The following is a 56,586-nucleotide window of genomic DNA, read 5'->3' on the forward strand; positions in this document are numbered from 1 at the left end:
GCGATTGGCGGCGCCGTCGCGACACTTCGCGTCGCGGGGCGGCCAGGTTGCACATTATGGTTATCCGGCGTTGTGCATACCGGGCGACACCGCACTTTCTCGGTGCCGCGATTCCCGGCAATGGCGCACAAATCGCGGTCTCACTCCAATGTGGGAATTTTTGTGCACGAAGCATACCATCCCTAGGGTTTATCTCAATATGACAATGACTTAATGTTACGCACTGAAACAACCTGCCATGGGCGGGCAAACCATTTATGCTTGAATTTTTTTGCGAGATCTTTATGCCGATGGCTGCAAAGGCCCGTCTGGCGGGGCTCCGCAGCGTCTGAAGAATGCGCTTAAACAGGCGGTTTCGGGCTGCTCCGGCCCCTGCCGGCGACACCACCCGGAATAGCCTCCGAAAATCGGTAAATCAGGGGAAAATTCGTAACAAGATATTCACGAATCGGTAAATCGTTCAAATTGAGCTGAATCAAATTATCTTCATGCACAATCTCTTTATTGTTTCCCTGCGAGTGATGAAAACACGCTGACGCCGCATGCCCAATGTGTCCCCGCATGCAAATCCGTCACGCTTGTTACAACTTCGCGGCGAGCGCCACGCGGCCGCGCCGCAGGGCGTGAGGCGCTGCTTTCTTCGGGTCGGAACGGAAAAGCGCAGACCGGCGTGCACGGGCACGCGACGGCGGCAACCGTGGCGCTAGCGCAGATCGCCCGCGAGCGATGCGGCCACGTCCGCGTCCACCCGCTGCGGCGGCATCGTGTAGGCCGGGTGATCGCAGCCGATCGACAGCGCCGCCCCGCCCTTGAGCGCCGCGCGCATCGGCGCATCGAACTCGAAGCGGACGAAGTGCACGGCCGAGGTTTTCTCCGCGTTGTCGCGCTCGAGATCCTCGTCGGCGATCGCGTAGACGCTCGCGTATCCGTCGACCTGCAGGTACACGCGATCCTCGACACCGATCAGCCGCGCGAGCGCCGCGCGCCGTTCGATCTCGTGCTCGTACTCGATCTGCATCGTCGCCTTCAGGTTGGTGCCGTCGGGCACCAGCGGCAGATACGCTTCCAGCTCCCCTTCGATGCCGGCTTCGTCGAAGATCTTCTCGATGTGCAGCATCTCGTGGATCTGGTAGCGGATCGTCGTCTCGTCCTCGAACAGGAAACGCAGGTGGTTGCCGAGCGCCACCGCGCGGCGGCGCTTGTACGCGACGAGCCGCGCGTGTTCGGCCTTGCGGATCTTCGCGTACGCTTCGAGCGTCAGCAGGGAGTCGCGGGTCAGCGTCATGGATGTCCTCGTGAATGGCCGGCAGCGGCTCAGATGCCGTACGCGCGACGCAGCAGCGTCAGCGGATGCGCGAGCGGCGCTTCCGGCAGCCCCTTCTCGTCGATGCCCTGCGCGATGTGATGGCCGGCGAGCGCGCAGTCGGACGACACGACATCCGGCCGCGGCTCGGCCATCGCCTTGAACACCGGCGCGCCGATCCGCATCGCGTCCGCGTGAAATGCCTTCTTCACGCCGAACGTGCCCGCATGGCCGGAGCAACGCTCGACGACGTTCACGCGCGTATCGGGCACCAGCGACAGCGCATCGGCCGTCTTGCGGCCGATGTTCTGCACGCGCGCGTGGCACGGCACGTGATACGACACGGTGCCGAGGCCGGTCTTGAAATCGGTCTTGAGCAACCCGTCGCGGTGCCGCGCGATCACGTATTCGAACGGGTCCCAGAACGCGTCGGCCACCGCGCGCACGGCTGCGTCGCCGGGGAACATCAGCGGCAGCTCGCTCTTGTACATCAGCACGCAGCTCGGAATCGCGCCGATCAATGCATAGCCTTCGCGCGCGTAGCGCTCGAGCACCGGGATGTTGATGGCCTTCTTCGCGGCGACGCCGTCGAGATTGCCCTGCTCGAGCAGCGGCATCCCGCAGCACGCTTCGCGCGTGACGAGTTCGTACGGGATCTCGTTGTGCGCGAGGATCGCGAGCAGGTCGTGGCCGATTCCCGGCTCGTTGAAATTCACGTAGCACGTCGCGTAGATCGCGACCTTGCCGGGCGTGCGTTCGCCGTCGCGCACGGGCGGGTCGTCCGAGCGCGTGGCGGCGCGCCGGAACGTGCGCGGCGCGAATTCCGGCAGCCACGCATGGCGATCGACACCAAGCGCCGCTTCGAGCGCGTGGCGCGCGGGCGGCGTGCGGTTCACCGCGTTGATCGTCTGCGTGACGACCGGAATGCCCGCGAAATGGCCGAGCGCATCGGTATTCGACAGCACCTTGTCGCGCAGCGGCGCTTCGCCGCGTTTGTAGCGCGCGGCCTTGGCGCGCAGCATCAGGTGCGGGAAATCGACGTTCCATGCGTGCGGCGGCACGTACGGACATTTCGTCATGTAGCAGAGATCGCACAGATAGCACTGGTCGACGACCTTGCCGAACGCGGCCTTCGGCACTTCCTCGACGTCGCCCATCGGCGTGTCGTCGACCAGGTCGAACAGCGCTGGGAACGCGCCGCACAACGACACGCAGCGCCGGCAGCCGGCGCAAATGTCGAATACGCGCGTCATTTCCGCATCAATCGCCGCCTGGTCGTAGAACGCTTCGGACTGCCAGTCGAGCGGATGCCGGGTCGGCGCTTCGAGACTGCCTTCCTTGTGGGGCATGGGGCGCTCCCGCGTGGCGCGCATGTGCGCAAGCGCACCGCCCGCACGGTGCGGGCGGCGACGGAACGAACAGCCGGCCGCGAGCCGGTCACGCGGCGCTGCCGGGAGGCCGCGCGGCGGCCCGTCAGTCGACGAGACTGTCCAGCGCCTTCGTGTAGCGGTTCGCGTGGCTGCGTTCGGCCTTCGCGAGCGTCTCGAACCAGTTCGCGATTTCGTCGAAACCTTCGTCGCGCGCGGTCTTCGCCATGCCCGGATACATGTCGGTGTATTCGTGCGTTTCGCCGGCGATCGCCGATTCGAGATTCAGCCGCGACGAACCGAACGGCAAGCCGGTGGCCGGATCGCCGACGGTTTCCAGATATTCGAGATGGCCGTGCGCATGGCCGGTTTCGCCTTCGGCGGTCGAGCGGAACAGCGCGGCGACGTCGTTCTGCCCCTCGACGTCGGCCTTCGAAGCGAAATACAGATAGCGCCGGTTCGCCTGCGATTCGCCCGCGAATGCGGCCTTCAGGTTCTCTTCGGTTTTGCTGCCCTTGAGCTGAGCCATTTGCGCCTCCGTTCGAGTCGGCGCGGCCGCGTGCGACGCCGGGCCGATCAGATATGTGGGGAACGATGCATGCACCGGGCGCGCATCGTGCTCTTCAATCTAGGCGCTCAAGTTCGCATCCCCCAATAGGCTTTTTCAATGCGGGCGATAGTGTGCTGCGCGGGCGGTGGGCGGACGGCCGGGAAGATGGACTGGGCGCGGTCGTCGTGCGTCGTGCGTCGTGCGTCGTGCGTCATAGAGAATGCGTCATACGGCAGCGCGTCACGCATCCATCGCACGCTTGAGCAGCAACTCGCGCTCACGTTCGTTGCGCGTCAACTCCGCCGCGCGGCGGAACTCCAGCTTCGCCTCGTCGGCACGGCCGAGCTTCGCGAGCAGATCGCCGCGCACGCTCGGCAGCCAGTGATAGCGCGCGAGCGCCGGATCGTCGCGCAGCACGTCGACGAGTTCGAGCGCCGCGGCCGGCCCGAACGCCATCCCCACCGCCACCGCGCGATTGAGTTCGACGACCGGCGACGGCGCGACTTCGGCGAGCGCGTCATACAGCGCGACGATCTGCGCCCAGTCCGTGTCCGCCGCCTGTCGCGCACGCGCATGGCACGCGGCGAGCGCGGCCTGCAGCGCATACGGCCCGCGCACGCCGCCGAGCTTCGTCGCCCGCTCCAGCGCCGCGAGGCCGCGCCGGATCAGCAACGGATCCCAGCGGCTGCGGTCCTGGTCGAGCAGCAGCACGGGCCGGCCTTGCGCGTCGACGCGGGCATGCATGCGCGACGCCTGCAGTTCCATCAGCGCGACGAGCCCGAGCACTTCGCTTTCGTCCGGCGCCAGCCCGGCCAGCACGCGGCCGAGGCGCAACGCCTCGTCGCACAGCGCCGGACGCATCCAGTCGTCGCCGGCAGTCGCCGCATGGCCTTCGTTGAACACGAGGTAGATCACTTCGAGCACGGACGCGAGCCGCGCCGGCCGCGCATCGGCCGCTGGCACCTCGAACGGCACGTGCGCCGCCGCGAGCGTGCGCTTCGCGCGCACGATCCGCTGCGCGATCGTCGGCTCCGGCGTCAGGAATGCGCGCGCGATCTCGCCCGTCGTCAGCCCGCCGAGCAGCCGCAGCGTCAGCGCGACGCGCGCGTCGGTCGACAGCACCGGGTGGCACGACGTGAAGATCAGCCGCAGCAGGTCGTCGCCGATGTCGTCGTCGCCCGCATCGGCGATCGCGTCCGCGATGTCGGGGACGACGTGCGCCTCGAGCGCGTCCATCTCGTGGCCGAGCTGGTCGCGCTTCGCCGCATGAAGCGACTCCTGCCGGACCCGGTCGAGCGCGCGCCGCTTCACGGCCGTCATCAGCCAGGCGGCCGGGTTGTCGGGCACGCCGTCGACGGGCCAGTGCTCGAGCGCCGCGACGAGCGTGTCCTGCGCCAGTTCCTCGGCCACGCCGACGTCGCGCACCACCCGCGCGGCCCGCGCGATGATTTTCGGCGCCTCGATTCGCCAGACCGCTTCGATCGCACGATGCGTCGCCTCATGCGTCACGACGCCTGCCCCTGGGCCGACGCATCCAGCGGCATGGCCATCAGCTCCCACGTATGGCCGTCCGGATCGGTGAACCCGTGGCCGTACATGTTCGGGTACTCGCGCGGCGCCTGCGGCGCGGCCCCGCCGGCCGCCAGCGCCTTCGCGACGAGCGTGTCGACTTCGGCGCGGCTGTCGCACGACAGGCACGACAGCACCTGGATGTGCGTCGCCGGATCGATGATGGTCTTGTCGGTGAAGGTCTGGAAAAACGGCCGCACGAGCAGCATCGCGAAGATCGTGTCGCTGATCTGGATGCACGCGGCCTGCTCGTTGGTATAGGCCGGCACGACCTCGAAGCCGAGCGCCTGGTAGAACGTCTTCGCGCGCGGCAGGTCGGCTACCGGCAGGTTGATGAAAACCATCTTGTGCATGACGGGTGCTCCCGGTGAGGTTGGATTCAGGCGTGGCTGCGGCCGACGTGGAGATCGCGGAACCGCTCGACCGCGTCGCTCGGCGTGAGGTCGTCGAGCTCGAACAGCGGCCGCACCTCGATCTCGCAATCGAGCTCGGCGCCGAACGGCGCGGGGAACCGGCGCGTCCATTCGAGCGCCTCGTCGCGCGAGCGCACCTGGATCAGCGTATAGCCGGCGATCAGTTCCTTCGTTTCGGCGAACGGGCCGTCGATCACCGTGCCCTTGCCGCCGGTGTAGCGCACCCGCCAGCCGTGGGCGCTCGGCCTCAGGCCGTTGGCGTCGAGCAGCACGCCGGCCTTCGCCAGTTCCTCGTGATAGACCGTCATGGCCTCGACCAGCCGGTTGTCCGGCAACGCGTCGGATTCGCTGACGGCGTTCGCCCGGATCATGATCATGAATCGCATCGTTTACTCCTTGTCGTCGGTGGAAGGCGGCGCCCGTTCCGCGGCGCCTTATCCGGACGACGGACGAAAGACGGCCGGATCGACACGCGCCACGACAAATCAGGGTAAATACCGAGTCGCGACGTTCACAGGAAGCACGGGCCGACCGCGCGCACCTCGACCGTGCACCATTGCGCGGCCGGGCACTGGCGCGCGATCTCGATCGCTTCTTCGCGCGTGGGGACGTCGACGAGGAAGAAGCCGCCGACCATCTCCTTCGCCTCGGCGAACGGGCCGTCGAGCAGCCGCGTCTCGCCGTCGCGCACCTGCACGCGCGTGCCGCGTTCGGACCGCTCCAGCGACTCGACGCCGCGCAGCACGCCGCGCGCCTTCAGCGACTCGGCGAAATCGACCATCCGCGCATAAAGCGCCTGGCCTTCGTCGAGCGTGCGCTCGGCGCGCTGTTCGGTCGGTTCGACAATCAACAGCATGTAAGACATGGATTTCTCCTGTGGGGACGGGGCGCGGCGACATGCGCCGGGCGAGCGGCACACGACGCCCGGTGCGAAAGCGTAACAGCCGCCGAGCGGCTTGCCGCATCGTTGGCCAACCGGCACTGGCCGGACGGCCATTTCGGCCGCAGCCTGACATTTTGCCTTCAAGATGCGGTCCCGAACTGTCGGATTTTCATCCTGTGGACCGTCTCATGTCACGCCCGCTTCCCCTCTCTGCCGTTGCGCTGTTCGTGGTGTTGTCCGCCGTGCTGTCCGTGGCGCTCCTCGCCCCGCCGGCCGCCGCCGCTGCACTGCCGGTCAGCAGCGGCTGCGGCGGTGCGGCCACGGCGATTGCCGAGCTCCGGCGCGGCGGCGGGCCGTCGCCGCTCGCCGGGCAAACGACGTCGATCGAAGCGGTCGTCACCGCGGCGTTCGGCGGCGCCGACGGCCTGGGCGGCTTCTTCGTCCAGCAGGCCGACGCGCAGCGGCAGCGCCGGCCGGGCGTCCCGGAAGGGTTGTTCGTCTACGCACCGAACACGCGCGCGACGCCCGGCGACCTCGTGCATCTGACCGGCAAGGTCGACGAGAAATACGGCCGGACGCAATTCACGCTGACGAGCCGCATGGCCGTTTGCGCACGCGGGCAGACGGTCACACCGGCGACGCTCACGCTGCCCGTCGCGTCGCTTGCCGTCCTGGCCGCGCACGAAGCCATGCGCGTACGCCTGCCGCAAACGCTGACGGTCAGCGATACCTACGCACTCGGTCGCTACGGCAGCATCGTGCTGAGCAACGGCCGGCTGCGCGTGCCGACCCAGGTCGCGCCGCCGGCCGACGCTGCCGCGCAGGCCGCGGCCAACGCACTGAACCGCATCGTGCTCGACGACGGCTCGAGCCGCCGCGACCCGGCGACCGTCCGCTATCCGCCGCCCGCGCTAAGCGCCGCCAACACGCTGCGCGCGGGCACCACCGTACGCGGCGTCGAAGGCGTGCTCGAATGGCGCTACGGCGCATGGCGGCTGCAACCGGTGGCCGGCGCGGCGCCCGTGTTCGATGCCGCGGCGAACCCGCGTCCCGCGCCACCGGCCCGACATCCTGATGCCGACGTGCGCATCGTGTCGTTCAATGTCTTCAATTATTTCAACGGCGACGGCCATGGCGGCGGATTCGACGCGCCGGGCAACCGCGGCGCGAAAACGCCCGCCGCGTTCGCGCGGCAGGAAGCGAAGATCGTCGCGTCGTTGCGCGCGCTGCGCGCCGACGTGATCGGGCTGATGGAAATCGCGAACAACGGCCACGGCGACACGAGCGCCATCCGTCGGCTCGCCGCGCAACTCGGCGACGGCTGGCGCGCGGTCGATCCCGGCACGGCGCGGCTGGGCCGCGACGCGATCGCGGTCGCGCTGCTGTACGACAGCCGCACGGTCGAGCCGGTCGGGCGCGCCGTCACCGTCGCACTCGGCGGCCGCCACCGCCCGCCGCTCGCGCAGACGTTCCGGCGCATCGACGGCACACGCACGTTCACCGTCGCGGTCAATCACCTGAAGTCGAAGAACTGCCCGCATGCGAGCGGCGCCAATCTCGACCAGTCCGACGGCCAGGGCTGCTGGAACGCGGCGCGCACGCGGGCGGCCGCACGCGTCGCCGACTGGCTCGCCACCTCGCCGACGGGCATCGCGGCCGACGGCGTGCTGCTGATCGGCGATCTGAACAGTTATGCGAAGGAAGACCCGCTTCGCACGCTCGAAGCGCGCGGCTACGCGAACCTGGTTGTGCGCTTCGTCGGCGATGCTGCGTACAGCTACGTATTTCGCGGCGAAGCCGGCAATCTCGACCATGCGCTTGCCACGCCGGCGCTCGCCGCGCGCGTGAAGGCCGTGCGGTTCTGGCACATCAACGCGGACGAACCGGTGGTCTTGCAACCCGTGCCCGATTACAAAACGTCCGCGCAACGATCGGCTTATTACGCACCCGACGCCTACCGCTCGTCGGACCACGATCCCGTCGTCATCGACGTCGCGCTGGACGACGCCGCCACGCAACCGGCACCGGGCACAAATCGTGCGCATCGATGACGCGTCGAGTAGTGCATTTGCATCAGCGTCCAACCTGCAATGGCACTATTTACCTGACGCCCCTGGCGACGCCATATTTACCGGACCTTCACTGCGACCCGCTGCTCGACACGCTGTATCGCCGCGAAACGCGAAATTTTTTCAACCGCTGCGCCGCCCCGTGCGGCGGGGCTTCCCGGCGATCCTGCCGACGAATTGAAAATTTGTCTCGAAACTCAATCGGATCAAGTGAATCACATCAGTTGCTGGGATTCGTCTTATCTTCAAATTGCCTGGAATCAAAGGAGGATAAACACCATGGCGCTTACCGACTCGATCGAACACAAGCTGGACCGCGGCCTGTCCGATATTCGTCGCACCGGCCGGCGCGTGGGCCGCACGACGCGCGCGGCTGCCCGCGACCTGCATGCCGACGTGACCGACGATCTGCGCGGGCTGGTCGACGAACTGGAAGATCTGCTGAAAAACGATGGCGATGGCGATATCGCCGCGCTGCGCAAGCGCGTGCAATCCCGGCTCGATGAAGCGCGCGGCGCGCTCGACTATGCGTCGGGCAGCGCGGCCGCCCGGCTGCGCGATTCGGCCGAGCGCGTATCGCAGGTCGTGCACGAGAACCCGTGGCAAACCGCCGGCGTCGTCGCGGGCCTTGCGTTCGTTGCGGGCCTGCTCCTTTCCCGCCGTTGAACGGGGCGGCGTGCACCGCCGCCCGCCCGTCATCCATCAGACAACGAAGGAGAACCGCCATGCAGAAGTCCCTCGCCATGAAAGCCGCCGCCGCCGTGATGCTCGGCAGCCTCGCCCTCGCCGGCTGCACGACCACGCCCGGCAAACCCGATAGCGCCGCGGCCAGCGCGTCGAAGCGCCAGTCGATCGACGCCAGCGTGAACGCAACGCTGTCGCGCCTATATTCGACGGTACCGGGTTCGCGCGACCTCGTCTCGAAAGCACGCGGCGTCCTCGTGTTCCCGAATGTGCTGCAGGCCGGCTTCATCGTCGGCGCCCAGTCCGGCAACGGCGCGCTGCGCGTCGGCGGCAGCACCGTCGGCTACTACAACACGTCGTCGCTGTCGGTCGGCCTGCAGGCCGGCGCGCAGTCGAAGGCGGTCGTGTTCCTGTTCATGACGCAGGATGCGCTCGACTCGTTCCGCAAGTCGGACGGCTGGTCGGCCGGCGCCGACGCGTCGGTCGCGGTCGTGAAGGTCGGCGCGAACGGCGCGGTCGACTCCAACACGGCTACCGCACCGGTGGAAGTGCTGGTCCTGACCAACGCGGGCCTGATGGGCGACCTGTCGGTGAACGGCACGAAGGTCACCAAGCTCAACATCTGACGATGCGGCACGCGGCCTCGCGCCGCGTTCGCTTCCCGGCAGCGCCGCGGCCCCGGCCGCGGCGTTTTCGCATGCGTCTCTCGCAGCGGCTATGATGGCGGCACCTTTGCGGGCATACTCCGCATGGGCCGCCCGGCGGCGCGTTGCGCCGCGAACCCGTGACGTTCGCGAACCGATCGCGCGCGGGACAACGAGATTCAATCCAACCACGCATCAATCTGCGCGAATGCCACTCATGGATAGCGGACAAGACCACCAAAAATTCTTCTACTTCCTGCTGTTCGCGGTCACCGTCGGACTGTGCTGGATCCTCGCGCCGTTTTCCGGCGCCGTCTTCTGGGGCACCATTCTCGCGATCCTGTTCCAGCCCGTGCAACGCTGGCTCGCCGCGCGCTTCGGCAAGCGGCGCAACCTGGCCGCGCTCGTCACGATGTCGCTCATCATCCTGATCGTGATCCTGCCGCTCGTGTTCGTCACGGCCACGCTCGTGCAGGAAATCGCCTACGTGTACCAGGAGCTCAAGGACGCGCAGCCGAATTATTCGCAGTACTTCCACGACATCATTCACGCGCTGCCGACGTCGATCCAGAACCTGCTGCAGAAATACGGGTTGACCAACATCCCGGGCATCCAGAAGAAGCTGACCGACGGCGCCGCGCAGATCAGCCAGTTCGCGGCCACCCAGGCGCTCAGCATCGGCCAGAACACGTTCCAGTTCGTCGTGAGCTTCGGCGTGATGCTGTACATGGTGTTCTTCCTGCTGCGCGACGGCGGCGAGATCGGCCGCCGCGTGCGCCGTGCGCTGCCGCTCGACGAAGAGCACAAGAACCTGCTGCTCGCGAAATTCACGACGGTCGTGCGCGCGACGGTGAAGGGCAACATCGCGGTCGCGCTCGTGCAAGGCGCGCTCGGCGGGTTGATCTTCTGGATCCTCGGGATCGAGGGCGTGGTGCTGTGGGGTGCGCTGATGGCGTTCCTGTCGCTGCTGCCGGCGATCGGCGCGAGCCTCGTCTGGGTGCCGGCCGCGCTCTACTTCCTGATGATCGGTGCGGTCTGGAAGTGCGTGATCCTCGTCGCGTTCTGCGTCGGCGTGATCGGCCTCGTCGATAACCTACTGCGCCCGATCCTCGTCGGCAAGGACACGAAGATGCCCGACTGGGTCGTATTGATCTCGACGCTCGGCGGGATGGCGCTGTTCGGCATCAACGGCTTCGTGATCGGGCCGCTCGTCGCCGCGCTGTTCATGGCCAGTTGGGACATCTACGCACGCTCCGAACAGGGCGAATGACGCCCTCCGGCCGCCGGCGAACCGCACGCGTGCGGAGAGCGGGTCAAGGATGACGGATATGAATCACGACGGGCGCCACGGCGCCCGTTGCTTCATCCGCCGCGACCGTCATCACGCCGCCATACGGGCCGACGCGATGAACCCGGCCCGGCGCCAGCGGCATACTTCGCTCGGTGTGCGCATCGCGCCACGTGGCACGCACCGCCGTGCCGTCATCCGGCGCGAACGCCGCACCGTCGGGCTTCACCAGCGCGACCTGCGCACCCGGCAAACGCCGGCCATGCGCATCGAACCGGACCGTGGCCGTTGCCCCGCCATCGGCCGCCTGTCCCGCGTCAACGAGCGCGCCCACCGGAGCATCGAGCGTCACGTCGTACAGATCGACGAGCGAGCCGGTGAACCGCACGACGCCATCCGATGCGGGCTGTCCGGCCGCCATCGCGCTCGACATGGCAATCGACATCGCGAGCACGATACCGAGCCCGAACACCCTCTTCCGCACGGCCCCGGCGCTCATTGCCGTTACCGATGCCGATCGCTTCGCGTTGTTCCGCATGTTCCCTCCCCTCTGCCGCGTCACCAGAAAAACAGGCGGCGTGACGCGTCGTCACGCCGCCTGTGTGCTGGCAATCACTGTAGGGAGAGCGGCTCGGACAATATATGGGACAAGTCCTAAACTGCAGCCGGGTTGATCGAACTCAGCGCGGTCGATCCGCGCCCGCGGCCCGATCCGACAGGCGTGACACGCCCGTCACGCGTCCGGATCGACACGCAACACGAGCTTGCCGCGATGGTCGCCGTCGAACAGGCGATTCAACACGTCCGGCGCGTTTTCGAGACCGTCGGCCACGGTCTCCTCGGCCTTGAGCCGGCCGTCGCGCAGCCAGCCCGCGAGCGTCTGCACGGCTTCGCGGCTCTTGCGGTAGTCGAGGATCAGGAAGCCGCGCATCGTCAGCCGCTTCGAGATCAGCACGCCGACGTCGTCGGCCGCGCGGCCGCTGTTGTAGTTCGAGATCACGCCGCACAGCGCGACACGCCCGCCGATCACCATCCGCGACAGCACCGCGCGCATCACCTCGCCGCCGACGTTCTCGAAGTTCACGTGCACGCCGTCCGGCGTCGCCGCCTTCAGTTGCTGGCGGAAATCGTCGGCCTTGTAGTCGACGGCCGCGTCGAAGCCGAGCGTCTCGGTCAGGTAGCGGCACTTGTCCGCACCGCCCGCGATGCCGACCACCCGCGCGCCGTGGATCTTGCCGATCTGCCCGGCGATCGAGCCGACCGAGCCGGCCGCCGCCGACACGACGAGCGTTTCGCCCGGCTGCACCGGCGCGATGTCGGTCAGCCCGTAGTACGCGGTCAGCCCGCTCATCCCGCACGCGCCGAGCAGCGTGGGCAGCGGCAGGCCCGACTGCGCGGGCAGCTTCACGAGTTGCGCGACCTGCTCGGCCGGCACGACCGCGTAGTCCTGCCAGCCGACCAGCCCCTGCACGAGATCGCCTTCCGCGAAACCCGCATGGCGCGACGCGACCACGCGGCCGATCCCGAGCGCGCGCATCACCTCGCCGATCGCGACGGGCGGCAAGTACTGCGGCACGTCGCTCATCCATACGCGGTTGGTCGGGTCCATCGACAGATACAGCACGCGCACGAGTACCTCGCCGTCGGCGAGCGCCGGTACCGGCGTCTCGACGAGCGAAAAATGGTCGCGGCCGACCCGCCCTTCCGGGCGCGTCTTCAGCAGCAGCTGGCGGTTCACGGGTGTCGACATGATGTTCTCCTCCAATCGTTGTGGTTCGGGATACGCGTCAGACCGCGCACATGCCGCCGTCGATCACGAGTTCGGCGGCCGTCACGAAGCGGCTCTCGTCGGACGCGAGATACACGGCCGCATGCGCGACGTCGTCCGGCTCGCCGAGCCGGCGCAGCGGAATGCCGCGCGCGAGCTTGCGGGTCGCGTCGCGTTCGCCGAGCGACTGGAACAGCGGCTCGACGATCCCCGTGCGAATGAACGCCGGGTGAATCGAATTGCAGCGCACGTCGATCTCGCGGCGCGCACAGTCGATCGCGACCGACTTCGTCAGCGACGCGACCGCCGCCTTCGATGCGTTGTACGCGGTGAAATCCGGCTCGACCTTGAACGCGGCGACCGACGAGATGTTGATGATCGACGCGGGATAGCTCTCGGCCAGATACGACAGCGCATGCTTGCAGCCGAGCACGATGCTTTCGACGTTGATCGCCATCACGCGCCGCCATTCGTCCAGCTCGATTTGCGCGGGCGAACCGATCGAGCCGACGCCCGCGTTGTTGACGAGCACCGACAGGCCGCCCATCGCATCGGTCGCCTGCGCGAGCAGCGCCTGCCAGCGGGCTTCGTCGCGCACGTCCTGGGTCGCGGCGAACGCGACCGGCGTCGCGTGACCTGCGTTGAGTTCCTGCGCGAACGCGTCGAGCACCGCCGCTTCCGCGATGTCGGTCACGAACACGCGCGCGCCCTGCTCGACCATGCGGCGCGCGATCGCGCGGCCGAGGCCGCCCGCGGCGCCCGTGATGTATGCGCACTTGCCCGCGAGGCGCGGAGAAAGGATTGTCATGTGACCTGCTCCTGTCGTGAATCGTCGTCGCGGAACGCTGCCGCGACGGGGTTTCCCGTGCATCTTCCAGCCGACGTGCGCCGGCATGGCGACGCATCGCACGGGTTTTCCGCGAGTATATCGAGATGAATGCGACGCGCGCGGAACCGGCCGCACAGCCTTGCCCGCGGTTGAACGACAGCCAGCGTACGCGAATGCCGCCAATCGATGAAATGAATATTCGTTATGCCCGGTCATAGACCTCATTCATGACTTGCGCGTACCGGCGACGGTGCGCAAAGAGGCCGGCGCGACCAGTCGGATGAACGGGCAGACGAATCGATTATCGGGATAACGGAAGTGTGGCGTCCCGCACGGAAGAGAACGCCCTGGGGGAAGATGAACCGACTTGCCATCGTGCGCCGGCCGGAAAACACCGGACCGAATGCCGGCGGCAGGAAGGCGGTGCCGGAGCACCCGCCATCGGCACCAGTCAGAAGCCTTCGCCCGACGGCGCCCGCACGAACGCGCAGAGCTGCGGCGAATGCGTGTCGATCATCTGCTGGAACGGCGCGCGGTGCCCGTACGCGATGCCCGACACGAGCAGCAGGCAGACCGCGGCGACGCGCGGCGAGAACGCGCGCTGCCGCACGCCGTCGTAGCCGCGCAGGAACACCAGCGCGACCAGCGCGCCGAGCAGCCAGCCGATGACGACTTCCGGCACGGTGTGCGAGTGATCGAATACGCGGGCAACGGCCGTGATCGCGCCGATGGCCAGCCCGGCCGCGACGCCGGGCGCCTTGCCGGGCCGGAACGCCTGCCACAGCATCGACAGCGCGACCGTCCATACGGACGTCGACAGCATCGTATGGCCGCTGATCACACGGAAATCGAACCGCGCAAGCTCGATGCCGCAGCCGGCATACAGGATCTTCGTGGCGCCGACGACGCCCATCCCGGCGGCCAGCAGCACGCCCCAGCGGGCGGCGAGGCGCCAGTCGGTCAGCGCGAGCCACGCCGCGCAGGTCACCGCGATCGGCAGGGTCAGCGCGGCATCGCCGATGTTGCTGATTTCACTCCACATGATGGACTTCGGAGACGATCGAAAGACCGCAGTTTACCGCAGGCACGCAGCATGCCTGTGTCAGCCTGTGACAGGCTGTATCAGCCCGCGACACCGGTAATCAACAGCAGGTTCGTGCCGGTGATCACGGCGAACAGCGCCCACGCGGCCACCTGCATCCCGCGCCCGATCGCGTGCTCGCCCATCGTGCGCCGATCGCTGACCGAGCGGATCAGCGGCCACATCGCGAACGGCAACTGCAGGCTCAGCAGCACCTGGCTCCACACGAGCAGTTGCCCGACCGAGCCGTCGCCGAGCCACAGCACGCCGATCAGCGCCGGCACGAGCGCGAGCCCGCGCGTGATCAGCCGGCGCTGGTAGCACGGGATCTTCGTATGCAGGAAGCCGTCCATGATGACCTGGCCGGCGATCGTGCCGGTCAGCGTCGAGCTTTGCCCCGACGCGAGCAGCGCGATGCCGAACAACAGCGCGGCCGCGCCGCCCGCGATCGGTGTGATCAGCCGGTACGCCTGCTCGATGTCGGTCACGTTGTGCTGGCCCGTCGCATGGAATGCCGCGCCCGCGACGACGAGGATCGCCGCATTGACGAGCATCGCGACGAACAGCGACACGCAGGTATCGATGCGCACGAGCGCCAGCGTGTCGCGGATCACCCCGCGCGCGCCGCCGACGACGTGCCGCGTCTGCACGACCGACGAATGCAGGTACAGGTTGTGCGGCATGATCGTCGCGCCGACGATGCCGAGCGCGAGCACGATCGCATCCTTGCGGTCGTGGCCCGGGTCGCCCGGCACGAGGCCGCCCACCACCGCATGCCAGTCGGGCGGCGTGATCGCCACCTGCGCGACGAAGCAGAACGCCATCGTCGCGATCAGCCCGAGCACGATCGCCTCGATCTGCCGGAAGCCCTTGCCCTGCAGGCCGAGCACGATCACCGTGTCGAGCGCGGTGAGCACGACGCCCCACGCGAGCGGCACGCCGAGCAGCAGCTTGAACGCGAGCGCGCAACCGAGCACCTCCGCGATGTCGCACGCGATGATCGACACTTCGGCGGTGATCCACTGCACGACGCGGCCGAACCGGCCGTAGCGCTCGTAGCTCGCCTGGGCGAGATCCTTGCCCGCGACGAGGCCGAGCCGCGCCGCGAGCATCTGCAGGAAGATCGCCGCAAGGCTCGAGAACGCGACGACCCACAGCAGCGAATAGCCGAACTGCGAGCCGGCCTGGATATCCGTCGCCCAGTTGCCGGGGTCCATGTAGCCGATCGCGACCAGCAGGCCGGGGCCGAAGAAACGCCTGAGCTTCTGCCAGCGCGGCGCGGCGGCGTCGATCGTGATGCTGCCCTTTACTTCCGACGGGCAGAAAGGGGCGGTGGCGGTAGTGGGGAGGAAGGGCATGGAAACCGGGAATCGAGATCGCGATCCGTCGATTTTACGGGTATCCGTCCCGTTTTCCCGCGCGCGGCCACGCAGGCGTCGCAATCCGCCCCGTCGCCGTCGCAACACGCGGCGGCAAGCCGTTCGTCAGGATCGGGCGACGCCGCGCCGTGCGCGAGGATCTTTTCCCGCTCGGCGACGCGAAATTCGGTCGGCGACATCAACAGCCGCTGACGAAACAGCTTCGCGAGCCGCTCGCCGCTGCCGAAGCCGGTGCGCCGCGCGACCTTGTCGGCCGGCAGCGTCGTATGGATCAGCATGTGGCACGCCCGCTCGAGCCGCACGTGCTGGACGAACTCGGTCGGCGTCACGCCGATTTCCTTCTTGAAGCGCCGCAGGAAATTGCGCTCGCTCATCGCGGCCGCCTGCGCGGCGTTCGCGATCGAGATGCGGTTCACGCTCTGCGCACGCAACCGCTGCGCGGACATCCGGATCGACGGGCTCGCGCTCAGTTCGCGAAACGCCCACATCGACTGCGCGTAGCGCTGCTCGACCGGCCGCATCATGTTGCTGGCGATCTCCTGCGCGGCGCCGTCGCCGAGGTCGACGCGAAACATGTCGAGCGCGGCGGCGAACACGTCGGTCTCGCCGGCCTGCAATTCGATCGTCGTGGTGGCGCGGCGCCCGGCCCGGCCGGGCCGCACGTCGATTGACGACGACGGCCGCCGCGTGGCGGCGAGCGCGGGCAACTCCATCGCATCGACGATCCAGCGCGCATGCTGGCGAATGTCGGACAGGCGCCGCTGCAATGCGTCGTCCCAATTGACGGCCGCGCGCTCGCCATGAAGATGAAAGAACGCGCGCGCACGGCGGCTATGTTCGTCGCCGAACGGCTCGGCCGCGATGCGCACGCCGGACGACGACTGCAACAGTCCCCCGCTTTCGGATACGTACTTGAGCTGGTAATCCGCGCTGTACGCATGCAGGCGATTCGCCAGGTTGAAGGCTTCGCCGAGGCGCGCGGCCTGGGCCAACGAAAACCCCGTACTCAAATAGATAACGACCCACCGCTGATCTGCTGCATTCACTGGCCAAGCCCCCGACTCGTTCGACTTCTTCTAATACCGTCGAACTGTCAGGCTTATATTTGGTTTGAATGCGTGCGACAGGACGGCTATCCCGAAATATGAAGCGACGGCATCTTAGCCGAACGGGTAGCGCCTTTGGCGCGAAATGGCCGACCGGGACAGCATGATGGCGGATTACTACAGGCTGGCGTGCGCCGCTGGTATGCCGGCACGGAAATGCATAGGCGATGCGGCCGATTATTGCGGCCGTCATGCGTAATGACATGCGTGTTCGATTGCGTTGCGCATCGGTCAAACGGATGCTCGCGTATTGGCGCGAACGGCATCGACACGCATCGACACGCATCGAACGCGCACGATCGCCACGCATGCCAACCGGCGCATCGGTTGCCCACGCATCCTTTAGAATCGATCCGTCCTTCACCTCGCCGCCCGCGCTCCGTGCCCGCCGATCACCGTCTCGACCTGAACCTGTTTCGCGTGCTCGACGCCGTCTACGTGCACGGCGGCATCGGCGCGGCCGCCCGTGCGCTGCATCTCACGCAGCCGGCCGTCACGCATGCGCTCAACCGGCTGCGCGCGCATTTCGACGATCCGCTGTTCGTACGTCAGGGCAACCGTGTGGTGCCTACCGAGCGCACGCGGTCGATCATCGCGGACGTGCAGTTGCATCTGAAAGGCTTGCAAGGTACCGCACGCGATCCGTCCGCCTTCGATCCCGCGACGCTCGACCTGAGTATCGCGGTCGGCATTCGCGACGTGCTCGAATCCATCGCATTGCCGCGCATCGTCGCCGCGTTCGCCGACGAAGCGCCGGGCCTCCGGCTCGTCAGCCGCCGCATCGCGGTACCGGACATCGAACGCGAACTCGCGTCGGGCAACCTCGATCTCGTCGTCGACCGTCGCGTGCAGACGGGCCCGCGCATCGCCACCGAACACCTGCTCGACGATTCGCTCGTCGTCGCGCTGCGCCGCGATCATCCGCTCGCGCACGACCCGCTGCGACGCGGCGACTATTTCGCGGCGCAGCATATCGCCGTGTCGTCGCTCGGCGAGCCGCAATCGCTCGACGTCCTGCTCGGCAACGACGGACGCTTCCGCGACATCCGGCTCACCTGCCAGCACTATTTCGCCGCCTGCCAGATCGCCGCGGCCGGCAACCTGCTCGTCACGCTGCCGCACACCTATGCGCTGCGCATGGCCGCGCTGCTGCCGATCGTCGTGCGGCCACTGCCGCTGCGGCTCAAGCCGTTCCCGCTGCTCGCGTACTGGCACGAGTCGCGCGACACCGATCGCGCACATCAGTGGGTGCGCGAACGCATCGCCACGCTCGTGCGCAGCAGCGCCGGCATCGCCGACGCGTAGCACGCAGCGCACGCCCGCGCGGCCGGGACGGTATGCTGACGGCTGCACGCCGCCACCCGGCGCCCGCTTTCCCTGATCCGCTTACCGGAGACTCGCCATGTCGCTCATCCACGCCGCCGCCGTCCTCGATGCCGATGCGCCCGACTACGTCGTCCAGTTACAGGCCGGCACGCACACACTGACCGGCGACGAAGCGCCGCGCGAAGGCGGCCAGGATCGCGGGCCGGCGCCGTACGAGTTCGTGCTCGCCGGGCTCGCGCAATGCACGGCCGCGACGCTGCGTATGTACATGCAGCGCAAGACGTGGCCGGCCGCGCGCATCGCGGTGCGCACCGAACTGCATGCCGATCGCGAAGGCGTGCAGTACGTGCGCCGCGTCGTGACGCTCGACGGCCCGCTCGACGACGCGCAACGCCAGCGTCTCACGGAAATCTGCGAGAAAACCCCGGTGACGCAGTTCATCAAGCGCGGCACGCGGATCGAAACGACGTTGAACTGACGCACGCGGCAGGCCATACGCACTGCCACTTGAAAGCTTGAAAAACGAAACGGGCGGGCCGCGCATCCGGCGCGACCCGCCCGTTCATCGATCCCGCCCGACGCTTACAGTCCCAGCGCGGCGAGGTCCAGCTTGCCGTCCTTCATCGGCGGGCACCAGAAATACGCGCCCGTCAGCGGCCGCGTGAAGCGGAACAGGCCGTCGACGATGCCGTCTTCCGCGCCGCTCATCCGGCGCATCTGCACGTCGAACGCGCGGAACGAGCAGCCGAACGCGACGAAGTACAGGCCCGCGCGGCGCGTGTCCGACCACGGCGACGAACGGCGCAGCATGAACGCCTCGGGCTCGAAGCTTTCCTGCGCGGTGCGCTTCACGTGCGCGAATTCGGGTGCGTCGTCGAGTTCCTCGTTGTCCGAACGGCGGCGCCCGATGATGTGATCCATCTCGCCCGACGGAATGCGCTCCATCTGGTCGAAGTCGTGTACCCACTGCTGCACCGCGACGAAGCTCGAGCCGTCGAGCCCCGCGCCCTGCCCCGTCACGATCGCCGCGGCCACCGCGTCGTCGCCTTCCGGGTTCTCGGTGCCGTCCTCGTAGCCGGACAGGTCGCGATCGTTCGAATAGCGGAAGCCGTCGACGGCCTCCTGCAGCGTGAACGCCGGCGCGAGCGCGCGTTCGATCTCCCGCGCGCGCAGTACGATCTCGCCGCGGTCGTCCGAGCGCAGCCAGACCCACACGTCGGCCGGCGTCCTCGGCAGCGTGCGGTCGTTCACCGCGAACGCCGGGTACTCGGTCAGGCCCGGCACCGAATGCCCGAGCCAGGCGGCCAGCGCGTGTCCGAACCCGACGACCGTGTCGCGTCCGTCGACGATCTCGCGCAGCGCGGCCAGCGCCGCGGCGATATTGCCGTCATTCGACATCGTGAAAGTGAGGTATCGGGCTGCCGTATCGATCGGAGCCAGGATGCCTTGCTGAACGTCGCTCATCGTTTCCTCGGGAATGGTTCGGAGTGAATCTGTGCGGGCCGCATCGTCGCGCGCCGCGGACGCGCAAGTGTAATCGATGCGCCCACCGGCCCCCGGCCCCCAGCCGCCACGTCGAACGTACGCGAAAAGGGGCCAAAACCCTGAATACTAACCGTATCGACGCTGCAACGCCGCATTCGTCAGACGTTGCGGCGCGCGTGACACTCCTGATAAAATCGCAGCACGTCTTTTCGGCGTCCTTTCATTCAACCGTTCACTTCAGGGAGGTGCAGATGTTCCGAATGCCAGCCACCTTCCCGAACGTGGTCTCGCGGCGCAGCTGATCCAGCCCGCCGTCCGCGCCGGCTCCCGAGTTTTCCTCTAACCCGTCAGCCGCGCTTTTCCCGACAGCCCGTTTCGCTCCGCCCGCGTGTTTCGCGCGGCCCGGCTGTTGCGTTTTCGACGTTCTCCGAACCGGAAAGTCCCGTCGCGCGATGCGCCGGGCAACGATACATGACCAGAAAAACCTCCCATCTGGGCGGCCAGGCATTCCAGGCCGTCTTCGGCTTCACCATCCGTTACTGGCGCAAGCAGCCGGCGCGCATCGCCACGGTCGCGAGCCTCGCGCTGCTCGCCGCGCTCGCCGACGTCCTCACGCCGCTGTTCGCCGGCCGCCTCGTCGACGCGCTGTCGACCGGCCTGACCGACCGCGCCGCCGCGTGGCACTCGGCCCTCGTCGCGTTCGGCACGCTCGCCGCGCTCGGCATCGGCGCGACGGTGCTGCGCCAGGGCGTCTACCTGAACATCATCACGCTCACGCTGAAGATGATGAGCGAGATCGCCGCCGCGTCGTTCCACCGCGTGCAGCGCTTCTCGACCGACTGGCACGCGAACAGCTTCGCGGGCTCGACCGTGCGCAAGATCACGCGCGGGATCTGGGCGCTCGACCTGCTCAACGACACCGTGCTGATCGCGCTGCTGCCGTCGGTCGCGATGCTGGTCGGCGCGACCGTGCTGCTCGGCACCCACTGGCCCGTGATGGGGCTCGTCGTCGGCGCGGGTTCGCTGCTGTACATCGCGGTGACGGTCGCGGTGTCGCTCGGCATCGTCGCGCCGGCCGCGCGGCTCGGCAACCTGTGGGATACGCGCATGGGCGGCGCGCTCGCCGACGCCGTGAGCTGCAACGCGGTCGTCAAGGCGTTCGGCGCGGAAACGCGCGAGGAAGCGCGGCTCGCACGCGTGATCGACAAGTGGCGGCAGCGCACGCGCCGCACGTGGGTGCGCGGCACGTTCAACGGCGGGCTGCAGGGGGCGATGCTGGTCGCGATGCAGGCCGCGATGATCGGCGTCGCGCTGCGGCTGTGGATGAACGACGAAGCGAGCGTCGGCGACATCGCGTTCGCGCTGACGATGTTCTTCATGCTGCAGGGTTACCTGCGCGACGTCGGCATGCACATCCGCAACCTGCAGCGCTCGGTGAACGACATGGAGGAACTCGTCGCGCTCGAACGCCAGCCGCTCGGCATCGACGATCGTCCCGGGGCGCCGGCGATCCGGATCGGGCAAGGCGAGATCCGCTTCGAGCACGTGACGTTCCGCTACGGCAACCATCCGGTGCCGCTGTACGACGATTTCTCGATGCGGATCGCGCCCGGCGAACGCGTGGGCCTCGTCGGTCATTCGGGGTCGGGCAAGACGACGTTCATCAAGCTGATCCAGCGCCTGTACGACGTGTCGGGCGGCCGCATCACGATCGACGGGCAGGACATCGCGCAGGTACGGCAGGATTCGCTGCGCAGCCAGATCGCGATCGTCCAGCAGGAGCCCGTGCTGTTCCACCGCACGCTCGCGGAGAACATCGCGTATGCACGGCCCGGCGCGAGCCGCGCCGACATCGAGCGCGCCGCGCGTCTGGCCAGCGCGCACGACTTCATCGCCGCGCTGCCGGACGGGTATGACACGCTCGTCGGCGAACGCGGGATCAAGCTGTCGGGCGGCGAGCGCCAGCGTGTCGCGATCGCGCGCGCGTTCCTCGCCGATGCGCCGATCCTGATCCTCGACGAAGCGACGTCGAGCCTCGACAGCGAAAGCGAGCTGCTGATCCAGCAGGCGATGGAGCGGCTGATGGTCGGCCGCACGACGCTCGTCGTCGCGCACCGGCTGTCGACCGTGCGTGCGCTCGACCGGCTGCTGGTGCTCGATCGCGGCAAGGTGATCGAGGAAGGCAACCACGACGCGCTGATCCGTATCGACGGCGGTATCTACCGCCGGCTGTTCGAGCGGCAGGCGCTGGAGCTGGCGAAGGGGCTCGCCGATTCGCCGCGGCGCGTGGCGGATCGCGATGCCGGCGCGCTGGGAGAGCCGGCGAAGGTTTGATGCAGGCAGGTCGTCACATGACCCGGCGACATGGCTTCAATCGCCGGGTCATGCCGGCGATCCGATTGGCGTGGTCGATGCACGACGAGGAAATGATGCTGCAACCGGACGAAACCCGTATCGAATCGAATCGCCTTTGGCTCACACCATTCTCGGCGAAAGACGCGGATGCGACGCTTGCATGCATTACGCCGTCGCTGACTCGCTATATGGGCTGGGACCCTCCGGCCAACAGGGAAAGTTTCGATCGCATCTGGCAGACGTGGCTGCACGCACAAACCGACGGCACGGACTACGTGTTCGTGATTCGACAACGCGACGGTGGATCCTTCCTCGGCCTGGTGGGGGTTCATCACGTCAAGCAGGCCATCCCGGAATTGGGCGTCTGGATCCGCGAAGATCGGCATCGCGAAGGGATCGGACGAGAGGCGGTCAGGCTCGTCGTGGAATGGGCGTGCTCGACGCTCAACGTTCAGCGCTTCAACTATCCCGTCGCCGAAGAGAACCATCCGAGCCGACGTATCGCCGAGTCCCTCGGCGGCACTGTAACGGGCCATAGCGAGACCTCGAAATTCGTGTCGGTCATTTATCAGATACCGGCCCCGGTGACATGCGAAAGCCCGGGGCAGGCGTAAGCGGCCGACTCGTGACGATCGATCTTGTGCGCAGTGGTCCTGCCCACGGCCGGGGCTTTCACGAAAGCGGCCTACCGCCGCCAGCCTGCCATCGTCACGCGCCTCTCCCGCGGATCACTTATCATGTCGGCCAGGCAATTCGCGACGAAAGGCAGATCATGTTTACAGGCATTGTTCAGGGTGTTGGCACCATCGACGCCATCAAGGATCACGGCGAGCTGAGAACGTTCAGCATCGCATTCCCCGAGCGGTTCACCGACGATATCGAGATCGGCGCGAGCGTGTCGGTCGACGGCGTGTGCCTGACCGTGACGACCATCCATTCACCGGTGCTGATCGACTTCGACGTGATGCTGCCGAGCCTGCGGATCACGACGCTGGCCGACCTCGCGACCGGCGCGCGGGTCAACGTCGAGCGGGCCGCGAAGGACGGCGCGGAGATCGGCGGGCATCCGCTGTCCGGTCACGTCGATTTCACGGGGACCATCGCGCACATCGCGTCGTCCGAGCACAACCGGATGATCCGCATCGGCGTGCCGGCCGAGTTCAAGCGCTATGTATTCGCGAAAGGCTACATCGCGATCAACGGTTGCAGCCTGACCGTGTCGGACGTCAATCGCGACGAAGGCTGGTTCGACGTCTGGCTGATTCCCGAAACGCGCCGCGCGACCACGTTCGATGCGAAGGGCGTCGACGACAAGGTCAACATCGAGATCGAGCGCAGCACGCAGGTCGTCGTGGACACGATTCGCGAATCGGTCAAGGAAACGCTCGGCGAATTGAACGGTGTCGTCACCGCGCTGCTGGCGGAAAAAGGCATCGATATCGAAGAACTGCTGGCGCGCAACGTCGCGCGGCTGCCGAAGCAGTAAAGGCTGATTAAGCGCGTGCTAGGTGATCCGCTGGATCACTGAGTAACGGCTACCGTCCGAAAACACCTCGACCCACGGTTCCGATGCCTCGAATGTCCAGAGGACGAGCTCGCGATCGTCGAGTTCGTCGTCCTCGGGCCACGGCATGTTCCATCCGCCCGCGACGGCCACCACGCCGCCCGTGTAGAGCGGGCATTGCGCCATCCATTCGCGCTCGTAGTCGTGCGCGGCCGCGCCCTTGAAGTTGCCGTTGAATCCCCAGTCGCGCTGCCAGCCGTGTGCGTCGAGGTACGCGCCGATCGCGGCGGAGCCGAAGCGGAACACCGCGTCGACGGACGGAAGCGACATCGCATCGGATCGGCACAGCGGGCGGTCGGAACGGACGGGTTGCGTGGCAGTCTCCACGCGGCCCGACGTGCCGCTTTCGTCGAGACACACGTTCAGCCAGACGCCGTCGCGCTCGACGGAGATACACAACGCGCCGGCATCAACCCCATGCCAGTAGCCGGTGACGGGTTCGCCGTCGTCCGCGAAGCGGTACTGACGGCTCGGCCTCGCAAGCCGTTTTGCTTCGGTCAGGAAATCGTCCAGTGTCATGGGATGTCCGTCAGTCGTTTTGCATCCTGGGTATCGCATGGAACCGCCGCGGTCGAGCGACATCATCCGCGGCCGCACGCCCTACCTCACTCCGCCTCTCCCTGCGCCCCCTTCCCCACCGCCACGCGCTGCGCGCGATAAATCCCCGCGTGCCCGGAAAACAGATACGCGACGACGCACGCGACGATCGCATACACGCCGATATCCGCGCCGAACAGTTCGATCGCCATGATCGTCGACGCGATCGGCGTGTTCGCCGCGCCCGCGAACACCGCGACGAAGCCGAGCCCCGCGAGCACGGGCACCGGCAGCGCGAGCACCTGGCCCAGTGCATTGCCGAGCGTCGCGCCGATGTAGAACAGCGGCGTCACTTCGCCGCCCTTGAACCCCGACGCGAGCGTGACGACGGTGAACGCGAACTTGCCCGCGAAATCGTAAAGCGGCAGCGGGCCGTGAAACGCGGCCTCGATCGTCGGGATGCCGAGGCCGAGGTACTGCGGCACGTTCAGCACGGTCGCGGCCACCGCGACCAGCAGGCCGCCGAGCACCGGCTGCAGCGGCGCATGGCGGATCACGCGGCGAAACCACGCGGTCAGCGCATGCGTCGCGAACGCGAACAACCGCCCGACCACGCCGAACGCGATGCCGGCAACGACCGTCACGGCGAGCCCCGTCGCCGATACGGCCGGCACGAACGGAATCGCATAGGCCGTGTGATGAACGCCCCACGCGCGGCACACGACGTCCGCGACGATCGCCGATGCAACGCAGGTCAGCAGCGCGTCGTACCGCAGGCGTCCGATCGCGAGCACCTCGAGCCCGAACACGGCACCCGCGAGCGGCGTGCCGAACACCGACGCGAAGCCGGCCGCGATGCCGCCCATCAACAGCACGCGGCGATGCTCGCGATCGAGCCGGAGCACGTGCGTGATGCGATCGGCGAGCGCGCCGCCCATCTGCACGGCCGTGCCCTCGCGGCCGGCCGAGCCGCCGAACAGGTGCGTGACGACGGTCGCGACGAGCACGAGCGGCGCCATCCGCTTCGGCACGAGTGCCTTCGGGTCGTGAATCTCGTCGATCAGCAGGTTGTTGCCGCGCGCGACCGACTGGCCGAACCGATGGTAGACCCAGCCGGTGGCGAAACCGGCGGCCGGCAGCCCCCACAGCAGCCACGGATGCGCGACCCGCGTGCCGGTCGCCCAGTCCAGCGCGATCAGGAACAGCGCGGAAGCCGTGCCGGCGAGCGCGCCGAGCAAGGCTGAAAGCGCGAGCCAGCGGCACACGTAGCGCACGGTCGCGAAAAGATCGGCAGAAGTGGTGAAAAACATGATTTCCAGATTCGACGGGATATCAAAACCTGGGCGGCAGAATACCGCGTGGACGGCCTGCGACCTCCTGACGACCCAGGAACACGCAGGCATCATCAGCCGGGCAAACCGGCGGTTGAGGGCCGCACCGCGCGCGCCATGCGCCGGAACGACCGCAGGGAGGCATGCCATCTCCGCAGGCCGCAATTGTACGCGACGCCTCGCCACGCACGCAATGCAGCCGCCGGCACACCCCGAAACGACGGCGTCTGCCCGATGCACGGTCAGTCGCGCGATGTCAGTGCGATCCGCGCGATCAACTGGGGCGCGATCTGGTCGAGCGGCAGGATCGCCGACGCCGCGCCGATCGCCGCCGCGGCCTTCGGCATCCCGTACACGGCGCTGGTCGCCTGGTCCTGCGCGATCGTGTAGCAGCCCTTCGCCCGCATCGCCTTCAGGCCGAGCGCGCCGTCGCGTCCCATGCCGGTCAGCAGCACGCCGAGCGCATCGCCCTGCCAGCCGTCCGCGACGCTGTTGAAGAACACGTCGATCGACGGCCGGTACGGCGTTTCGGCCGGATGCCGCGTATAGCCGAGCACGCCGCGCGGCGACAGCATCAGATGGTCGTTGGTCGCCGCGAGCAGCACCGCACCGGCCTCGGGCACGCTGCCCTGCCGCGCGACGCGCACCGGCAGCCGCGTATAGCCGTCGAGCCATTCGGCCATGCCGTACGCGAATGCCTGGTCGACGTGCTGGACGATCACGATCGCCGCCGGAAAATCGGCCGGCAGCGCGCGCAGCAGCGCGGTGAGCGCGGTCGGGCCGCCCGCCGACGCACCGATCGCGACGAGCGTCGGCTGTCCGCGCGTGGGGGCCGGCCCCGGTGGCACAAGCGCCGTGGTGCGGCTTTCGAGCAGCCGGCCGATCTGGTCGATCTTCGCGAGCAGCGCCTGCGGCGATGCGTCGGTCGACAGCCCGAGCGCGAGCGTCGGCGTGTCGACCGCGTCGAGCGCGCCGGCGCCCATCGCCTCGTACACCGACGACGTGTTCGCGCTGACGCTCGCCGTCACGATCAGGATCGCGCACGGCGCGCGTGCCATGATCCGGCGCGTCGCGGCGACGCCATCGACCTTCGGCATCACGAGGTCCATCAGCACGACGTCGGGCGGATGCGCGACGCAGAAATCCACCGCCTCGTCGCCATCGGTCGCGACCCACAGCACGCGATGATCCGCGCGCAGCGCGATCACGCGGCGCAGTGCCTCCACGGCCAGCGGCAGATCATTGACGATACCGATGTTCATCCGCGCGCATCTCCGATCAGGTCGTGCACGGCATCGAGCAACGCCTCGTCGTGGAAGCTGCTCTTCGCGAGGTAGTAATCGGCGCCGGCGTCGAGCCCGCGGCGGCGATCCTCGTCACGATCCTTGTACGACACGATCATCACCGGCACGCGCTTGAGCATCGGGTCGCCCTTGATCAGCGTGACGAGTTCGATGCCGTCCATGCGCGGCATGTCGACGTCGGTCACGACGAGATCGAACGCATCGCTGCGCACCGCGTTCCACCCTTCCATCCCGTCGACCGCGACCGTCACGTCGTAGCCGCGCTTTTCCAGCAGCTTGCGTTCGAGCTCGCGCACCGTCAGCGAATCGTCGACGACGAGCACGCGGCGGCGCCGGTCGGCGAGCGCGAGCTGCGGATCGCGCGTGAGCCGCGCGAGCTGGCCGCCGCGCACGAGCTTGTCGACCGAGCGGATCAGGTCCTCGACGTCGACGATCAGCACCGGGTCGCCGTTCTCGAGCAACGCGCCGGCCGCGATGTTCTGGATCTTGTGCAGGCGGCTGTCGAGCGGCTGCACGACGAGCATCCGCTCACCGAGGAAACGGTCGACCGCGACGCCGTACAACTCCGGCTCGCCGCCGACGACCACGACCGCCGTGCTCGCGCGCGCCACGTCCGGTTCGCCCGCATCGAGCAGCTGGTGCGCGGCGACGAGGCCCACGCGCCGGCCGTCGAACGGAAAATGCGGCTGCCCTTCGAGCACGTCGATGTCGTCGTGCGCGAGTTCGAGCGTGCGGCGCACGTGCGCGAGCGGGAATGCATAGGGTTCGCCGCCGACTTCGACGAGCAGGCTGCGGATCACCGACAGCGTGAGCGGCAACTGCAGCACGAAGCGCATGCCGGCCCCCGGCTCGTTGAAGATCCGCACCGCGCCACGCACGCCGCGCACCATCTCCTGCACCGCGTCGAGACCGACGCCGCGGCCCGATACGTCGGTCACCGCATCGCGCATCGAGAAGCCCGGCAGCAACAGGAATTCGAGCAATTCCGGATCGGACAACCGCGCGGCCGTCTCGTCGTCGGTCAGGCGCTGGCGCACGACGGCCGCGCGCAGCGCGTCCATGTCGACCCCCGGCCCGTCGTCGATCACGCTGACGAGCAGCGAGCCGGCGCTGTGGCGCGCCTCGAGCGTGACGCTCGCCTCGGCCGGCTTGCCGCGCGCGTGGCGCGCGTCGGGCGAATCGACGCCGTGGTCGATCGCGTTGCGCAGCAGGTGGCCGAGCGGCGCGTCGAGCAGGTCGAGGATGTCGCGATCGACCTGCGTGCCTTCACCGACGATCGAGAAACGCACCTGCTTGCCGAGCGAGCGCGCGAGATCGCGGACGATGCGCGGATACGCGCGCGTCGCATCGCCGAACGGCCGCATCCGGCATTGCAGCGCCTCGTCGTACAACTGCTCGGCGATATGCGTGCTGCGCCGCTCGAAGCGGTCGAATTCGTCCATGCGCTCGGCGAGCGAGCGTTGCAGGTCGTTGAGCATGTGCCGCACTTCGTTCATCGACGCGAGCATGCCGGCGTCGAGATCGTCGGCGAACTGCTCGACCATCAGGTCGAGCGAACGGGCTGCGTCGCGCTGCGCGCGCTTCACGCGCAGCATCGATTCGGCGAACGGCTTGAGCCAGCGCGATTCGACCAGCGATTCGCCGGACAGGCTCAGCAGCCGGTTCAGCGTATCGGCGCGCACGCGGCGCATCGCGCCGGCGCCCGACACGCGGCCGGCCTGGGCCGGATGGGGCACCGCGCCCGACACGGCGAGCGGCGGCACCGCGGCACTGGCCCCGACCGGCTCGTTCGCGGCGCCGTCGTGATCGCGATACGGCGCGAACGACGGCGGCACGGGCGGTGGCGCGGCGGCCGGCGCCTGTATCGTCTGCGCGCCGTCGGCGCCCGTCAGCGCCGCCGCGAACACGTCGATCTCGGTCTGCGACACGGGTTGCCCCTGCGGATCGCCGACCCGCACCAGCAAATCGACGCCGGCCAGCAGCACGTCGACGTGCGTGGCCGTCAGCGCGATCGTGCCGGCCTGCGCGGCGACGAAGCATTCTTCCATCCGCCCGGCGATCTCGACGCCGAGCGGCACGCCGACGATACGCGCGGCGCCCTTCAGCGAGTGCGCGGCGCGCATGCACGCTTCGAGCGCGACGGCATCGGGCTCGCCCGATTCGAGCGCGAGCAGCCGCTCCGACAGCGCCTGGGTCTGCGTGCGCGTCTCCTCGCGATACAGTTCGAGCAGCGACAGGTGGCTCAGGTCGTCATCGCCGCTCATCGCATGCTCCTTGTCACGGCGTCGAACAGACGATCGTCGTCGAGCAGCCCCACCGACTTGCCACGCCACGACAGCACGCCGCGCGACAGGCCGGCGCTCGCGCGCCCGACCGTCGCCGGTACCGGCACCCAGTCGGAGGCGCCGAAGCGCAGCACGCCCTCGACTTCGTCCACCGGGAATACGACCGGTTCGCCCTGGTGCGCAGCCACCAGCAGCCGCGTGAAACGGCCGTCGTCGCTGCCGCTGCCGGCCTTGCCGGCATCGAGGCCGAGCAGCGCGCCGATCGAGATCGCGATGCGCAGCGTGCCGCGGATGTTCACCACGCCGCGCACGGCCGAATTGCGGCGATGCGGCAGCGAATGGATCGGGCGCGTGCCGGCGATCTCGCGCAGCACGCCGATCGGCAGCGCGAGCCATTCGTCGGCCACCCGGAACGCGAGCGCCGCATGGCGCGCCACGCCGTCGTCGTCGCTCGCGTGTGCCGTGCCGAACGCGCTCATCCGGCGCGTGACGTCGGTCATCTCGGCCACGTCGAGCGGACGCTCGAGCAGCTTGGCCGCGTTCGACGCGTAGACCGGGCAGTTCAGGCAGCGCAGGCAGTCGTTCAACCGCTCGCACGAGCGGTCGCCGCGCGTGCCGATCCGGTTCCAGCAATCGTCGACGTCGAGCGTCGCGTCGTCAGTGGCGGCGCGGTTCATCAGAATTTTCTCCGAGAAACTCCGCCATTGATGGCGGGAAGGACGATCTGGTGCGGCGCTTCGATTACATCGCGGTCGGCAACGTGTCGGCCGCAAAACTCGCCAGAACCAGGATGGCGAAGAGCGTCTACGACGCATCCTGGTCGTCCTTCCGACACAAGCTTCGCTACAAAGCGATCGCGCACGGGGCCACGTTCGAGGAAGTCGACGAAAGCGGTTCGACCCAGTCCTGTTCGTCGTGCGGATCGAAAGACAGCACGACGCGGCCGAAAGGTATCGCGGGACTGAGAATAAGAGAATGGGCCTGCAGTGACTGTGGTGTCGAGCATGATCGTGATATCAACGCTGCGCTGAACATTCTCCGATGCGGACGTGCATCGCCAGGTGTGGGAATCCTCCGCCTTTAGGCGGTGGAGGACGTCAAGCGTTCCTCTGGTCATCGCGGTGTCGGTCCCATTCCCGTCGTCGTGTCAGCCGGCCGAACGCCGGGCGCGTTCGAGCAGCCATTGCGCGCCCGCACGATCGCCGCCGACGTCGAGCAGCGTCGCGAGATGCGTCAGCGCCTCGTGATGCGTGGGGCGCAGGTACAGCGCCTTGCGGTAGAAGTCGCTCGCTTCCGCGGCGCGCCCGCGCGCATCCGCGATCAGTCCGTTCAGGTAGAACGCATCGGCATGCGGGCCAACGCGCGCTGAGAACTGCGCGAGCACGCGCTCGGCCTCGTCGAACGCGCCCGCGTTCGCCAGCGCCTGCGCATCCTCCAGCGTCGGCGCCTCGTCGAGCGTCGGCGCGATACCGTCGTTGGCCGGTGCGGCCGCCGCCGCGGCGGCCACCGCCAGGTCGGCCCGTGCGTCGATCGCAGCCGTCGTCACGGCCGGCGGCGGCACCGCAAACGGCTGACGCACGTCGCCGAGCCAGGCCGGCGGCGCGACGGCCAGCACCGGCCGCGGCGCGGCGAGCGGTGCGACCGTGAAGCGCTCCGCGCCCGGGTAAGGCGCCGCCGCGGACAGCGGCGCCGCCGGCCGCGCCGCGCAGGCATCGGCCGCCGCGCCGGCCGGCTCGCGATGAAACGCGAACGCCAGCGGCACACGCGCCGAGCGCATCCCGTGCCGCATCGCGACGCCCGTCTCCGCCGGACCGACGAACAGCATGCCGTCGTCGGCGAGACGCGCGTCGAGCGAGCGGATCACGCGATCCTGCGCATCGCGGTCGAAATAGATCAGTACGTTACGGCAGAACACGAAGTCGTAGCGAATGCCGGTATCGGCCACCGGTTCGACGAGGTTCGCATGACTGAACTGCACGCACGCGCGCACGCGCTCGTCGAGCAGCCAGCCGTCGCGGGTCGGCGTGAAATACCGCGTACGAAACTCCGTCGCCGTCCCGCGGAACGCATTGCGCCCGTAACAGCCGAGCCGCGCCTGCTCGATCGCACGCGCGCTGAGGTCGATCGCGTCGATCGTGAAGCTGGCCGGTTCGAGCCCCGCATCCAGCAATGCCATCGCCGCCGAATACGGTTCCTCGCCCGTCGAACACGGCGCGCTCAGTACGCGGATCACGCGGCCCGGCATCGCGGCGAGCCGTTCGGCGGCCAGCCGCGCGAGCGTCGCGAAGGCCTCGCGGTCGCGGAAGAACCACGTCTCGGGGACGACGAACAACTCAATCAGCGCACGCCGTTCGTCGGCCGACGCGTTGAGCTGCTGCCAGTACGCGTCGAGCGCTTCCGGCGTCACGGGCGGCCGCGCGGCCGACGGCACGCGCTCGCCGTCCGCCTGCAACGCATGCACGCGATCCGCCAGCGCCCGCATCAGGAAATCGTTGCCGAGCGAATCGGGGTCGATGCCGGTCTCGCGCAGCAACCAGCCGCGAAATCGCGATTCGGACATGTTCATGCGGACTCCTCCCCGTGGCCCGGCAGGCCGTCGAACAGATACAGGCGTGCAACGTCGTCGACCAGGTCGGGCACGGACACCTGCTGCACGACGCCGTCGGGCGTGTTCGCGACCCGCCCGAGCCAGCGCGTGCGCGCGGTCGAGATGCCGCTGGCGCGGAACGCCGCGCGGTCGATCCGCATCGTCTGCGTCGCGCGCTCCACGATCAGGCCGATCGTGCGCTCGCCATCGGCGTGACCGGCGCGATGACGCACCATCACGAGCCGCGTCGAGCGCAGCGCCTGCGCGCGCCGCCCGAGCGCCAGCATCGGCACGTCGATCACCGGCACCGGCTGGCCGCCGCGCATCAGCAGCCCGGCGATCCAGTCGGGCGCGCCGGGCACCGCCTTCATGACGGCGAGCGGCAGCACCTCGTCGATGCCGGCCGCGTCGAGCGCATAGCGCTCGCCGTCGAGCTCGAACATCAGGAACAGCGCGTGGGCGCCGTTCTGCGGATCGGCGCGCGTCACGCGTCGACCTTGAAGCGCGACACGCTGGTGCGCAACTGGTTCGCGACGAGCGTCAGATCGTCGATCGCCTGCGACGACTGGCGCAGCGACTCGGCCGTCTGCTGCGCGGCTTCCGACAGTTGCGACAGCGCCTGCGTGATCTGCTCGGCGCCGTTCGCCTGCGTCTGCATCCCTTCGTTGACCATCTGGAAGCGCGGCGCGAGGGTCTGCACCTCGGCGATGATCTGCGACAGCTGCCCGCCGACCTGCTGCACGTCGAGCATCCCGCGGCGTACTTCCTCGGAGAACTTGTCCATCCCCATCACGCCTGCCGACACGGCCGACTGGATTTCCTTGACCGTCTGCTCGATGTCGTAGGTCGCCACCGCCGTCTGGTCGGCCAGGCGGCGGATCTCGGTCGCGACGACCGCGAAGCCGCGGCCGTACTCGCCGGCCTTCTCGGCCTCGATCGCCGCGTTCAGCGACAGCAGGTTGGTCTGGTCGGCCACCTTGGTGATCGTCGCGACCACCTGGTTGATGTTCAGCGCCTTCTCGTTGAGGATCGCGAGCTTCGCGTTCACCGAGCCGGCCGCGTCCATCACGCTGCGCATCGTCTCGCCCATTCGCGTGAGCCCGCTCTGGCTCACGCCCGCGAGCGTCGCCGACTGCTCGGCCACGCCGGCCACTTCGTTCATCGTGCGCAGCAGGTCGCGCGACGTCGCGAAGATCTCGCGCGAGGTCGCGCCGATCTCGGTCGTCGTCGCCGCGGTCTCGTTCGCGGTCGCCTGCTGTTCGCGCGACGTCGCCGCGATCTCGGCCACCGACGTCGTCACCTGCATCGACGACTGCTGCGCGCGCGCGACCAGCTCGGTCAGCTCGTCGGCCATCCGGTTGAAGCCGGTTTCGAGCGTGCCGAATTCGTCGCGGCGGCGCAGATCGAGGCGATGGGTCAGGTTGCCGGTGCGCATCACGTCGTGCACCTCGACGAGCCGCGCCATCGGCACGGTGACCGAGCGGTACAGCATGTAGCCGAGCCCGAGCGCGGACAGCAGCATGATCGTCAGCGCGCCGACGAGCACGACTTCCGCGTCCTGCACGGATTCGCGGATCACCCTCGCGGACTGGTCCGCGAACTTGCGGTTCTCCTGGACCATGATGTTCGCGTCCTGCACGACCTCGGCCCACCCCGGCAACACCTTCGCGTAGGCGGCGATCGCTTCGTCGCGCGAGCCGCGGTGCCTCTGTACCGCGTCGGTCAACAGCGGCAGGTAGCGATCGTATGCGCCGCGAAACGTCGCAAAACGCGCACGGTCGTCGTCGCGGAAGATCGACGCCTGGTAGTCGACCGACAGCGATTCGACCTGCTTCGTCGCGTCCGCGATCTTCGCGAGATCGCGCTGCACGGCGTCGGGGTCGGTCTCGACGAAGGTCGCCTGCTGCAGCATGACGAACGTTTCGTTGACCGCCGCGCGCAGCGATGACGCGAGGTAGACGCCGGGCAACGAGTCGCGCTCGATGCTGACGGCTTCGGCGTTGATCGCGCGCAGTCGCTCGTACGACACGCCGGCTGTCACCAGCATCAGCACGAACAGCACGCCGAAGCTGAGCAGGATGCGATTGCCGAGCGTCAGCCGGGCAGCGCCGATCGTCGGATGCAGGCTTTCATTGGTCGCGCGGGGCGTCACGGTGGCCATGTTCGTTATGGGCTTTCTAAATTCTGCGTTGAAAAAATCCACACCCGCCTGCGCGCCGGAGGGCGCGCCACGAGCGCGTCGGGGTCTCGCGGGCGGCGCGGCGCCGGCAGGCCGCGCCGCGAAATCACCGCTCCGCTTGCGCCGGCAGCCGAAGCGCGACCATGAAGCCGCGCGCCGTATTGCGCATCAGGATCTGGCCGCGATGCCGCGCCGCCGTCGCGCGGACGAACGCGAGCCCGAGGCCGAAGCCGCCGCGCGCCGCGCCGTGCGCGGATTCGAGCTGCACGAACGACTCGGTCGCGGCCGTGCGCTGCTCCGGCGCGATGCCGGTGCCGGCATCCTCGACGCCGATCAGCCAGGCGCCGCCCTCGCCGGTCAGCGTGCAATGAACGTCCATCCCGGCCGGGCCGTACTTCAGCCCGTTGTCGACCAGGTTCGCGACCGCGCGCGTCAGCATCATGCGGTCGCCCATCGTCACGCACTCGGTATCCGGCACGTGCGCGATCACCCGGCAGCCGAGCCCGGCAGCCTTCTCCCACAGCTGGTCGACGGCGTCGAGCACGATCTCGTTGAGACTCACGACCTCGTGCGCGCGGCGCTCGGACTGCGCGCGGGTCAGGTGGATGAAGCCGTCGGCGAGCGCGAGCGCGCGCCGCGCATGGCCGGCGATGCGCTCCATGATCGCCGGCATGTCGCCGTGTTCGGTCCGGTAGACGTCGAGCAGCGCGAGGATCGACGTCTGCGGCGAACGCATGTCGTGCGACAGGAAATCGAGCGCCTCGTCGCGCTGGCGCGACATCAGGTACGAATTCGAGTGATAGCGGATGCGCGCGGTGAGCTCCATCGCGTCCGGAAGCTTCACCAGATAGTCGTTCGCGCCGGCGATGAACGCCTCGCGCTTGACGATCGGCTCCTCCTTCGCGGACAGCACGATGATCGGCACGCGTGCGGTGCCGGCGTCCGCGCGCCAGGCGCGCACGAGATCGAGGCCGTCGATCTCCGGCATCACGAGATCCTGCAGGATGACCGTCGGCTTCACGTCGCGCGCGACCGCCATCGCCCGATGTGCGTCGGTGCACACGTGCAGGTCGATGTCGTGCTCGCTGCGCAACGCGCGGCGGATCACCTCGCCGACGAACGGCTGGTCGTCGACGAGGAGGACCGATAACCCCGATTCGAGGCAATCCGAGGCATTATCACTGCTCGATTCTTTCATAAATACAGTTTCAAACGCCGAATCTCCAATCGATTCTTTCATAGGAGTTGTTTATCCGACTTGGACGCTATCTTATATTGGCAGTTGAAAAACCCGCCTGATTCCGCCGATTTGGCCTGTCGGCACTGCCTTGCGGGGCCTCGGACGCCGCTTGTTTCCCCGTCGGCGACCGCATTACCTCCGCATTCTTTCTCTCAATAAACATAACCGGCTGATTCTAAATGAAATTAGAACACAGCATCTATCTCCTTCCGGTTTAGTTTTGCCAAATATGCAGAAAGAGACGGAAACAGATAAATCGGATCATTTCCGGATTCGAAAGACGATAACGTTTGCGAGACCGCCGCCACGAGGTTTGCATGCGTTGCAAGGCTGGCGGCCGATCGTATTGAGGGCCGGATTCGAATAACCCGAATCGGCAGGCGGAAAAGAGACAATCGCGCAACGGGCGCTCGACCCGCGCGCGGCAGGGCCGGCAGGACGCCGGCCCGTGGTGCGATTCGCGAGCGGCGTGCCGCGCGCCCGCTTACCCTCGCGCGTGCTGCGCGGACACTTCCTGCAGGTCGAGATCGCGTTCGAGCGCGTGCAGCATCTCGTCGTGAATGCGCCCCGACCGGTGCAGGCGCAACAGTTCGGCGCGGCCCGCCCGGATCGCGGCCAGCACCACGTCGTAGTGCGCCATGCGCACTTCCGCCGGATATGCGGGCTCGTTCTTCGTCCGTTCGGTCAGCTCGGCGCGATACGTGTATTGCTCGAGCAGGCGCGGATGGATCACGACGCCGTTCTCGTCACGCACGAGCGGCTGGATCGCCGCGAGCTGCGCGGCTTCGACGTACGCCCACGTCTGCGGCTCAGTCAGGTGGTGCGCGGCGCGCTCTTCGCGCTGCGGCAGGCGCAGCAGCCGGATCAGCGGCCCGATCGTCGTGCCCTGCAGCAGCACGGTGACGAGGATCACCGCGAACGACGCGACCAGGATCACGTCGCGGCCGGGCAACGCCTCGGGTAGCGACAGCGCGATCGCCAGCGTCACCACGCCGCGCATGCCGGCCCAGCTCATGATCGTCGCGGCCTTCCAGTCGGGCGCCTCGCCGCGCCGCGCAAGGCCGCGCACCGGCCACTTCAGCGCCTCGACCGCGTAGATCCACACGAAGCGCGACAGGACCACCGCCGCCAGCACCGCGAGCACGGGCGGCACCATCGTGCCGAGCACCTGCTCGAAGCCGCCGAGCCGATGGATCGCGCCGCGCAGCGACAGCCCGATCAGCACGAACACCATCGCCTCGAGCAGGAACACGATGACCTGCCAGAACGCGGTGCCGCGCGTGCGCACGGCCGCCGAGAACACCTCGTGCTGATGCCAGCCGATGATCATGCCGGCCGTGACGGTCGAGATCACGCCCGACACCTCGACCATTTCGCCCGCGATGTACGCGATCCAGCCGGCGATCACCGCGACGGTGATCACGAGATAGTCGTCGTCGAGCAGCTTCAGGAACCACACCACGAGCTTGCCGACCACGAAGCCGACCACCACGCCGCCGAGCCCCAGCTCCGCGAAACGCACGACCGCGTGCTCGAGGCTGAACGCGCCGGTGAGCGCGGCCGCGACCGCGAAACGGAACAGCACGAGGCCGGCCGCGTCGTTCAGCAGGCTCTCGCCTTCGAGCAGCACCATCAACCGGCGCGGCAGCGCGACGCGTTCGAGCACGGCCTTCGCGGCGACCGCATCGGGCGGCGACACGATCGCGCCGAGCGCGAAGCACGCGGCCCACGGCAGCGCCGGCACGACCCAGTGCACGGCGAAGCCGACCGCGAACGTCGTGAATACCACCGCTCCGATCGCCAGCATCAGGATGCCGCCGACGTTGCGCTTGAATTCTTCCCACACGGAGAAGTACGCACCGTCCATCAGCAGCGGCGGCAGGAACACCAGCAGCACGAGCTCGGGATCGAGGTTGATCGGCGGCAGCCCGGGGATGAACGCGATGCCGATGCCGCCGATCAGCAGCGCGGCCGCGGGCGGCAGCCGCAGCCGCTTGGCGATGCATTCGAGCGCGACGATCGCGAGGAATGACAGCAGAACCAGCTTGAATGCCGAGACGGGGGACATGAATCGACCTCGTGAAGAATGAATTCGCGCGTTCCGGCGTCGTACCCGGTCGGCAGTTTCGCGCGATTACATCACGAGGGGAGGCTCGCAGTCGAGCCTGTTTCGGGCGGCCTGCCGCGTGGGGCACGCGCGGCGCCGTGCCGCTGCGCACGCCACCATGAAAAACGGCACGCGGGCCGGCCGATCGCCTGCCCGCGTGCCGTCATGGCACCGCGCCGCCTGCCGTGCGTTACCGGCGCCGCACGACCATCAGCCGCGGCTCGGTCATGTCCTCGATCGCGTAGCGGATGCCTTCGCGGCCGAGGCCCGAATCCTTCACGCCGCCGTACGGCATGTTGTCGACGCGGAACGACGGCACGTCGTTGATCACCACGCCGCCGACCTCCAGTTCGTCCCATGCGCGGTGCGCATGCGTGAGCGAATCGGTGAACACGCCGGCCTGCAGCCCGAAGTCGCTGTCGTTCACGCGGGCGAGCGCGTCGTCGAAGCGGTCGAACTTCTCGAGGATCGCGACCGGGCCGAACGCCTCCTTGCGGTACAGGTCCTGCTCGCGCCCGACGTTCTCCAGCAGCGTCGCCTCGAACATCGCGCCGTCGACCTTGCCGCCCGCGACGATCTTCGCGCCCGCCGCGACGGCCGCGTCCATCCAGCCCGACAGCCGGCGCGACTCGGATTCGGAGATCATCGGGCCAACGAAGGTCGACGGGTCCTTCGGATCGCCCATCTTCAGCGAACGCGTCTTCGCGATCAGCTTCTCGCGCAGCGCGTCGTAAAGATCCGCATGGACGAGAATCCGCTGCACGCCGATGCAGCTCTGGCCCGACTGGTAATACGCGCCGAACGCGAGCCGCTCGACCACGTAGTCGAGCCGGTCGCGCTGGTCCGCATCGACGATCGCGGCCGCGTTGCCGCCGAGTTCCAGCACGACTTTCTTCTTGCCGGCCTTCTCCTTCAGCGCCCAGCCGACGGCCGGCGAGCCGGTGAACGACAGCAGCTTGAAGCGCTCGTCGGTCGTAAACAGGTCGGCGCCGTCGCGATGCGCGGGCAGCACCGAGAACGCGCCCTTCGGCAGGTCGGTTTCCGCGAGCACCTCGCCGATGATCAGCGCGCCGATCGGCGTGCGGCTCGCGGGTTTCAGCACGAACGGGCAACCGGCCGCGAGCGCGGGGGCGACCTTGTGCGCGGCCAGGTTCAGCGGGAAGTTGAACGGCGAGATGAACGAGCACGGGCCGACCGGCACGCGCTTCGTGTAGCCCGTATAGCCCTGCGCCCGCGCGGAGATTTCGAGGTTGACGATCTCGCCGTCGATGCGCACCGATTCCTCGGACGCGACGCGGAACGTGTCGATCAGCCGCGTGACTTCGCCCTTCGAATCGTTGATCGGCTTGCCGGCCTCGATGCACAGCGCCTCGGCCAGCTCGTCGAAACGCTCGCGAAACCGCGCGACGCAATGATCGAGCACGGCCTGCCGCTGGTAGGCCGGCATCTCGCGCATCGGCTTCGTGGCGTCGACGGCCGCGGCGATCGCCGCATCGATCGCCTTCGCGTCGGCCAGCGCGACGCGCGTGGCGACCTTGCCGCTGAACTTGTCGGTCACCTCCAGATCGGTGTTCGCGTAGACGGCTTCGTTGGCGAGGTAGTACGGATAGGTTTCCTTCAACATGGAACGACTCCTTCCTGTGAACGGGAATTCAAAGTTGCGCCGACAGGCGCTTGATCTCGCGGTTCAGCACGCGCTCGTTGTCCGAGTAATCGATCGGCACGTCGATCACGTGCACGCCCGGCGACGAGAAGCACTCGCGCAGCAACGGCTCGAGATCGTCGGCCGACTCGACGCGATGCCCGTGCGCGCCGTAGCTTTGCGCGTACGACACGAAATCGGGGTTCTGCAGCGTCATCGCGAAATCGGGGAAATTCATGTTCTCCTGCTTCCAGCGGATCATCCCGAACGCATCGTCGCGCAGGATCATCACGACGATGTCGAGCTTCAGCCGCACGGCCGTTTCGAGCTCCTGCGAATTCATCATGAAGCCGCCGTCGCCGCACACGGCGATCACCTTGCGCTGCGGATGCACGATCTTCGTCGCGATCGCCGACGGCAGGCCCGCGCCCATCGACGCGAGCGCGTTGTCGAGCAGCAGCGAGTTCGGCTCGTGCGCACGCCAGTAGCGCGCGAACCAGATCTTGTACATCCCGTTGTCGAGACAGACGATGCCGTCGACCGGCAACGCGTTGTACAGGTCGTTGACGATCCGCACCGGGTACATCGGGAACCGCGGGTCGTGCTGGCCTTTTTCCAGGTGCGCGTCGAAATGCGCCTTGATCATCTTGAAGCGCTCGAAATCCCAGTGCGATTGCGGCGTCAGCGCCTCCTTCATCTGCCACACCGCATTCGCGATGTCGCCGACCACCTCGATCTGCGGGAAATAGACGGGATCGACCTGCGCGCCGAGGAAGTTCACGTGGATCACGGTCTTGTCGTCGGTGCGCATGAAGAACGGCGGCTTCTCGATCACGTCGTGGCCGACGTTGATGATGCAATCCGCCTGCTCGATCGCGCGATGCACGAAGTCGCCGTCGGACAGCGTCGCGTTGCCGAGCCACAGCGGGTGCGTCTCGTCGATCACGCCCTTGCCCATCTGTGTCGTGAAGAACGGGATGCCCGTCTTGTCGACGAATTCGAGCAGCATCTTGCAAGTGGTCTTGCGGTTGCCGCCCGCGCCGATCATCAGCAGCGGATGGCGCGCGGCCTGGATCGCGTCGACCGCGTGCGCGACCGCCTTCTCCTCGGCCACCGGCCGCCGGCTGTAGCTGCGCGGGATCGGCTTGCCGTCGCCCTCCTCGTGCGCAATGTCCTCGGGCAGTTCGAGGTGCGCGGCGCCCGGGCGCTCCTCCTCCGCGCGGCGGAACGCCTCGCGCACCGCCGACGGGATGTTGCCGATCGACACGATCTGCCGCGTGAACTTCGTGAGCGGCTGCATCATGTCGACCACGTCGACGATCTGGAAGTGGCCCTGCTTGCTGGACTTGATCGGCTTCTGCCCGGTGATCATCAGCATCGGCATCCCGCCGAGCTGCGCATACGCGGCGGCCGTCACGAAGTTCGTCGCGCCCGGCCCGAGCGTCGCGAGACACACGCCGGTGCGGCCCGTGAGGCGGCCGTAGGTGGCGGCCATGAACCCGGCCGCCTGCTCGTGCCGGGTCAGCACGAGCTTGATCTTCGATCGCCGCAGCGATTCGAGCAGATCGAGGTTTTCCTCGCCGGGAATGCCGAACACGTACTCGACGCCTTCGGCTTCCAGCGCCTTCACGAACAGATCCGATGCTTTCATGGGGACTCTCGGTTATGCCGCCTGCCCGGCCTACGGACACGCGGCGTTCAGGACGCGCGCCGGCCTACGGCACGCGGACGCCTTACCTACTGGACACAGACCACGGCACTGCTCGCCGCGCAACACGCGATGCTCGATGCGTGATGCGCGGCGGCGCCTCCGGATACCGGAGGACGAACGGACCCGCCCGCACGCGGCAAGCACGCGCGGGCGGCAAAGACGTTTTTGATTGTAGACGGATTCGCGAGATTCCGACTTCGACCGGATGGCCGGCTCCCGCCGCGCGACGGGATCGGCCTGACGGCCAATTCCACCTCGAACGACGCGCGCGGCGCTACCGTAGGCGCAACCGAATTCCATTCATCGAACATGTGAACCATGGTTGACATCCTGCAATCCGTGCCCTACAGTGCGCCTACGTTCAGCATCCGGACCACCGACGTCTTCGAAGCGTGGTTCGCCGGCCTGCCGGATCGCGTCGCGCGGCGGCGCATCCAGGCGCGCATCGACCGTCTGTCGATGGGCAATCCGGGCGACTGGAAATCCGCCGGCTCCCCCGTCGTCGAAATGCGTATCGACCACGGCCCCGGCTATCGCGTCTATTACGTGAGGCGCGGAACGATATGGGTCATCCTGCTCTGCGGCGGCGATAAATCGACGCAACAGGCCGACATCCGCGCCGCGCACGCAATGCCCGCGCACCTCGACATGGAGTGATCGATGGACAAGATCAAGACGCGGCCGTGGGATTCGGCCGAACACCTGAAAACCGAAGACGACATGGCCGACTACTTCGACGCCTGCCTGCAGGAGGCCGGCGACGATCCGGCCTTCATCGCGCATGCGCTCGGCGTGATCGCCCGTGCCCGCGGCATGTCGCAGGTCGCCCGCGATGCGGGCCTGTCGCGCGAAGGGCTGTACAAGGCGCTGTCGCACGACGGCAATCCGAGCTTCGGCACGATCCTGAAGGTCATCAAGGCGCTCGGCCTGCAATTGCACGGCGCCAAGGCTGCCGCGTGAGCCGGCGGTGCACGGCGTCGCGCCGCGGGTGCAATGCCCGTACCCGCGTCAGTGCAGCCACCCGGCCGCCCAGCGCGGCACCAGCGACACCAGATACAACCCGAGCCCGATCAGCCCGCCGACCAGCGTGCCGTTGATCCGGATGTATTGCAGATCCTTGCCGATGTTCAGCTCGATCTGTCGCGACATCTCGCGCGCATCCCAGTTGCGCACCGTGTCGCGAATGTGGCGCATCAGGAAATCGGCGAAATCGGGCGCCATCTCGTGCACGGCCCGCTCCACATGCTCGTTCAGCGACGCACGCAGCGCCGGGCTCCCGGCGAGCCGCGCGCCGAGCCAGCCGCCCAGCGTCGCGGCCTGCCGGTGCAGCGCCGAATCGGGGCGGGCGAGATCGGCCTTCAGCCACGCACGCAACTGGTCCCACAAGTCGCGCACATACTCGTTGAACGCATCGCCGTCGCGAATATAGCGCTTGATCTCCTCGCCCTTCGCGATGAACGCAGGGTCGTGCTTCAGCCGCTCGGTCAGCCGCACGACCGTCCGGTCGAAGCGTTGCCGCAGCTCGTGCTCGGGGTCGGCCGCCACGCCTTCGAGCACGCGGCTCACCGCGCTCGCGAGCATGCGCGCGCCGTTCTCGCCGAACCACTGCGTCGGCATGATCTTCTCGACCTTCGGGTATTGCGTCTTCAGCCACTCGACGATGAAGCCCGCGATCACCTCGCGGTTCTCTTCCTTGTCGAGCACGTCGACCACCTGTTCGATCGCGTCGTCGAGCAGCGCCTGGTGGCGGCCGTCCTTCGTCAGCGTATCGAGGATCGCGCCGGCCGATTGCGACAGGTCGACCCGGTCGATCACCGCGCGGAATGCATCGTGGACGAACGACTGGATCCGCGCGTCGTCGGTCATGTCGAGCGCGAAGCTCATCAGCTTCGTCACGTAGCCGCCGAGCGCGTCGGTGTTCGCCGGCTCGCCGAGCCACGCGCCGAGCTTCTGCGCGGGATCGTGCTGGCGGATCTGCGCGGCGAGCGCATCGGGGCCGAGGAATTTCTCGCGCACGAATACCGCGAGGTTGTCGGCGATCTTGTCCTTGTTCTTCGGAATGATCTCGGTATGGCGCGACACGAACGGGATCGGTACGCGACGGAACAGTGCGACGACCGCGAACCAGTCGGCGAGCGCACCGACCATCGCGGCTTCGGCGACGGCCTTGAAACCGTCGACCCACGGGCCGCGCGGCAGCAGGATGGTGGTGACGAACACCGCGACGGCGGCCAGGAGCAGCCATAGCGCGCGGCGCTTGCTGCGTTTCAGTTCGAGAGCTTTGTCTGGCGTCATGGGCGACCGGTGAAACGGCAATGCCGCTAATATGCACCGATCGCCGACCGACGACAAACCCGCACGCCGGGCATGCCGCCCGGCACGGGCTTCGCCCACGTGCCAGTTGCCCGGTGCGAACGCGGCCACGCCGGCCGCGTTCGTTCACCGCGTCACAGAAACGTTTTCAGGTTCACCGCCGGATCGGCCAGCTTCACCGGATCGGGCACCGCCCCTGCCGCGATCAGCCGGCGCGACGCACCGATGTCGCGCCCCAGGTTCGCCGCGGCCACCGCGACGATCCTGCCGTCGTCGCCGAGCCCGAACACCGTGAACGGCCCGCTTGCCGGATCGCCGCGCACGACGATCGTGCGCTCGCTGCCGAACAGCCCGAGCATCTGCAGGTTGCAGTCGTACTGATCGGACCACAGCCACGGCAGCTCGGCATAGGTCTCGTCGGCGCCGAGCAGGTTCGCGGCCGCGACGGCTGGCTGGTTTTCGGCCACCTGCCACGATTCGATCCGCACATGCCGCCCGAGCAGCGGGTTGAAGTGCATCGTCACCTCGCCGGCCGCGAAGATCGCGGCATCGGCCGTGCGGCAGCCTGCGTCGACGCGTATCCCGTTGTCGACGTCGAGCCCGGCCGCCTGCGCCAGCTCGACGTTGGGCACGACGCCGATGCCGACCACGACGATGTCGGCCGGCACGTCGCCGCGATCGGTCTCGACGACCGCGTCGCCGCCCGGCGCGCGCCGAATCGCGCGCGGCAGCGTCGCCAACTGGAAGATCACGCCGCGCGCCTCGTGCAACCGGCGCGCGTAAGCACCGACCACTTCCGGCAACGCGCGCTGCAGCAACCGCGGCGCCGGGTCGATTACCGTCACGTCACAACCGAGCTGGCGTGCCGCCGCCGCGACCTCGAGGCCGATGAAGCCGCCGCCGAGCACCGCCACGCGGCGCCCGGGCGCCAGTCGCGCACGCAACGCACGCGCATCGTCGACCGTGCGGACGTAGTGCACCGCGACACCTTCGTCGATCGCCCCGCCGAACGGGCGCACGCGCGAGCCCGTCGCGAGCACGAGCTGGCCGTACGGCACCGTCGCACCGTCGTCGAGCCGCACCCGCCGCGCGTCGCGCTCGATCGCGTCGACCCGCGTGCCGAGCCGCAGCTCGATACGCTGCGTGTCGTACCACGCGGCATCGCGGATGAACGCGCGCCGTTCGCCGCCGTCCGTCAGCAGCGCGTCCTTCGACAGCGCCGGCCGGTCGTACGGCAGCTCGCGCTCCGCGCCGATCATCACGATGCGCGCCGTTGCATCGCGTTCGCGCAGTGCTTCTGCCGTACGCCGCGCCGCGTGGCCGGCGCCGACGATCACGAACGGATCAGCCGACATTGACTTCCACCTGCCCGTCGACGATCCGGATCGGATAGGTCCGCACCGGCTCGGTGATCGGCGCGCATTTCGGCGCGCCGGTGCGAATGTCGATCAGCCCCTGGTGCAGCGGGCATTCGACGCAGCCGTCCTCCACATAGCCTTCGGACAGCCGCGCATGGCCGTGCGTGCAGAGGTCGTGCATCGCGAACAGTTCGTCGCCGATCCGGAACACGGCGATCGGCTTCTGGCCGGCGACCCGCGCCGCCGGTTCGTCTTCGGAAAATTCGTCGAAAGCGCCGAGCGGATGCCACTCGGCCAGCGTTGCTTCGGTCATGTCGGTTCCTTGCTTCGTCAGAGCGGTCAGATCGGTCAGATCGGCGTCGCGAGCAGCGTCTGCACGCGCGACGTGTCGTAGATCACGCGCTTGGTCTTGTAGCGCCAGCCGTCGGGCGTGCGCACGACCGTGTCGTAGTACTTGCCGGCCTGGTACACGTTCGATTCGCCGTTGCTGCGCGTCTGCACGACCACGTAATTGCTCTCGGTATCGAATTCGCCGTCGCGTTCGGCGACGATCGTCAGGCCCGACGTCATGTGCCGGTACGTGTGCTCCTCGTAGATGTTCGCGTGCCGCAGCGACACCACGCGGTCGCGCAGCATCCGCTGGTTCGTGCAGTGCACGATCCCGACCGGCAGCCCGAGATCGGCGTTCTCCTTCGGCACGATCTCGTACGTGCAGTCCTCGGTGAACATCTCCGGCCAGTGTTCGAGCCGGTCGTTGTCGAGGTGCCCGATGTAGCGGTTCTGGAGCATGTAAATCTCGAACCACGTCTTCATGTCTTCCGTCATTTTTTGCTCCCGCCTCAATAGCCCATCAGCTTCTGGTAGCCGACCCAGAACTTGCGGATCAGGCTCTCGGTGATCACCGTGTCCTGCTGGTCCGGATTGCCGCGCGACATCTCGATCACCGACGTCGCGTCGGCATCGCGCACCGTGCCGCGCTGCACGAGCTCGGTCGCCTCCGTGTCTTCCATCGAGATGTAGCCGGCCGGCCCGACGAGGTTCGCCTGCTTGATGCGCAGCGCGCGCAGCTCGGGCGTGTCGTCCGCATAGCCGAAGAAGTGGAAGATCAACTCGAAGTTGTCGGGGCCCTTCGGCAGGATCTGCCGCGCGACCAGCGTGTTGTGGATCTGCTGGATCACGAGCTGCGGAAAGATCGGCTGGATATGGTTCGTGCAGTCCTCGTCGTATTCGGACACGAGATCGAGGATCGATTCGTCTTCCAGATGGAAGCCCTCGTCGAACGAACGGATGTTCTGCTGCTTGTACGCGGCCGACGTATCGTCGCCCGTCTTCGTCACCGTGATGATGCTGTGCAGCCCGTGGTTCGCATCCGGAATCGAGCGCGCCTTCATCCCGACGCGGAAGATGTTGAAGGTCGTATGGAACAGATGCAGCATGCTCGCGTGATACGGGTCCTTCACGTTCTCCATGTACAGCTTCCAGTTCGACTTCGAATACTGGCGCGTACAGCCGAGATACTCGATCGGCTTGTGGAAGATCCGGTCGATCCACGGGCGCATCTGCTCGCCGAGATACTCGGGCAGCGGCGCCACTTCATCGCTGAAGGTCGCGAACACGAGCCCGCGATAGCTGTCCACGCGCAGCTTGCGCAGCCCGTGCTGCTTCGGGTCGAAATCGGCCGGCATCCCGGTCATCCCCTTCTGGCCGCGCCGGAACGGCACGCCGAGCAGGTTGCCCTGGTTGTCGAAGCTCCACTGGTGATACACGCACGTGTGCGAACTCGCGTTGCCGCGCGACTTGCGGCACACCTGCGCGCCGCGGTGCGCGCAGCGGTTCACCCACGCGGACAGCGTGCCGTCCTCGGTGCGCGTGACGACCACCGGCGTGTCGCCGACGAACGTGCTCTTGAAGTCGCCGGCGTTCGGAATTTCCGCTTCGAGCGCGACGAAATTCCACGTCGGCCCGCGGAAGATGCGTTCCTGCTCGCGATCGTAGACCGCCCGCGAGCTGAACACCTTGTACGGCACGCGCGAGCCGTCGTCGTGCGGGAAGGTCACGTCGGACGCGTCGCCGCGCGCGGCGAAAACGACGGGCGATTCTGTCTGCTCCATGTCGGACTCCTTGTGGTTCCGTTGCGTTGAATGCATGGAGCCGATTTTTGAAAAGCTAATATTCGGCGTCTATCCGGAAAGTGCGATTGCGGCGGCGCAATATCCACTTTCGGCGGATTTCTGCGCTAGCATGGCGGCACACGCGGCCGCCGCACGATCGCGACCCATTCGTCGGATCGAAGCGCGCGTCGTCCATACCAAGGCACAGGCCCATGTCCCCAACGTCGTTCGAGCCGCTCGCGCTGCGCGCGCACCGGCTGTTCGAATCCCGCGATCTCGACGAGACGCGCGAGCGAATCTCGCGCGTGATGCAGCCGCACGCGCTGCTGCCGAGCGGCCGTGTGCGGGGTGCGTCGCACATGGATTTCGTCAAGCTGGGCGGGCTCGGGATCGGCACGATCGCGTTCGGCGACGCGATGCGCGTGCAGGTCGATGCCGTCGACGGCTACTACCTGCTGATGTTCTGCCTGTCCGGGCAGGCCGAAGTGCGCGCGATGGGGCGGCAACTCGGCGTCGATGGCCAGACCGGCGTGCTGTGCGCGCCCGGCGAGCGCTTCGACGCGGTGCTGTCGGCCGATTGCGAGCAGTTCGTGCTGCGCATCGACGCGGCGACCGTCGGCGCGCTGACCGGCAACCCGCGCGCGATGCTCGACCCGGTGCTGCACGTGAGCGACACCGCACTCGCCGCGTGGCGCCAGCAACTGATGCTCGTCGCGCGGTCGCCCGAGCTGCTGGAACGTGCGAACGCGAACCCGCGGGTCGCGTCGCAGCTCGAGCATCTGCTGATCGACCTGCTGATCGAAGGCCATCCGCCGTCGGTGCTGCAGGCGGCGCACCGCGACCCGGCGCCGGGTTTCGTGCGGCGCGCGCAGGAGTTCGTCGATGCGCACTACGCGCAGCCGCTGCAGCTCGCCGATATCGTCCAGGCCGCCAACGTGCCCGAACGGACGCTGCGCGATGCGTTCCTGCAATTCCGCGGGATGAGCCCGATGCAATACCTGCGCGCGACGCGGCTCGCGCACGCGCGCGAACTGCTGCGCGGCGCGGCATCGGACCGGCGGATTGCCGATATCGCGCTCGATTGCGGGTTTACCCACCTGGGCCGGTTCGCGATCGCGTATCGGGAGAAGTTCGGCGAATCGCCGTCGGAAACGCTCGACGCCAGGCGCTGAAGCAGCCGTCCGCGCGCCGCTCCACGCCGCACGCGGCGTTTCGCGCGCCGTCCTGCCAATCGCTGTCTCCACCATTCGCCTTTCGTTCGTGCGGGCGACCGCGCTCCGAGCGACGGTCGGCCCTCGCTCCCGCGACGACGTCGGGATCTACGCCCGCGGTCCGCGCCGCGGCACGGCATTCGTCGCCGTATCCGCGGACGGCCGGCGCGCAGCCTCGAGCCGTGCCGCCGCGCACGCGAGCGCCCCTTCGATCCGTTCGAGCATCGTGCGCGTGGCCTCGCTGCGCGGACTCGCGCGCAGCAACAGCCCCAGCCACTTCAGCCGCCGTGCGAGCATCGGCACGACCAGCGTCCGGACGATCAGCCGTTGATCCCCGTCCGACGGATCGAAACGCACGCATGCGTCGACGAGCGCATCGAGCGTGAGTACCACGTGAGCAGAACGCGTCGAGCCTTTCAAGGGTCGATACTCCCGTCGCAGCAGGCTGCGAACCGTTATCCCGATCAAAATGCCTTCCAGTCGACGGCTCCGCCCGCGACAGGGACGCTCAGCCCTGCCGCCAGCGGCTCCACCACCGGCGGTTTCGTCGGCGCGAGGGCGAGCGCGGATGCCGGCGCAGGCGCGACCGACGTCACGGCCGGCACATCGACGGCATTCGGGGCGAGCTTGAACGTGGCCATCGCCGCCTGCAGGCGGCCGGCCTGCTCCTCGAGCGAATGCGCCGCCGCGGCTGCCTGCTCGACGAGCGCCGCGTTCTGCTGCGTCACCTGGTCCATCTGCTCGATCGCCAGATTGACCTGCCCGATCCCCTGGCTCTGCTCCCGCGAGGCCGCCGCGATTTCGGCGACGATATCGGACACCTGCTTGATCGCGAGCTTCACGTCCCCCATCGTCGCGCCGACGCCCGTGGCCTGCTGCGCGCTGTCCCGGATCATCGACACCGACGCGCCGATCAGTTCCTTGATCTCCTTCGCGGCGGCCGCCGAGCGCTGCGCGAGGCTGCGCACCTCGCTCGCGACCACCGCGAAGCCGCGCCCCTGCTCGCCGGCGCGCGCGGCCTCCACCGCGGCGTTGAGCGCGAGGATGTTGGTCTGGAACGCGATGCCCTCGATGACGCCCGTGATGTCGGAAACCTGGCTGGAACTGCTGCTGATCTGCCCGATCGTCGCGACCATGCTCTGCACGGCATCGTTGCCGGCATCGGCCATGCCGGTTGCGCGCGTCGCCAGCGTATTGGCCTGCTGCGCGTTGTCGGCGTTCTGCCTCACGGTCTCGGTCAGTTGCGTCATGCTCGACGCGGTTTCCTCGAGCGACGCGGCCTGCTCTTCCGTGCGGGCCGACAGATCGGCATTGCCGCTCGCGATCTGGCGCGACGCGACCGCCACCGCTTCCGCGCTGCGCTTGATGCCGCGCACCGTCGTACCCAGCTGCCGGTCCATCGTCGCCAGCGCCCCGAGCAACCGGCCGAATTCATCGTGCGAAGCGATGTCGATCCGGTTGTCCAGCGACCCGCCGGCGATTTCGTCGGCCACGCTCACGGCCTGCCCGAGCGGCGTCGAGATGTGTCGCATCAGGTGCGCGGACACCCACGCCGCGACCAGCACGCCGATGCCGATCAGGCCGATCGCGATCCACAAGATCATGACGAAGGTCGACGCGCTGTCATCGACGAACGACTTCGCCTGATCGATGTTCAGGGCGATGTCGTCGTCGAGCGCCTGCTTGAGCGCGCCGGCGGCGGGCGCCAGCCGGTCGATCGCCGCCGTGGCGGCATCGCGGTCCCCGCCGTCCACCGCTGCGAGGGCCGCGTCCACGCCGGCCCGGAACCGGGGCAGCACGTCGCGAATGCGGTCGGCGATGCGCTGCTCCTTCTCGCTCGTGATCGATTGGCCGTAGTAGCGGTTCCATATCGTGTCGAGACGGCGTTGCTCGGCACGCGTCTCGTCGATCCCGCTCCGGAGCCGCGCGGGATCGCGCTCGGACGACGCCCCACGCAGCCGCAGCTGCGTCTCGAAGGTCGCGGCGCGAATTTCCGACAACTCGCTGATCGGCAAGGTATTGCCCGTATAGGCATCGTGGACGTTCGCATTCAGCCTCGACAGGCCGAACAGCCCGAACACGCCGATGGCGACCATGAGCGCGACACACGCGGCAAGCGCGAAAAAGATCCTGAACTTTATGCTTTTCCCAAATCGGCTCACGCTGCTCTCCTCGAATGTTCCAGGTCGATACGGAGCGGGAAACCCCGCGTCCAACCCTGTTTACGGAGAGCAGCCTTGCCGGTTTATCCGGCACGGGCAGGATAGAAAAAACCATGTGCGGCAATAATCGGCCCGCACGGCGAGCGTTTTTGGGCCGTCCGGCAGCCGTCACGCGGCCGGCACGATCATCTCCCGCGCAATCGCGCAAAACGCGGCCGTGGCCGCGCTTTCGCCGTGCAGACGACGGCTCATGATGATCGGCGACGTCGCGCCCGGCTCCGGCAGCCGCCGGTAGACGACGCCCTTCACGCGCACGCCCTCGACGCTCTCCGGCACCAGCGACACGCCCACCTGCGCGGCCACGAGCCCGAGCGCGGTCTGCAGCTCGCGCACCTCGTGCACGGCCGCCGGCACGACCGCGCCGTCGCGCAGCGCCGACAACTGCTGATCGGCGAAGCTCGGCCGCGGCGTGCTCGGGTAGACGATCATCGTCTCGTTCGCGAGATCCGCGAGCGTCAGCGGCCGAGCCGGATCGGCGAGCCGATGCCCGGCCGGCAGCGCCGCGATCAGCTTTTCCTCGATCAGCGCCTCGCGCACCAGCTGGTCGTCGTCGAAGCGCAGGCGGCCGAACCCCACGTCGATCCGCCCGCCCTTCAGCGCGCCGAGCTGTTCGAGCGTGAACATTTCGATCAGCGACAGCTCGACGTCCGGCTGCGCCTCGCGAAACGCACGGATCACATCCGGCAGCGCGCCGTACAGCGCCGACGGCACGAAGCCGATCACGATCCGCTCCGACAGTTGCGCGAGCCGTCGCGTGAGCGGCCCCAGTTCGTCGGCCTGGTCGACCAGACGTTTCGCCTGCGCATAGAACACGCGCCCGGCATCGGTCAGTTTCAGCGGCCGTGCGCCACGCTCGAACAGCGGCAGCCCGATCTCCTCCTCGATCGCCTGGAGCTGGCGGCTCAGCGGCGGCTGCGTCATGTGCAGCCGCTCCGCCGCCCGCGTGATGTTCATTTCCTCGGCGACGGCGATGAAGTAACGGAGCTGACGCAATTCCATTTCATGCCTCAAAGGTATGGAAGTAGTCGGAAAGAGTGTTGGACGACGCGGGGCCGGAATTCCTACCATGTGCACCAACAGGAGGAATCGCATGATAGCAACTGCCGCCACCATCGAACGCATCGAGACGCTGCTGGTCGACGTGCCGACGATCCGGCCCCACAAATTGTCGGTCGCGACGATGAATTGCCAGACCCTCGTGCTGGTCCGCGTTCGATGCACGGACGGTATCGAAGGCGTCGGCGAGGCGACGACCATCGGCGGCCTCGCCTATGGCGAGGAGAGCCCCGAAAGCATCAAGGTCAACATCGACACCTACTTCGCGCCGCTGCTGCAGGGCCTGGACGCGACGCGTCCGGGCGCCGCGCTGGCGCGGGCGCGCAAGCTGTTCCAGGGCAACCGCTTCGCGAAGTGCGCGATCGAGACCGCGCTGTTCGACGCGCAGGCGCGGCGCCTGGGCGTGCCGCTGTCCGAGCTGTTCGGCGGGCGCCGGACCGATACGGTCGATGTCGCGTGGACACTCGCGAGCGGCGACACGCAGCGCGACATCGCGGAAGCCGAAGCGATGCTCGACGCCCGCCGCCATCGCGCGTTCAAGCTGAAGATCGGCTCGAACGCGGTCGCCGACGACGTGGCGCACGTGGTCGCGATCAAGCGCGCGCTCGGCGAGCGCGGCGACGTGCGGGTCGACGTGAACCAGGCGTGGAGCGAAACCGACGCGATCTGGGCCGGCGCGCGGCTGGCCGACGCCGGCGTGAGCCTCGTCGAGCAGCCGATCGCCGCGACCAACCGCGCGGGGCTGAAACGCCTCACGCAGCTCGCGCAGGTGCCGATCATGGCCGACGAGGCGCTGCACGGCGCCGTCGATGCGTTCGCGCTCGCGCAGGATCGCGCGGCCGACGTGTTCGCGGTGAAGATCGCGCAATCGGGCGGCCTGCAGGGCGCGGCGAGCGTCGCGTCGATCGCCGCGGCGGCCGGCATCGAACTGTACGGCGGCACGATGCTCGAAGGCGCGGCCGGCACGATGGCGTCCGCGCAACTGTTCAGCACGTTCGACTCGCTGAAATGGGGCACCGAACTGTTCGGCCCGCTGCTGCTCACCGAGGAGATCCTCGTCGAGCCGCTGCGTTACGAGGATTTCAAGCTGCATCTGCCGGCGACGCCCGGCCTCGGCATCACCTTCGACTGGGCCCGCATCGAACGGATGCGACGCGGCGCCCGCTGATCCCCACACGACAACCGACACCGGAGACACAGATGAACAAGCAAGCCATCGACGCCCTGCTGAAGACCTTCGACGACGCCGCCGAGAAGCCCGGCAACCCGCGCGTGCGCGCGATCGTCAACCGGATCGTGAAGGACATCTGCTACACGATCGAGGACTTCGACGTGCAGCCGAGCGAATTCTGGACGGCCCTGAACTACCTGAACGAAGCCGGCCGCGAATTCGGGCTGATCGCCGCGGGCCTCGGCCTCGAACGCTTCCTCGACGTGCGGATGGACGAAGCCGAGGCAAAGGCCGGCATCCAGGGCGGCACGCCGCGCACGATCGAAGGGCCGCTGTACGTCGCCGGCGCGCCGGAATCGGTCGGCCACGCGCGGCTCGACGACGGCACCGATCCGGGCCAGACGCTGATCATGCGCGGCCGGGTGCTCGGCCAGGACGGCGCACCGCTCGCGAACGCGCTGGTCGAGGTGTGGCATGCGAACCATCTGGGCAATTACTCGTACTTCGACGCGTCGCAGCCCGCGTTCAACCTGCGCCGCTCGATCCGCACCGATGCCGAAGGCCGCTACAGCTTCCGCAGCGTGCTGCCGGTCGGCTACAGCGTGCCGCCGGGCAGCAAGACCGAGCAACTGCTCGACCAGCTCGGCCGCCACGGCCATCGTCCGGCGCACATCCACTTCTTCGTTTCGGCGGACGGTTATCGTAAGCTGACGACGCAGATCAACATCGATGGCGATCCGCATCTGTGGGACGACTTCGCATTCGCGACGCGCGACGGGCTGATCCCGCCGGTCAGGCAGGCAGAGGGCGCGGAAGGCAAGCCGTACGGCGTCGACGGGCAGTTCGCGCTGATCGACTTCGACTTCTCGCTGCTCAAGGACAAGCAGGACGTGCCGGGCAGCGAAGTCGAGCGGGCCCGCGCGCAGGCGTGAGCGCCCTTCCCGTTCGACGAATCGACAACGCAAGGAGTGCAGGATGCTGTTTCATGTGGAAATGACCGTTCGCCTGCCGGCGGACATGGACCCGGTGAAGGCGGCCACGCTGAAGGCCGAAGAAAAGGCGATGTGCCAGCGGCTGATGAACGAAGGCGTCTGGCGCCATCTGTGGCGGATCGCCGGGCAGTATGCGAACGTCAGCATCTTCGACGTCGAAAGCGTGCAGCAGCTGCATGACGTGCTGAGCCAGCTGCCGCTGTTTCCGTATATGGAGATGGAGGTGCGGGCGCTGTGCCGGCATCCGTCTTCGGTGCGGGACGACGATCGGTAAGCAACGGTGAATCGCGGCCGTGCCCCACGGCCGCGAGGTGCCACGAGATGCCACGAGAAGCACGACCCGGGCGGCCGGCGATGTCACGCAGGCCGGCCGGGTCGTTTGCATTCCGCGTTTGGCATCTTGCATTTGGCGGCGGTTGTCCGTGCCGCCCTGCCTCGGGGTGTGCAGTAACCGTCAGGCGGTCAAATGCGCGGCGAACCCCACTTTCCCCGGCGCGATGTCCTCCTTCAGCGTCAGCGCCGGAATCTCGTAATCGCCCGCGTTCTGCCGGCGGAACGGAATCGGCGGTGTGGTCCACAGATCGTTCAGACGCTGGCCGAGCGCCGTACACGTCTGGTCGAAACGCGCGGCGTTCATCTTGCCCGTCCGGTAGATCACGAACGGCGGCAGCACGTCGAACCCCGGGTAATACAGCACGCCGTGCTGGATCGGGAACAGCAAGTCGTCGATCGGCCCGTTGATGCCGCGCCGGCTGTAGTGCGATTCCCACCCGCCCGTCGTGACGACGATCATCGCCCGCTTGCCTGCCAACATCCCTTCGCCGTAGCGGTCGCCCCAGTGCGTATCGGAATGTTCGCCGACGCCGTACGCGAAACCGTACGCATATACGCGCTCGAACCAGCCCTTCATGATCGCCGGCATCGAGAACCACCACAGCGGAAACTGCAGGATCACCGCGTCGGCCCACTTCAGCTTGTCCTGCTCGCGTGCGATGTCTTCGCTTTGCGTACCCGCTGCGAACGCGCGCTTCGAATCGAGCGACGGATCGAATCGCGCATCGGGTACACGATCGGTCACGTCGTTCGGATCCAGCGTCGCCTTCCAGTTCATCGCATACAGGTCGCTCACCTGCACCGCGTGGCCGGCCGCTTCGAGATGCGCGACGGCGAAATCGCGCAGCGCGCCGTTCAGCGAACGCGGCTCGGGATGGGCATACACGATCAGCACATTCATGTTCGTCACTCCGTGGATTGAATGACTGCAGGATGCGGCTTTCAACGGTATATTTGAAATGAATTCCTGATATCCCAGGTATAGCCATGAATAATCTCAGACGGCTCGATCTGAACCTGCTCGTCACGCTGGACGTGCTGCTCGCCGAGCACAACGTCACGCGCGCGGCCGAGAAGCTGAACATGTCGCAGCCGTCGGTCAGCGTGCAGCTGCAGAAACTGCGCGACGTGTTCGGCGATCCGCTGCTGTTGCCCGGCCCGCGCGGGATGCGGCCGACCGCGCGCGCGGAAGCGCTGCGCGAGCCGTTGCGCAATGCGCTCGAAGCGGTCGAGCGCGCGGTGATCCCGGCCACGCCGTTCGATCCCGCGACCGCGACGCACACGTGGCGCGTGGCCGCGACCGACTACGGCGAATCGACGATCGTGCTGCCCGCGCTGCGCACGCTGCGTTCGACCGCGCCCGGCACGCGGCTCGCCGTCGTCGAACTCGTGCCGCCGCGCATCGAGCAGGATGCCGAACGAAACGGCATCGACCTGGCCTTCCATACGACGGAAGGGTCGCCGCCCGGCATGCGGCGCCTGCCGCTGTTCGTCGAGCGCTACGTGCTGATCGGCCGCGCCGGTCATCCGAAGCTGAAGCGGCGCCCGACGCTCGCGCAGTTCGCCACGCTCGAACACGTGATCGTGTCGCCCGACGGCGGCGGCTTCTTCGGCGTGACGGACGAAGTGCTCGCGAAGGCAGGGGCCACGCGGCGCGTCGTGCTGTCGGTGCCGCACTTCCTGTTCGTGATGTCGGCCGTCGCGAGCACCGATCTCGTCGCGATGCTGCCCGAGCGGCTGGTGCGCGACGTGCCCGCGCTGCGCGTGGTGGACGCACCGGTCGAGGTGCCCGGCTATGAAATGTCGATGCTGTGGCACGAGCGCGTGCATCGCGATCCCGCGCATCGGTGGTTGCGGGAGACGATTGCGGCGGCGGTGTAGATCGTCCGCCCGATCGATGCGATCGCCCGCGTCGAGCGTCGAGCGTCGAGCGCCGACGCACGAAATTCTGCATTCGGGGCTTGAAACCGCGCTGAACACTGTATATATTTACAGTGCTTTTGCACCATTTGACCCGAATTCCGTCATCCACAGACGAACGGACTTTTGTGAGGCGACCATGTTCCAGGCTTCCGCATTCGATCCCGAGCAACCCGGTTTCAATCCCGTCCACTTCGAGCGCGCCGCGCAGCGGGCGGTCGTCGATCTGCAGCGTGTCGCGGGCGGCCCCGCGCAGCGGGCGCTCGGTCTGCGCCGCCGCACCCACCCGGCGGCCGTTCGCACGATGAGCTGGCAGGCGCTGCTGAACGTCGAGGAGCTGGCGTTCTCGAATCCCGGCTTCCTGAACCGCAACGATCCGGCCGTCGTCGACGCATTCATCCGGCTGCGTGGCAGCCGGCTGGTTGCCGCAGACGTCGAGGAGCCGGTCGACTGGCGCCGCGACGATGATGACCTTCCGGCCATCTACCTGATCGTCAAGGCGATGCTCGAAGCGGAAGAGGAAGAGCGGGCCGAAGCGGCCTGAGCCGCGCCGGTCGATTGCGGGCACGGTCTGCCGGGCTCGCGCCGCCATATTGCATGGTGGCGCGGCAGCTCGTTATGGTTCTGCACCCGCGAATCGGCGCATCAGGCGGCGAGCCGCGAACCGTCGCGTAAGCCGCTCGTCGCCACGCGACGATCAGCCGAATGACCGTCGCAGCACCCGCCCGTTACAGCCGCGCCGCCAGCCGCGCGCCCTGATCGATCGCGCGCTTCGCGTCGAGTTCGGCGGCCAGTTCCGCGCCGCCGATCAGGTGCACCGAGCGCCCGGCCGCCTGCAGCGGCGCGAGCAACGCGCGCTGCGGCTCCTGTCCTGTGCAGAGCACGATCGTATCGGCTTCGATTAGCTCGTGATCGGTGCGCTGCTCGCCGTACGACACATGCAGCCCGCGCGCGTCGATCAACTCATAGTTCACACCGCCAATCATCTTCACCTGCTTCATCTTCAACGTCGCACGGCGAATCCAGCCGGTCGTCTTGCCGAGCCCCTTGCCGAGCGGCGCGGCCTTGCGCTGCAGCAGCGTCACTTCCCGCGTCGGCGCCGACACCTGCGCACGCGTCACGCCGCCGCGCGTCGTGGCCGGGTCGGTCACGCCCCACTCGGCTTTCCATTCATCCAGATCGAGTGCCGGCGACTCGCCCTCCTGCACCAGATACTCGGCGACATCGAAGCCGATCCCGCCCGCGCCCACCACCGCGACCCGCCGGCCGACCGGCTGTTTGCCCGCGAGCACGTCGATATAGCTGAACACGTT

Annotated in this window: 53 protein-coding genes, 1 pseudogene and 1 riboswitch (1 of these 55 cut by a window edge); of the genes and pseudogenes, 18 read left to right on the top strand and 36 right to left on the bottom strand. The window is 67.8% G+C overall.

Annotation, left to right across the window (positions count from 1 at the left end; all coding sequences use genetic code 11):
• Positions 1-703: 703 nt before the first annotated feature.
• The 7 genes from AP428_RS23080 to AP428_RS23110 form a co-directional block, all read right to left on the bottom strand.
• Positions 704-1,285, bottom strand: coding sequence for a DUF3501 family protein (locus AP428_RS23080; RefSeq protein ID WP_011548201.1), 582 nt, complete (start codon positions 1,283-1,285; stop codon positions 704-706).
• Between the two features lie 29 nt (positions 1,286-1,314).
• Positions 1,315-2,652 (bottom strand): heterodisulfide reductase-related iron-sulfur binding cluster, encoded by a 1,338-nt coding sequence (locus AP428_RS23085; protein ID WP_011548202.1) that lies wholly within the window; start codon positions 2,650-2,652, stop codon positions 1,315-1,317.
• 124 nt (positions 2,653-2,776) lie between these two features.
• Positions 2,777-3,199: a rubrerythrin family protein gene (locus AP428_RS23090; protein WP_006479492.1), complete on the bottom strand. Its 423-nt coding sequence runs from the start codon at positions 3,197-3,199 to the stop codon at positions 2,777-2,779.
• A 261-nt stretch (positions 3,200-3,460) separates the two neighbouring features.
• Positions 3,461-4,729 carry an RNA polymerase sigma factor gene (locus AP428_RS23095; RefSeq protein WP_011548203.1) on the bottom strand — a complete coding sequence of 423 codons (1,269 nt, stop codon included), beginning with the start codon at positions 4,727-4,729 and terminating at the stop codon, positions 3,461-3,463.
• A complete protein-coding gene (locus AP428_RS23100; protein ID WP_006479494.1) occupies positions 4,726-5,142 on the bottom strand; it encodes a VOC family protein in 417 nt (138 codons plus the stop codon). The genes AP428_RS23095 and AP428_RS23100 overlap by 4 nt, the downstream gene beginning before the upstream one ends.
• A gap of 26 nt (positions 5,143-5,168) precedes the next feature.
• A complete protein-coding gene (locus tag AP428_RS23105; RefSeq protein ID WP_011548204.1) occupies positions 5,169-5,588 on the bottom strand; it encodes a YciI family protein in 420 nt (139 codons plus the stop codon).
• A gap of 125 nt (positions 5,589-5,713) precedes the next feature.
• Positions 5,714-6,067, bottom strand: coding sequence for a YciI family protein (locus AP428_RS23110; RefSeq protein WP_011548205.1), 354 nt, complete (start codon positions 6,065-6,067; stop codon positions 5,714-5,716).
• Between the two features lie 206 nt (positions 6,068-6,273).
• Here AP428_RS23110 and AP428_RS23115 point away from each other — a divergent pair, with 206 nt between their 5' ends.
• The 4 genes from AP428_RS23115 to AP428_RS23130 all read left to right on the top strand — a co-directional run bounded on the left by AP428_RS23115 (position 6,274) and on the right by AP428_RS23130 (position 10,752).
• The gene (locus tag AP428_RS23115; RefSeq protein WP_011548206.1) at positions 6,274-8,136 is read left to right on the top strand and encodes an ExeM/NucH family extracellular endonuclease; all 1,863 of its coding nucleotides are present in this window, start codon (positions 6,274-6,276) and stop codon (positions 8,134-8,136) included.
• 297 nt (positions 8,137-8,433) lie between these two features.
• Entirely contained in the window at positions 8,434-8,820 is a 387-nt protein-coding gene (locus AP428_RS23120) for a YqjD family protein (protein WP_011548207.1), read from the top strand.
• A gap of 59 nt (positions 8,821-8,879) precedes the next feature.
• Positions 8,880-9,464, top strand: a complete 585-nt coding sequence (locus AP428_RS23125) for a YSC84-related protein (RefSeq protein ID WP_011548208.1) — start codon at positions 8,880-8,882, stop codon at positions 9,462-9,464.
• A 235-nt stretch (positions 9,465-9,699) separates the two neighbouring features.
• Positions 9,700-10,752, top strand: a complete 1,053-nt coding sequence (locus AP428_RS23130; RefSeq protein ID WP_012338503.1) for an AI-2E family transporter — start codon at positions 9,700-9,702, stop codon at positions 10,750-10,752.
• Positions 10,753-10,795: 43 nt separating this feature from the next.
• Here AP428_RS23130 and AP428_RS23135 read toward each other — a convergent pair whose 3' ends face one another.
• The 6 genes from AP428_RS23135 to AP428_RS23160 form a co-directional block, all read right to left on the bottom strand.
• On the bottom strand, positions 10,796-11,308 hold the full coding sequence (locus tag AP428_RS23135; RefSeq protein WP_011548210.1) for a hypothetical protein: 513 nt from the start codon (positions 11,306-11,308) through the stop codon (positions 10,796-10,798).
• Between the two features lie 195 nt (positions 11,309-11,503).
• The gene (locus tag AP428_RS23140) at positions 11,504-12,520 is read right to left on the bottom strand and encodes an NADP-dependent oxidoreductase (protein WP_011548211.1); all 1,017 of its coding nucleotides are present in this window, start codon (positions 12,518-12,520) and stop codon (positions 11,504-11,506) included.
• 37 nt (positions 12,521-12,557) lie between these two features.
• Entirely contained in the window at positions 12,558-13,346 is a 789-nt protein-coding gene (locus AP428_RS23145; RefSeq protein ID WP_011548212.1) for an SDR family oxidoreductase, read from the bottom strand.
• Positions 13,347-13,818: 472 nt separating this feature from the next.
• Complete coding sequence (locus AP428_RS23150; RefSeq protein WP_011548213.1) at positions 13,819-14,409, bottom strand: phosphatase PAP2 family protein; 591 nt, start codon at positions 14,407-14,409, stop codon at positions 13,819-13,821.
• Between the two features lie 80 nt (positions 14,410-14,489).
• On the bottom strand, positions 14,490-15,806 hold the full coding sequence (locus tag AP428_RS23155) for an Nramp family divalent metal transporter (protein WP_011548214.1): 1,317 nt from the start codon (positions 15,804-15,806) through the stop codon (positions 14,490-14,492).
• Entirely contained in the window at positions 15,755-16,819 is a 1,065-nt protein-coding gene (locus tag AP428_RS23160) for a helix-turn-helix domain-containing protein (protein WP_034196433.1), read from the bottom strand. The genes AP428_RS23155 and AP428_RS23160 overlap by 52 nt, the downstream gene beginning before the upstream one ends.
• Before the next feature lie 495 nt (positions 16,820-17,314).
• Here AP428_RS23160 and AP428_RS23165 point away from each other — a divergent pair, with 495 nt between their 5' ends.
• Together AP428_RS23165 and AP428_RS23170 are read left to right on the top strand one after the other, a co-directional pair.
• On the top strand, positions 17,315-18,238 hold the full coding sequence (locus AP428_RS23165) for a LysR family transcriptional regulator (protein WP_011548216.1): 924 nt from the start codon (positions 17,315-17,317) through the stop codon (positions 18,236-18,238).
• A 97-nt stretch (positions 18,239-18,335) separates the two neighbouring features.
• Entirely contained in the window at positions 18,336-18,737 is a 402-nt protein-coding gene (locus AP428_RS23170; protein WP_011548217.1) for an OsmC family protein, read from the top strand.
• Between the two features lie 104 nt (positions 18,738-18,841).
• Here the strand turns inward: AP428_RS23170 and AP428_RS23175 are convergent, their stop codons facing one another.
• Positions 18,842-19,723: a Dyp-type peroxidase gene (locus AP428_RS23175; protein WP_011548218.1), complete on the bottom strand. Its 882-nt coding sequence runs from the start codon at positions 19,721-19,723 to the stop codon at positions 18,842-18,844.
• A 492-nt stretch (positions 19,724-20,215) separates the two neighbouring features.
• Between AP428_RS23175 and AP428_RS23180 the strand changes: the two genes are divergently transcribed.
• The 3 genes from AP428_RS23180 to AP428_RS23190 all read left to right on the top strand — a co-directional run bounded on the left by AP428_RS23180 (position 20,216) and on the right by AP428_RS23190 (position 23,585).
• Entirely contained in the window at positions 20,216-22,078 is a 1,863-nt protein-coding gene (locus AP428_RS23180) for an ABC transporter ATP-binding protein (protein ID WP_011548219.1), read from the top strand.
• A 77-nt stretch (positions 22,079-22,155) separates the two neighbouring features.
• On the top strand, positions 22,156-22,713 hold the full coding sequence (locus tag AP428_RS23185; RefSeq protein WP_226292293.1) for a GNAT family N-acetyltransferase: 558 nt from the start codon (positions 22,156-22,158) through the stop codon (positions 22,711-22,713).
• A gap of 158 nt (positions 22,714-22,871) precedes the next feature.
• Positions 22,872-23,585 carry a riboflavin synthase gene (locus AP428_RS23190; RefSeq protein WP_011548221.1) on the top strand — a complete coding sequence of 238 codons (714 nt, stop codon included), beginning with the start codon at positions 22,872-22,874 and terminating at the stop codon, positions 23,583-23,585.
• A gap of 18 nt (positions 23,586-23,603) precedes the next feature.
• Here the strand turns inward: AP428_RS23190 and AP428_RS23195 are convergent, their stop codons facing one another.
• From AP428_RS23195 to AP428_RS23215, 5 genes are all read right to left on the bottom strand, one after another.
• Entirely contained in the window at positions 23,604-24,182 is a 579-nt protein-coding gene (locus AP428_RS23195) for a hypothetical protein (protein WP_012338504.1), read from the bottom strand.
• Between the two features lie 86 nt (positions 24,183-24,268).
• The gene (locus AP428_RS23200) at positions 24,269-25,510 is read right to left on the bottom strand and encodes a voltage-gated chloride channel family protein (RefSeq protein ID WP_011548223.1); all 1,242 of its coding nucleotides are present in this window, start codon (positions 25,508-25,510) and stop codon (positions 24,269-24,271) included.
• A 79-nt stretch (positions 25,511-25,589) separates the two neighbouring features.
• Positions 25,590-25,694: riboswitch (Fluoride riboswitch) on the bottom strand.
• A 79-nt stretch (positions 25,695-25,773) separates the two neighbouring features.
• The gene (locus AP428_RS23205) at positions 25,774-26,793 is read right to left on the bottom strand and encodes a chemotaxis response regulator protein-glutamate methylesterase (protein WP_006479514.1); all 1,020 of its coding nucleotides are present in this window, start codon (positions 26,791-26,793) and stop codon (positions 25,774-25,776) included.
• On the bottom strand, positions 26,790-29,099 hold the full coding sequence (locus AP428_RS23210; RefSeq protein ID WP_011548224.1) for a hybrid sensor histidine kinase/response regulator: 2,310 nt from the start codon (positions 29,097-29,099) through the stop codon (positions 26,790-26,792). Before AP428_RS23210 ends, AP428_RS23205 begins: the two co-directional genes overlap by 4 nt.
• Positions 29,096-29,797, bottom strand: coding sequence for a chemotaxis protein CheW (locus AP428_RS23215; RefSeq protein WP_011548225.1), 702 nt, complete (start codon positions 29,795-29,797; stop codon positions 29,096-29,098). The genes AP428_RS23210 and AP428_RS23215 overlap by 4 nt, the downstream gene beginning before the upstream one ends.
• A 44-nt stretch (positions 29,798-29,841) precedes the next feature.
• On the opposite strand from AP428_RS23215, the pseudogene AP428_RS35705 reads away from it, so the two are divergent.
• Positions 29,842-30,204 (top strand): annotated as a pseudogene (locus tag AP428_RS35705) (RNA-guided endonuclease InsQ/TnpB family protein); the annotation flags it as partial.
• Positions 30,205-30,267: 63 nt separating this feature from the next.
• On the opposite strand, the gene AP428_RS23220 reads toward AP428_RS35705, so the two are convergent.
• The 7 genes from AP428_RS23220 to AP428_RS23250 all read right to left on the bottom strand — a co-directional run bounded on the left by AP428_RS23220 (position 30,268) and on the right by AP428_RS23250 (position 40,526).
• Positions 30,268-31,686, bottom strand: coding sequence for a protein-glutamate O-methyltransferase CheR (locus tag AP428_RS23220; RefSeq protein ID WP_011548227.1), 1,419 nt, complete (start codon positions 31,684-31,686; stop codon positions 30,268-30,270).
• A complete protein-coding gene (locus AP428_RS23225; RefSeq protein ID WP_006479518.1) occupies positions 31,683-32,195 on the bottom strand; it encodes a chemotaxis protein CheW in 513 nt (170 codons plus the stop codon). Before AP428_RS23225 ends, AP428_RS23220 begins: the two co-directional genes overlap by 4 nt.
• Entirely contained in the window at positions 32,192-33,868 is a 1,677-nt protein-coding gene (locus AP428_RS23230) for a methyl-accepting chemotaxis protein (RefSeq protein ID WP_011548228.1), read from the bottom strand. The genes AP428_RS23225 and AP428_RS23230 overlap by 4 nt, the downstream gene beginning before the upstream one ends.
• A gap of 124 nt (positions 33,869-33,992) precedes the next feature.
• Entirely contained in the window at positions 33,993-35,126 is a 1,134-nt protein-coding gene (locus tag AP428_RS23235) for a hybrid sensor histidine kinase/response regulator (protein ID WP_006479520.1), read from the bottom strand.
• Positions 35,127-35,610: 484 nt separating this feature from the next.
• Positions 35,611-37,194, bottom strand: a complete 1,584-nt coding sequence (locus AP428_RS23240; RefSeq protein WP_011548229.1) for a Na+/H+ antiporter — start codon at positions 37,192-37,194, stop codon at positions 35,611-35,613.
• Positions 37,195-37,423: 229 nt separating this feature from the next.
• Positions 37,424-38,857 carry an aldehyde dehydrogenase family protein gene (locus AP428_RS23245; protein ID WP_006479522.1) on the bottom strand — a complete coding sequence of 478 codons (1,434 nt, stop codon included), beginning with the start codon at positions 38,855-38,857 and terminating at the stop codon, positions 37,424-37,426.
• 28 nt (positions 38,858-38,885) lie between these two features.
• Positions 38,886-40,526, bottom strand: a complete 1,641-nt coding sequence (locus AP428_RS23250; protein WP_011548230.1) for an acetolactate synthase large subunit — start codon at positions 40,524-40,526, stop codon at positions 38,886-38,888.
• 378 nt (positions 40,527-40,904) lie between these two features.
• On the opposite strand from AP428_RS23250, the gene AP428_RS23255 reads away from it, so the two are divergent.
• Positions 40,905-41,243 carry a type II toxin-antitoxin system RelE/ParE family toxin gene (locus AP428_RS23255; RefSeq protein WP_011548231.1) on the top strand — a complete coding sequence of 113 codons (339 nt, stop codon included), beginning with the start codon at positions 40,905-40,907 and terminating at the stop codon, positions 41,241-41,243.
• A gap of 3 nt (positions 41,244-41,246) precedes the next feature.
• Positions 41,247-41,546: an addiction module antidote protein gene (locus AP428_RS23260; RefSeq protein WP_006490972.1), complete on the top strand. Its 300-nt coding sequence runs from the start codon at positions 41,247-41,249 to the stop codon at positions 41,544-41,546.
• A gap of 48 nt (positions 41,547-41,594) precedes the next feature.
• Here the strand turns inward: AP428_RS23260 and AP428_RS23265 are convergent, their stop codons facing one another.
• From AP428_RS23265 to andAc, 5 genes are all read right to left on the bottom strand, one after another.
• Positions 41,595-42,881, bottom strand: coding sequence for a DUF445 domain-containing protein (locus AP428_RS23265; protein ID WP_011548233.1), 1,287 nt, complete (start codon positions 42,879-42,881; stop codon positions 41,595-41,597).
• Between the two features lie 152 nt (positions 42,882-43,033).
• The gene (gene andAa / locus AP428_RS23270; protein WP_011548234.1) at positions 43,034-44,254 is read right to left on the bottom strand and encodes an anthranilate 1,2-dioxygenase system ferredoxin--NAD(+) reductase; all 1,221 of its coding nucleotides are present in this window, start codon (positions 44,252-44,254) and stop codon (positions 43,034-43,036) included.
• Positions 44,244-44,570 (bottom strand): anthranilate 1,2-dioxygenase ferredoxin subunit AndAb, encoded by a 327-nt coding sequence (gene andAb, locus AP428_RS23275; protein ID WP_006479527.1) that lies wholly within the window; start codon positions 44,568-44,570, stop codon positions 44,244-44,246. The genes andAa and andAb overlap by 11 nt, the downstream gene beginning before the upstream one ends.
• A 35-nt stretch (positions 44,571-44,605) precedes the next feature.
• Positions 44,606-45,082 (bottom strand): anthranilate 1,2-dioxygenase small subunit AndAd, encoded by a 477-nt coding sequence (gene andAd / locus AP428_RS23280; RefSeq protein ID WP_011548235.1) that lies wholly within the window; start codon positions 45,080-45,082, stop codon positions 44,606-44,608.
• 14 nt (positions 45,083-45,096) lie between these two features.
• Complete coding sequence (gene andAc / locus AP428_RS23285) at positions 45,097-46,368, bottom strand: anthranilate 1,2-dioxygenase large subunit AndAc (RefSeq protein WP_027811470.1); 1,272 nt, start codon at positions 46,366-46,368, stop codon at positions 45,097-45,099.
• 212 nt (positions 46,369-46,580) lie between these two features.
• On the opposite strand from andAc, the gene andR reads away from it, so the two are divergent.
• Positions 46,581-47,540: an anthranilate 1,2-dioxygenase regulatory protein AndR gene (gene andR, locus AP428_RS23290; RefSeq protein ID WP_011694667.1), complete on the top strand. Its 960-nt coding sequence runs from the start codon at positions 46,581-46,583 to the stop codon at positions 47,538-47,540.
• A gap of 147 nt (positions 47,541-47,687) precedes the next feature.
• Here the strand turns inward: andR and AP428_RS23295 are convergent, their stop codons facing one another.
• The 3 genes from AP428_RS23295 to AP428_RS23305 form a co-directional block, all read right to left on the bottom strand.
• Positions 47,688-47,999, bottom strand: a complete 312-nt coding sequence (locus AP428_RS23295; protein ID WP_011548238.1) for a hypothetical protein — start codon at positions 47,997-47,999, stop codon at positions 47,688-47,690.
• A gap of 44 nt (positions 48,000-48,043) precedes the next feature.
• A complete protein-coding gene (locus AP428_RS23300) occupies positions 48,044-49,741 on the bottom strand; it encodes a methyl-accepting chemotaxis protein (RefSeq protein ID WP_011548239.1) in 1,698 nt (565 codons plus the stop codon).
• A 168-nt stretch (positions 49,742-49,909) separates the two neighbouring features.
• Complete coding sequence (locus AP428_RS23305; protein ID WP_011548240.1) at positions 49,910-50,800, bottom strand: LysR family transcriptional regulator; 891 nt, start codon at positions 50,798-50,800, stop codon at positions 49,910-49,912.
• 91 nt (positions 50,801-50,891) lie between these two features.
• Here AP428_RS23305 and AP428_RS23310 point away from each other — a divergent pair, with 91 nt between their 5' ends.
• From AP428_RS23310 to catC, 3 genes are read left to right on the top strand one after another with little or no spacing between them, the layout of a single operon-like run.
• The gene (locus AP428_RS23310; protein ID WP_011548241.1) at positions 50,892-52,025 is read left to right on the top strand and encodes a muconate/chloromuconate family cycloisomerase; all 1,134 of its coding nucleotides are present in this window, start codon (positions 50,892-50,894) and stop codon (positions 52,023-52,025) included.
• A 32-nt stretch (positions 52,026-52,057) separates the two neighbouring features.
• Positions 52,058-52,960 (top strand): catechol 1,2-dioxygenase, encoded by a 903-nt coding sequence (gene catA / locus AP428_RS23315; RefSeq protein ID WP_006479533.1) that lies wholly within the window; start codon positions 52,058-52,060, stop codon positions 52,958-52,960.
• 43 nt (positions 52,961-53,003) lie between these two features.
• Positions 53,004-53,294 (top strand): muconolactone Delta-isomerase, encoded by a 291-nt coding sequence (gene catC, locus AP428_RS23320; RefSeq protein WP_006479534.1) that lies wholly within the window; start codon positions 53,004-53,006, stop codon positions 53,292-53,294.
• Positions 53,295-53,474: 180 nt separating this feature from the next.
• Here catC and AP428_RS23325 read toward each other — a convergent pair whose 3' ends face one another.
• Complete coding sequence (locus AP428_RS23325) at positions 53,475-54,254, bottom strand: NAD(P)H-dependent oxidoreductase (protein WP_011548243.1); 780 nt, start codon at positions 54,252-54,254, stop codon at positions 53,475-53,477.
• Between the two features lie 86 nt (positions 54,255-54,340).
• Here AP428_RS23325 and AP428_RS23330 point away from each other — a divergent pair, with 86 nt between their 5' ends.
• On the top strand, positions 54,341-55,234 hold the full coding sequence (locus AP428_RS23330) for a LysR family transcriptional regulator (RefSeq protein WP_011548244.1): 894 nt from the start codon (positions 54,341-54,343) through the stop codon (positions 55,232-55,234).
• A gap of 178 nt (positions 55,235-55,412) precedes the next feature.
• Entirely contained in the window at positions 55,413-55,817 is a 405-nt protein-coding gene (locus AP428_RS23335) for a DUF2471 family protein (protein ID WP_006479558.1), read from the top strand.
• A gap of 184 nt (positions 55,818-56,001) precedes the next feature.
• Here AP428_RS23335 and AP428_RS23340 read toward each other — a convergent pair whose 3' ends face one another.
• Positions 56,002-56,586: the end of an NADPH-dependent 2,4-dienoyl-CoA reductase gene (locus AP428_RS23340; RefSeq protein ID WP_011548245.1), read on the bottom strand. The gene runs 1,449 nt beyond the window's last position; 585 of the gene's 2,034 nt are visible here — the last part of the coding sequence; the start codon falls outside the window, past its right edge; its stop codon occupies positions 56,002-56,004.

The organism is Burkholderia sp. E168m22, assembly GCF_001319805.1.
Classification (GTDB): domain Bacteria; phylum Pseudomonadota; class Gammaproteobacteria; order Burkholderiales; family Burkholderiaceae; genus Burkholderia; species Burkholderia orbicola.

Bases quoted from the DNA above. Each gene is read 5' to 3' on its own strand.
- AP428_RS23080 (WP_011548201.1), bottom strand. From the start codon at position 1,285: ATGACGCTGACCCGCGACTCCCTGCTGACGCTCGAAGCGTACGCGAAG.
- AP428_RS23085 (WP_011548202.1), bottom strand. From the start codon at position 2,652: ATGCCCCACAAGGAAGGCAGTCTCGAAGCGCCGACCCGGCATCCGCTC.
- AP428_RS23090 (WP_006479492.1), bottom strand. From the start codon at position 3,199: ATGGCTCAGCTCAAGGGCAGCAAAACCGAAGAGAACCTGAAGGCCGCA.
- AP428_RS23100 (WP_006479494.1), bottom strand. From the start codon at position 5,142: ATGCACAAGATGGTTTTCATCAACCTGCCGGTAGCCGACCTGCCGCGC.
- AP428_RS23105 (WP_011548204.1), bottom strand. From the start codon at position 5,588: ATGCGATTCATGATCATGATCCGGGCGAACGCCGTCAGCGAATCCGAC.
- AP428_RS23110 (WP_011548205.1), bottom strand. From the start codon at position 6,067: ATGTCTTACATGCTGTTGATTGTCGAACCGACCGAACAGCGCGCCGAG.
- AP428_RS23115 (WP_011548206.1), top strand. From the start codon at position 6,274: ATGTCACGCCCGCTTCCCCTCTCTGCCGTTGCGCTGTTCGTGGTGTTG.
- AP428_RS23120 (WP_011548207.1), top strand. From the start codon at position 8,434: ATGGCGCTTACCGACTCGATCGAACACAAGCTGGACCGCGGCCTGTCC.
- AP428_RS23125 (WP_011548208.1), top strand. From the start codon at position 8,880: ATGCAGAAGTCCCTCGCCATGAAAGCCGCCGCCGCCGTGATGCTCGGC.
- AP428_RS23130 (WP_012338503.1), top strand. From the start codon at position 9,700: ATGGATAGCGGACAAGACCACCAAAAATTCTTCTACTTCCTGCTGTTC.
- AP428_RS23135 (WP_011548210.1), bottom strand. From the start codon at position 11,308: ATGCGGAACAACGCGAAGCGATCGGCATCGGTAACGGCAATGAGCGCC.
- AP428_RS23140 (WP_011548211.1), bottom strand. From the start codon at position 12,520: ATGTCGACACCCGTGAACCGCCAGCTGCTGCTGAAGACGCGCCCGGAA.
- AP428_RS23145 (WP_011548212.1), bottom strand. From the start codon at position 13,346: ATGACAATCCTTTCTCCGCGCCTCGCGGGCAAGTGCGCATACATCACG.
- AP428_RS23150 (WP_011548213.1), bottom strand. From the start codon at position 14,409: ATGTGGAGTGAAATCAGCAACATCGGCGATGCCGCGCTGACCCTGCCG.
- AP428_RS23155 (WP_011548214.1), bottom strand. From the start codon at position 15,806: ATGCCCTTCCTCCCCACTACCGCCACCGCCCCTTTCTGCCCGTCGGAA.
- AP428_RS23170 (WP_011548217.1), top strand. From the start codon at position 18,336: ATGTCGCTCATCCACGCCGCCGCCGTCCTCGATGCCGATGCGCCCGAC.
- AP428_RS23175 (WP_011548218.1), bottom strand. From the start codon at position 19,723: ATGAGCGACGTTCAGCAAGGCATCCTGGCTCCGATCGATACGGCAGCC.
- AP428_RS23180 (WP_011548219.1), top strand. From the start codon at position 20,216: ATGACCAGAAAAACCTCCCATCTGGGCGGCCAGGCATTCCAGGCCGTC.
- AP428_RS23185 (WP_226292293.1), top strand. From the start codon at position 22,156: ATGCACGACGAGGAAATGATGCTGCAACCGGACGAAACCCGTATCGAA.
- AP428_RS23190 (WP_011548221.1), top strand. From the start codon at position 22,872: ATGTTTACAGGCATTGTTCAGGGTGTTGGCACCATCGACGCCATCAAG.
- AP428_RS23195 (WP_012338504.1), bottom strand. From the start codon at position 24,182: ATGACACTGGACGATTTCCTGACCGAAGCAAAACGGCTTGCGAGGCCG.
- AP428_RS23200 (WP_011548223.1), bottom strand. From the start codon at position 25,510: ATGTTTTTCACCACTTCTGCCGATCTTTTCGCGACCGTGCGCTACGTG.
- AP428_RS23205 (WP_006479514.1), bottom strand. From the start codon at position 26,793: ATGAACATCGGTATCGTCAATGATCTGCCGCTGGCCGTGGAGGCACTG.
- AP428_RS23210 (WP_011548224.1), bottom strand. From the start codon at position 29,099: ATGAGCGGCGATGACGACCTGAGCCACCTGTCGCTGCTCGAACTGTAT.
- AP428_RS23215 (WP_011548225.1), bottom strand. From the start codon at position 29,797: ATGAACCGCGCCGCCACTGACGACGCGACGCTCGACGTCGACGATTGC.
- AP428_RS23220 (WP_011548227.1), bottom strand. From the start codon at position 31,686: ATGAACATGTCCGAATCGCGATTTCGCGGCTGGTTGCTGCGCGAGACC.
- AP428_RS23230 (WP_011548228.1), bottom strand. From the start codon at position 33,868: ATGGCCACCGTGACGCCCCGCGCGACCAATGAAAGCCTGCATCCGACG.
- AP428_RS23235 (WP_006479520.1), bottom strand. From the start codon at position 35,126: ATGAAAGAATCGATTGGAGATTCGGCGTTTGAAACTGTATTTATGAAA.
- AP428_RS23240 (WP_011548229.1), bottom strand. From the start codon at position 37,194: ATGTCCCCCGTCTCGGCATTCAAGCTGGTTCTGCTGTCATTCCTCGCG.
- AP428_RS23245 (WP_006479522.1), bottom strand. From the start codon at position 38,857: ATGTTGAAGGAAACCTATCCGTACTACCTCGCCAACGAAGCCGTCTAC.
- AP428_RS23250 (WP_011548230.1), bottom strand. From the start codon at position 40,526: ATGAAAGCATCGGATCTGTTCGTGAAGGCGCTGGAAGCCGAAGGCGTC.
- AP428_RS23255 (WP_011548231.1), top strand. From the start codon at position 40,905: ATGGTTGACATCCTGCAATCCGTGCCCTACAGTGCGCCTACGTTCAGC.
- AP428_RS23260 (WP_006490972.1), top strand. From the start codon at position 41,247: ATGGACAAGATCAAGACGCGGCCGTGGGATTCGGCCGAACACCTGAAA.
- AP428_RS23265 (WP_011548233.1), bottom strand. From the start codon at position 42,881: ATGACGCCAGACAAAGCTCTCGAACTGAAACGCAGCAAGCGCCGCGCG.
- andAa (WP_011548234.1), bottom strand. From the start codon at position 44,254: ATGTCGGCTGATCCGTTCGTGATCGTCGGCGCCGGCCACGCGGCGCGG.
- andAb (WP_006479527.1), bottom strand. From the start codon at position 44,570: ATGACCGAAGCAACGCTGGCCGAGTGGCATCCGCTCGGCGCTTTCGAC.
- andAd (WP_011548235.1), bottom strand. From the start codon at position 45,082: ATGACGGAAGACATGAAGACGTGGTTCGAGATTTACATGCTCCAGAAC.
- andAc (WP_027811470.1), bottom strand. From the start codon at position 46,368: ATGGAGCAGACAGAATCGCCCGTCGTTTTCGCCGCGCGCGGCGACGCG.
- andR (WP_011694667.1), top strand. From the start codon at position 46,581: ATGTCCCCAACGTCGTTCGAGCCGCTCGCGCTGCGCGCGCACCGGCTG.
- AP428_RS23305 (WP_011548240.1), bottom strand. From the start codon at position 50,800: ATGGAATTGCGTCAGCTCCGTTACTTCATCGCCGTCGCCGAGGAAATG.
- AP428_RS23310 (WP_011548241.1), top strand. From the start codon at position 50,892: ATGATAGCAACTGCCGCCACCATCGAACGCATCGAGACGCTGCTGGTC.
- catA (WP_006479533.1), top strand. From the start codon at position 52,058: ATGAACAAGCAAGCCATCGACGCCCTGCTGAAGACCTTCGACGACGCC.
- catC (WP_006479534.1), top strand. From the start codon at position 53,004: ATGCTGTTTCATGTGGAAATGACCGTTCGCCTGCCGGCGGACATGGAC.
- AP428_RS23325 (WP_011548243.1), bottom strand. From the start codon at position 54,254: ATGAATGTGCTGATCGTGTATGCCCATCCCGAGCCGCGTTCGCTGAAC.
- AP428_RS23330 (WP_011548244.1), top strand. From the start codon at position 54,341: ATGAATAATCTCAGACGGCTCGATCTGAACCTGCTCGTCACGCTGGAC.
- AP428_RS23335 (WP_006479558.1), top strand. From the start codon at position 55,413: ATGTTCCAGGCTTCCGCATTCGATCCCGAGCAACCCGGTTTCAATCCC.